This window comes from Paenibacillus sp. sgz302164, from assembly GCF_056120505.1.
In genome coordinates, this window is sequence record NZ_JBVYOL010000006.1 from 1 (window position 1) to 56779 (window position 56779).

The 56779-nt window shown below is 53.6% G+C and carries 57 protein-coding genes (1 of these 57 cut by a window edge); 14 read left to right on the top strand and 43 right to left on the bottom strand.

What is annotated here, in order from left to right:
- Nucleotides 1–138 precede the first annotated feature (138 nt).
- Nucleotides 139–630: a cysteine dioxygenase gene (locus AC0LWT_RS11275; protein WP_474681347.1), complete on the top strand. Its 492-nt coding sequence runs from the start codon at nucleotides 139–141 to the stop codon at nucleotides 628–630.
- Nucleotides 631–892: 262 nt separating this feature from the next.
- Here AC0LWT_RS11275 and AC0LWT_RS11280 read toward each other — a convergent pair whose 3' ends face one another.
- From AC0LWT_RS11280 to AC0LWT_RS11290, 3 genes are all read right to left on the bottom strand, one after another.
- Nucleotides 893–2275 carry a glycine--tRNA ligase gene (locus AC0LWT_RS11280; RefSeq protein ID WP_474681348.1) on the bottom strand — a complete coding sequence of 461 codons (1383 nt, stop codon included), beginning with the start codon at nucleotides 2273–2275 and terminating at the stop codon, nucleotides 893–895.
- Between the two features lie 442 nt (nucleotides 2276–2717).
- Nucleotides 2718–3518 (bottom strand): carbon-nitrogen family hydrolase, encoded by an 801-nt coding sequence (locus AC0LWT_RS11285; protein ID WP_474681349.1) that lies wholly within the window; start codon nucleotides 3516–3518, stop codon nucleotides 2718–2720.
- Between the two features lie 61 nt (nucleotides 3519–3579).
- The gene (locus AC0LWT_RS11290) at nucleotides 3580–4107 is read right to left on the bottom strand and encodes a DUF1572 family protein (protein ID WP_474681350.1); all 528 of its coding nucleotides are present in this window, start codon (nucleotides 4105–4107) and stop codon (nucleotides 3580–3582) included.
- Between the two features lie 169 nt (nucleotides 4108–4276).
- Between AC0LWT_RS11290 and AC0LWT_RS11295 the strand changes: the two genes are divergently transcribed.
- The 8 genes from AC0LWT_RS11295 (at nucleotide 4277) to mtnB (ending at nucleotide 13553) form a co-directional block, all read left to right on the top strand.
- Nucleotides 4277–5479 carry a pyridoxal phosphate-dependent aminotransferase gene (locus AC0LWT_RS11295; protein WP_474681351.1) on the top strand — a complete coding sequence of 401 codons (1203 nt, stop codon included), beginning with the start codon at nucleotides 4277–4279 and terminating at the stop codon, nucleotides 5477–5479.
- Between the two features lie 423 nt (nucleotides 5480–5902).
- The gene (gene proB / locus AC0LWT_RS11300) at nucleotides 5903–7003 is read left to right on the top strand and encodes a glutamate 5-kinase (protein WP_474681674.1); all 1101 of its coding nucleotides are present in this window, start codon (nucleotides 5903–5905) and stop codon (nucleotides 7001–7003) included.
- A 25-nt stretch (nucleotides 7004–7028) separates the two neighbouring features.
- Complete coding sequence (locus tag AC0LWT_RS11305) at nucleotides 7029–8765, top strand: proline--tRNA ligase (RefSeq protein WP_474681352.1); 1737 nt, start codon at nucleotides 7029–7031, stop codon at nucleotides 8763–8765.
- Nucleotides 8758–10005, top strand: coding sequence for a glutamate-5-semialdehyde dehydrogenase (locus AC0LWT_RS11310; protein ID WP_474681353.1), 1248 nt, complete (start codon nucleotides 8758–8760; stop codon nucleotides 10003–10005). Before AC0LWT_RS11305 ends, AC0LWT_RS11310 begins: the two co-directional genes overlap by 8 nt.
- A gap of 86 nt (nucleotides 10006–10091) precedes the next feature.
- Nucleotides 10092–10958, top strand: coding sequence for a pyrroline-5-carboxylate reductase (proC, locus tag AC0LWT_RS11315; protein ID WP_474681354.1), 867 nt, complete (start codon nucleotides 10092–10094; stop codon nucleotides 10956–10958).
- 29 nt (nucleotides 10959–10987) lie between these two features.
- A complete protein-coding gene (locus tag AC0LWT_RS11320; RefSeq protein ID WP_474681355.1) occupies nucleotides 10988–12256 on the top strand; it encodes a 2,3-diketo-5-methylthiopentyl-1-phosphate enolase in 1269 nt (422 codons plus the stop codon).
- A complete protein-coding gene (locus tag AC0LWT_RS11325; RefSeq protein WP_474681356.1) occupies nucleotides 12253–12915 on the top strand; it encodes a 2-hydroxy-3-keto-5-methylthiopentenyl-1-phosphate phosphatase in 663 nt (220 codons plus the stop codon). Before AC0LWT_RS11320 ends, AC0LWT_RS11325 begins: the two co-directional genes overlap by 4 nt.
- Nucleotides 12912–13553 carry a methylthioribulose 1-phosphate dehydratase gene (mtnB, locus tag AC0LWT_RS11330; RefSeq protein WP_474681357.1) on the top strand — a complete coding sequence of 214 codons (642 nt, stop codon included), beginning with the start codon at nucleotides 12912–12914 and terminating at the stop codon, nucleotides 13551–13553. The genes AC0LWT_RS11325 and mtnB overlap by 4 nt, the downstream gene beginning before the upstream one ends.
- An 801-nt stretch (nucleotides 13554–14354) precedes the next feature.
- Here mtnB and AC0LWT_RS11335 read toward each other — a convergent pair.
- From AC0LWT_RS11335 to AC0LWT_RS11365, 7 genes are all read right to left on the bottom strand, one after another.
- On the bottom strand, nucleotides 14355–15035 hold the full coding sequence (locus tag AC0LWT_RS11335) for a DnaD domain protein (protein WP_474681358.1): 681 nt from the start codon (nucleotides 15033–15035) through the stop codon (nucleotides 14355–14357).
- A gap of 233 nt (nucleotides 15036–15268) precedes the next feature.
- On the bottom strand, nucleotides 15269–16471 hold the full coding sequence (locus AC0LWT_RS11340) for an acetate/propionate family kinase (protein ID WP_474681359.1): 1203 nt from the start codon (nucleotides 16469–16471) through the stop codon (nucleotides 15269–15271).
- A complete protein-coding gene (locus AC0LWT_RS11345; protein ID WP_474681360.1) occupies nucleotides 16468–17340 on the bottom strand; it encodes a 3-hydroxyacyl-CoA dehydrogenase family protein in 873 nt (290 codons plus the stop codon). Before AC0LWT_RS11345 ends, AC0LWT_RS11340 begins: the two co-directional genes overlap by 4 nt.
- Before the next feature lie 194 nt (nucleotides 17341–17534).
- The gene (locus tag AC0LWT_RS11350; protein ID WP_474681361.1) at nucleotides 17535–19037 is read right to left on the bottom strand and encodes an AAA family ATPase; all 1503 of its coding nucleotides are present in this window, start codon (nucleotides 19035–19037) and stop codon (nucleotides 17535–17537) included.
- On the bottom strand, nucleotides 19030–19563 hold the full coding sequence (locus AC0LWT_RS11355; RefSeq protein WP_474681362.1) for a hypothetical protein: 534 nt from the start codon (nucleotides 19561–19563) through the stop codon (nucleotides 19030–19032). Before AC0LWT_RS11355 ends, AC0LWT_RS11350 begins: the two co-directional genes overlap by 8 nt.
- A 122-nt stretch (nucleotides 19564–19685) precedes the next feature.
- The gene (locus tag AC0LWT_RS11360) at nucleotides 19686–20174 is read right to left on the bottom strand and encodes a cell wall elongation regulator TseB-like domain-containing protein (RefSeq protein ID WP_474681363.1); all 489 of its coding nucleotides are present in this window, start codon (nucleotides 20172–20174) and stop codon (nucleotides 19686–19688) included.
- Between the two features lie 40 nt (nucleotides 20175–20214).
- Nucleotides 20215–21510, bottom strand: coding sequence for an amidohydrolase (locus AC0LWT_RS11365; RefSeq protein ID WP_474681364.1), 1296 nt, complete (start codon nucleotides 21508–21510; stop codon nucleotides 20215–20217).
- A 232-nt stretch (nucleotides 21511–21742) separates the two neighbouring features.
- Between AC0LWT_RS11365 and AC0LWT_RS11370 the strand changes: the two genes are divergently transcribed.
- From AC0LWT_RS11370 to AC0LWT_RS11380, 3 genes are all read left to right on the top strand, one after another.
- Nucleotides 21743–22369 (top strand): DUF47 domain-containing protein, encoded by a 627-nt coding sequence (locus AC0LWT_RS11370; RefSeq protein WP_474681365.1) that lies wholly within the window; start codon nucleotides 21743–21745, stop codon nucleotides 22367–22369.
- A 22-nt stretch (nucleotides 22370–22391) separates the two neighbouring features.
- Nucleotides 22392–23390, top strand: coding sequence for an inorganic phosphate transporter (locus AC0LWT_RS11375; protein ID WP_474681366.1), 999 nt, complete (start codon nucleotides 22392–22394; stop codon nucleotides 23388–23390).
- Between the two features lie 831 nt (nucleotides 23391–24221).
- Nucleotides 24222–24596 carry a hypothetical protein gene (locus AC0LWT_RS11380; RefSeq protein WP_474681367.1) on the top strand — a complete coding sequence of 125 codons (375 nt, stop codon included), beginning with the start codon at nucleotides 24222–24224 and terminating at the stop codon, nucleotides 24594–24596.
- Between the two features lie 37 nt (nucleotides 24597–24633).
- Here AC0LWT_RS11380 and AC0LWT_RS11385 read toward each other — a convergent pair whose 3' ends face one another.
- The 14 genes from AC0LWT_RS11385 to AC0LWT_RS11450 all read right to left on the bottom strand — a co-directional run bounded on the left by AC0LWT_RS11385 (nucleotide 24634) and on the right by AC0LWT_RS11450 (nucleotide 37797).
- Nucleotides 24634–25254, bottom strand: coding sequence for a redox-sensing transcriptional repressor Rex (locus AC0LWT_RS11385; protein ID WP_474681368.1), 621 nt, complete (start codon nucleotides 25252–25254; stop codon nucleotides 24634–24636).
- Nucleotides 25251–28115, bottom strand: coding sequence for an ATP-dependent DNA helicase DinG (dinG, locus tag AC0LWT_RS11390; RefSeq protein WP_474681369.1), 2865 nt, complete (start codon nucleotides 28113–28115; stop codon nucleotides 25251–25253). The genes AC0LWT_RS11385 and dinG overlap by 4 nt, the downstream gene beginning before the upstream one ends.
- An 85-nt stretch (nucleotides 28116–28200) precedes the next feature.
- Nucleotides 28201–28794, bottom strand: a complete 594-nt coding sequence (locus tag AC0LWT_RS11395) for a tetratricopeptide repeat protein (protein WP_474681370.1) — start codon at nucleotides 28792–28794, stop codon at nucleotides 28201–28203.
- A gap of 101 nt (nucleotides 28795–28895) precedes the next feature.
- Nucleotides 28896–29279: an aspartate 1-decarboxylase gene (gene panD, locus AC0LWT_RS11400; protein WP_474681371.1), complete on the bottom strand. Its 384-nt coding sequence runs from the start codon at nucleotides 29277–29279 to the stop codon at nucleotides 28896–28898.
- A 5-nt stretch (nucleotides 29280–29284) separates the two neighbouring features.
- The gene (gene panC / locus AC0LWT_RS11405; RefSeq protein WP_474681675.1) at nucleotides 29285–30154 is read right to left on the bottom strand and encodes a pantoate--beta-alanine ligase; all 870 of its coding nucleotides are present in this window, start codon (nucleotides 30152–30154) and stop codon (nucleotides 29285–29287) included.
- Between the two features lie 32 nt (nucleotides 30155–30186).
- Nucleotides 30187–31041, bottom strand: a complete 855-nt coding sequence (panB, locus tag AC0LWT_RS11410; protein WP_474681372.1) for a 3-methyl-2-oxobutanoate hydroxymethyltransferase — start codon at nucleotides 31039–31041, stop codon at nucleotides 30187–30189.
- Nucleotides 31042–31338: 297 nt separating this feature from the next.
- Complete coding sequence (locus tag AC0LWT_RS11415; RefSeq protein ID WP_474681676.1) at nucleotides 31339–32307, bottom strand: biotin--[acetyl-CoA-carboxylase] ligase; 969 nt, start codon at nucleotides 32305–32307, stop codon at nucleotides 31339–31341.
- 98 nt (nucleotides 32308–32405) lie between these two features.
- Nucleotides 32406–33698 (bottom strand): CCA tRNA nucleotidyltransferase, encoded by a 1293-nt coding sequence (locus tag AC0LWT_RS11420; protein WP_474681373.1) that lies wholly within the window; start codon nucleotides 33696–33698, stop codon nucleotides 32406–32408.
- A 19-nt stretch (nucleotides 33699–33717) separates the two neighbouring features.
- Nucleotides 33718–34890 (bottom strand): N-acetyl-alpha-D-glucosaminyl L-malate synthase BshA, encoded by a 1173-nt coding sequence (bshA, locus tag AC0LWT_RS11425; protein ID WP_474681374.1) that lies wholly within the window; start codon nucleotides 34888–34890, stop codon nucleotides 33718–33720.
- 16 nt (nucleotides 34891–34906) lie between these two features.
- On the bottom strand, nucleotides 34907–35599 hold the full coding sequence (gene bshB1, locus AC0LWT_RS11430) for a bacillithiol biosynthesis deacetylase BshB1 (protein ID WP_474681375.1): 693 nt from the start codon (nucleotides 35597–35599) through the stop codon (nucleotides 34907–34909).
- Complete coding sequence (locus AC0LWT_RS11435) at nucleotides 35592–36020, bottom strand: methylglyoxal synthase (protein ID WP_474681376.1); 429 nt, start codon at nucleotides 36018–36020, stop codon at nucleotides 35592–35594. Before AC0LWT_RS11435 ends, bshB1 begins: the two co-directional genes overlap by 8 nt.
- 14 nt (nucleotides 36021–36034) lie before the next feature.
- Nucleotides 36035–36838, bottom strand: a complete 804-nt coding sequence (dapB, locus tag AC0LWT_RS11440) for a 4-hydroxy-tetrahydrodipicolinate reductase (RefSeq protein WP_474681377.1) — start codon at nucleotides 36836–36838, stop codon at nucleotides 36035–36037.
- 30 nt (nucleotides 36839–36868) lie between these two features.
- Complete coding sequence (locus AC0LWT_RS11445; protein ID WP_474681378.1) at nucleotides 36869–37369, bottom strand: tetratricopeptide repeat protein; 501 nt, start codon at nucleotides 37367–37369, stop codon at nucleotides 36869–36871.
- An 89-nt stretch (nucleotides 37370–37458) separates the two neighbouring features.
- Complete coding sequence (locus AC0LWT_RS11450; RefSeq protein ID WP_474681379.1) at nucleotides 37459–37797, bottom strand: nucleotide pyrophosphohydrolase; 339 nt, start codon at nucleotides 37795–37797, stop codon at nucleotides 37459–37461.
- A 144-nt stretch (nucleotides 37798–37941) separates the two neighbouring features.
- On the opposite strand from AC0LWT_RS11450, the gene AC0LWT_RS11455 reads away from it, so the two are divergent.
- Entirely contained in the window at nucleotides 37942–38811 is an 870-nt protein-coding gene (locus AC0LWT_RS11455; protein WP_474681380.1) for a YitT family protein, read from the top strand.
- A gap of 57 nt (nucleotides 38812–38868) precedes the next feature.
- Here AC0LWT_RS11455 and AC0LWT_RS11460 read toward each other — a convergent pair whose 3' ends face one another.
- The 9 genes from AC0LWT_RS11460 to AC0LWT_RS11500 all read right to left on the bottom strand — a co-directional run bounded on the left by AC0LWT_RS11460 (nucleotide 38869) and on the right by AC0LWT_RS11500 (nucleotide 46167).
- Nucleotides 38869–39747 carry a sporulation protein YpjB gene (locus AC0LWT_RS11460; protein ID WP_474681381.1) on the bottom strand — a complete coding sequence of 293 codons (879 nt, stop codon included), beginning with the start codon at nucleotides 39745–39747 and terminating at the stop codon, nucleotides 38869–38871.
- Between the two features lie 55 nt (nucleotides 39748–39802).
- Nucleotides 39803–40471 carry a DUF1405 domain-containing protein gene (locus AC0LWT_RS11465; RefSeq protein ID WP_474681382.1) on the bottom strand — a complete coding sequence of 223 codons (669 nt, stop codon included), beginning with the start codon at nucleotides 40469–40471 and terminating at the stop codon, nucleotides 39803–39805.
- A 69-nt stretch (nucleotides 40472–40540) separates the two neighbouring features.
- Entirely contained in the window at nucleotides 40541–41431 is an 891-nt protein-coding gene (locus AC0LWT_RS11470) for a c-type cytochrome (protein WP_474681383.1), read from the bottom strand.
- 20 nt (nucleotides 41432–41451) lie between these two features.
- A complete protein-coding gene (qcrB, locus tag AC0LWT_RS11475) occupies nucleotides 41452–42123 on the bottom strand; it encodes a menaquinol-cytochrome c reductase cytochrome b subunit (protein WP_474681384.1) in 672 nt (223 codons plus the stop codon).
- A gap of 17 nt (nucleotides 42124–42140) precedes the next feature.
- Nucleotides 42141–42686 carry a QcrA and Rieske domain-containing protein gene (locus AC0LWT_RS11480; protein ID WP_474681385.1) on the bottom strand — a complete coding sequence of 182 codons (546 nt, stop codon included), beginning with the start codon at nucleotides 42684–42686 and terminating at the stop codon, nucleotides 42141–42143.
- A 269-nt stretch (nucleotides 42687–42955) separates the two neighbouring features.
- Entirely contained in the window at nucleotides 42956–43399 is a 444-nt protein-coding gene (locus AC0LWT_RS11485) for a DUF2487 family protein (protein ID WP_474681386.1), read from the bottom strand.
- Between the two features lie 68 nt (nucleotides 43400–43467).
- Entirely contained in the window at nucleotides 43468–44502 is a 1035-nt protein-coding gene (locus AC0LWT_RS11490; protein ID WP_474681387.1) for an LCP family protein, read from the bottom strand.
- A 153-nt stretch (nucleotides 44503–44655) separates the two neighbouring features.
- Nucleotides 44656–44844 carry an IDEAL domain-containing protein gene (locus AC0LWT_RS11495; protein WP_474681388.1) on the bottom strand — a complete coding sequence of 63 codons (189 nt, stop codon included), beginning with the start codon at nucleotides 44842–44844 and terminating at the stop codon, nucleotides 44656–44658.
- A 177-nt stretch (nucleotides 44845–45021) separates the two neighbouring features.
- Nucleotides 45022–46167 (bottom strand): hypothetical protein, encoded by a 1146-nt coding sequence (locus AC0LWT_RS11500; RefSeq protein ID WP_474681677.1) that lies wholly within the window; start codon nucleotides 46165–46167, stop codon nucleotides 45022–45024.
- 871 nt (nucleotides 46168–47038) lie between these two features.
- Here AC0LWT_RS11500 and AC0LWT_RS11505 point away from each other — a divergent pair.
- Complete coding sequence (locus AC0LWT_RS11505) at nucleotides 47039–47350, top strand: hypothetical protein (protein ID WP_474681389.1); 312 nt, start codon at nucleotides 47039–47041, stop codon at nucleotides 47348–47350.
- 459 nt (nucleotides 47351–47809) lie between these two features.
- Here the strand turns inward: AC0LWT_RS11505 and AC0LWT_RS11510 are convergent, their stop codons facing one another.
- From AC0LWT_RS11510 to trpC, 10 genes are all read right to left on the bottom strand, one after another.
- Nucleotides 47810–48385: a histidine phosphatase family protein gene (locus tag AC0LWT_RS11510; protein ID WP_474681390.1), complete on the bottom strand. Its 576-nt coding sequence runs from the start codon at nucleotides 48383–48385 to the stop codon at nucleotides 47810–47812.
- 289 nt (nucleotides 48386–48674) lie between these two features.
- A complete protein-coding gene (locus AC0LWT_RS11515; protein WP_474681391.1) occupies nucleotides 48675–49304 on the bottom strand; it encodes an anti-sigma factor family protein in 630 nt (209 codons plus the stop codon).
- Nucleotides 49305–49311: 7 nt separating this feature from the next.
- Nucleotides 49312–49893 carry an RNA polymerase sigma factor gene (locus AC0LWT_RS11520; protein ID WP_474681392.1) on the bottom strand — a complete coding sequence of 194 codons (582 nt, stop codon included), beginning with the start codon at nucleotides 49891–49893 and terminating at the stop codon, nucleotides 49312–49314.
- Between the two features lie 474 nt (nucleotides 49894–50367).
- Nucleotides 50368–51252, bottom strand: a complete 885-nt coding sequence (locus AC0LWT_RS11525; RefSeq protein WP_474681393.1) for a polysaccharide deacetylase family protein — start codon at nucleotides 51250–51252, stop codon at nucleotides 50368–50370.
- 126 nt (nucleotides 51253–51378) lie between these two features.
- Nucleotides 51379–52467, bottom strand: coding sequence for a prephenate dehydrogenase (locus AC0LWT_RS11530; RefSeq protein WP_474681394.1), 1089 nt, complete (start codon nucleotides 52465–52467; stop codon nucleotides 51379–51381).
- 23 nt (nucleotides 52468–52490) lie between these two features.
- A complete protein-coding gene (hisC, locus tag AC0LWT_RS11535; protein WP_474681395.1) occupies nucleotides 52491–53591 on the bottom strand; it encodes a histidinol-phosphate transaminase in 1101 nt (366 codons plus the stop codon).
- Nucleotides 53592–53601: 10 nt separating this feature from the next.
- Nucleotides 53602–54423, bottom strand: coding sequence for a tryptophan synthase subunit alpha (trpA, locus tag AC0LWT_RS11540; protein WP_474681396.1), 822 nt, complete (start codon nucleotides 54421–54423; stop codon nucleotides 53602–53604).
- A gap of 3 nt (nucleotides 54424–54426) precedes the next feature.
- Nucleotides 54427–55623: a tryptophan synthase subunit beta gene (gene trpB / locus AC0LWT_RS11545; RefSeq protein ID WP_474681397.1), complete on the bottom strand. Its 1197-nt coding sequence runs from the start codon at nucleotides 55621–55623 to the stop codon at nucleotides 54427–54429.
- A complete protein-coding gene (locus AC0LWT_RS11550) occupies nucleotides 55620–56318 on the bottom strand; it encodes a phosphoribosylanthranilate isomerase (RefSeq protein WP_474681398.1) in 699 nt (232 codons plus the stop codon). Before AC0LWT_RS11550 ends, trpB begins: the two co-directional genes overlap by 4 nt.
- Nucleotides 56319–56355: 37 nt before the next feature.
- A protein-coding gene (gene trpC, locus AC0LWT_RS11555) for an indole-3-glycerol phosphate synthase TrpC (protein ID WP_474681399.1) crosses the window boundary here: on the bottom strand, nucleotides 56356–56779 show its 3' portion. The gene runs 362 nt beyond the window's last position; only the last 424 of its 786 coding nucleotides appear in the window; its start codon lies beyond the right edge, outside the window; the stop codon is at nucleotides 56356–56358.

Sequence of the window (56779 nt, forward strand, 5' to 3'; positions counted from 1 at the left end):
GGAGCAAGGTCGCAACTCGAGTCAAAAGGGAGTCGATTGGCAGTTTACTACCTCTGACGCCCGGATCAAATTAAAACGTCTTTATCCACAATTTAAAGACTGATGCTGTACTAGTCTATTTCTTAGGAGGAAGGCAAGATGAAATTGATTCAAACAATTGAGCAGGTATTCTGCAAATTGCAGCAGCCCGACAGGGAAGAACTGACAGCGGCATTGCAATCGCTGAATCATCTGCTGCATACAGTTCCCGATTACAAATCGGAGCCGGTGCAGCTTCCTTACGGGCGGAACCCGATTTACGGCACAAGCGAGCTGGAAGTGGTCGTGATCCATATTCCCGGCCACAAGGCTACCGCGATTCACGACCATGGCGAATCTGTAGGCGCCGCTTACTTGGCTGCGGGAGAGCTTTTGAACACAAGCTTCGCCCTGGAGCAGGGGCGTTTTCCGATCGCACGGTCTGAGGATCGTATCCGCGAAGGGCAGTTTTTCACAGCTCCTGCGGGACAGATTCATCAATTATCCAATCCGAGCCGCGAGCCCGCCGTCTCCTTGCACGTGTACTCCCCGCCGCTGTGGCAGACGAAACGCTACGCGCCTTTCTGCGACATACTAGACTTCGTCATTTAAAAACAAAACTCCCCTGCCTCGCGTCAATTGGCGCGGTGCAGGGGAGTAGTCGCTGTACACGGGAGTAGTCGTGGTACAGCGGAGTTGTCGCGGTACAGCAGAGTTGTCACGGTATACGGAAGTCGTCACGGTATACGGAAGTCGTCACGGTACACGGAAGTCGTCACGGTACACGGAAGTCGTCACGGTATACGGAAGTCGTCACAGTACACGGGGGACGTCGCGGTACACAGGAGTTGTCACGGTACAACCGAGCCGGCAATTAAAATTGCAGTTTGCTTTCGATGAACGCTTTCAGCTCGCTGATCGGCATCCGCGTCTGCTCCATTGTGTCGCGGTCGCGTACGGTTACTTGGCCGTCGGTTTCGGACTCGAAGTCGTAGGTGATGCAGAACGGCGTGCCGATTTCGTCGTGACGACGGTATCTTTTGCCGATTGAGCCGGCATCGTCGTAATCGACCATGAAATGTTTCGCGAGATCGGCGAAAATTTGCTGCGCGCCTTCAGCGAGCTTTTTCGACAGCGGGAATATCGCCGCTTTGATCGGCGCCAGCGCCGGATGAAAATGCAGCACAGTGCGGCTGTCGTCGCCCTCAAGCTGCTGCTCCTCGAACGCGTCGATCAGCAGCGCCAGCGTGACGCGGTCAGCGCCGAGCGACGGCTCGATGCAGTACGGGATGTAGCGCTCGTTCGTTTCCTGATCGATATAGTTGAAATCTTCGCCGGAATGCTCCATGTGCTGTTTCAGGTCGAAATCCGTACGGTCGGCGATGCCCCAAAGCTCGCCCCAGCCGAACGGGAATTTGTACTCGATATCCGTCGTTGCGTTGCTGTAGTGCGACAGCTCGTCGTCGGAGTGGTCGCGCAGGCGGAGATTGTCCGCTTTGGCGCCCAGAGACAGCAGCCAGTTATGGCAGAAGCTTCTCCAGTATTCGAACCATTTCATGTCTTCGCCGGGCTTGCAGAAAAACTCGAGCTCCATCTGCTCGAACTCGCGGGTACGGAAAGTGAAGTTGCCCGGCGTAATCTCGTTGCGGAAGCTTTTGCCGATTTGGCCGATGCCGAACGGAAGCTTTTTGCGCATGGTGCGCTGTACGTTTTTGAAGTTGACAAAAATGCCTTGCGCAGTTTCCGGACGCAGATAGACGACATTGGCGCTGGACTCCGTCACGCCTTGGAACGTTTTGAACATCAGGTTGAACTGGCGGATGTCCGTAAAATCTTTGCTGCCGCAGTCCGGGCAGGCGATATCGTGCTCTTTGATCAGCTTTTCCATCTCGGCGAAGGACAAGCCGTCGACGATCATTTCGATATTTTTTTCAGCCAGCTTGCCTTCGATCAATTTGTCGGCCCGGTGGCGCGCCTTGCACTGTTTGCAGTCGATCATCGGATCGTTGAAATTGCCCACGTGGCCCGACGCGACCCATGCTTGCGGGTTCATCAAAATAGCGGCGTCCAGTCCGACGTTGTACGGCGATTCCTGAATAAATTTTTTCCACCATGCACGTTTGATGTTGTTTTTCAACTCTACGCCCAGCGGACCGTAGTCCCAAGTGTTGGCCAGACCGCCATATACCTCCGAACCGGGAAATACGAAACCTCTGTGTTTGGCTAACGCCACAACTTGCTCCATCGTTACGCTCATTGCTCCAATTCTCTCCTTCATCAGTCCAAAAATAAAAATCGGCTTTCCGGCGACGCCATGGACGTCCGGGCAAAAGAAAAAGCCCGTCATCCAAAGGCATCAAACAATGCCTAGGGACGAGAGCCTTACGCACCCGCGGTTCCACCCTAGTTGATACGCCCTGAATAGATTGAAGCCGGCGCATCCCCTTTATCCAAATGACTCCGGATTGCCTTTTCCTTGATCTTCTGTCTGGGCTTCCACCATCCCCAGCTCGCTGAACACGAAGTTGTTCAAGTACTATTGATCCATCATTGCCATAACTTTCATGAAATTACTTCTAGTCTACAAAAAATGGCGAAAAAAATCAAATACCGTGATGCCGGCGGTGTCCGTGGTGTTGTCGGACGAACAGCCGGTCGGAAGCCACGTTCGGACATCCCGCCAATGGCCCAAGGAGCCGCTAATAGAGCTGCGGACGGCGGTCTTCAAAAATCGGGATCTTCTTCCGCACGCGCTCCACTTCGCTCAAATCGATCGATGCCCGCAGGATCGCTTCGTTTTCATCGCCTTCGACAAGCACTTCTCCCCATGGATCAATGACCATCGAATGGCCGAAAAAGCTCGTCGTGACGCTGACGCCAACACGGTTACAGGAAACAACGTACATCTGGTTCTCGATGGCTCTGGCCATGAGCAGCGTACGCCAATGGTGCAGCCGCGGATGCGGCCATTCGGCCGGCACGAACAGTACTTGCGCACCGTCCAGCGCCAGCTTGCGCGAAAGCTCCGGAAAGCGGATGTCATAGCAGATCATCGCGCCCGCCGGCACGCCCTCAAGCTCGAACCGGCCAACGGAATCGCCGCTGTGCAAATATTTTTCCTCGTCCATCAGACGGAAAAGATGAATTTTGGAATATTCCCCCATATCTTCACCCTGACGGTCGAAAGCGTAAATCGTGTTGTACACGTTGTCCCCGCGCTTGTCCGCAACGGAGCCCCCGACGATGTTGACCCGGTTCGCTTTGGCGAATCCGCTGAGCAGAGCTTTCGTGCGCGCTCCGTCCCGGTCGGCCAGCTCGTGAATTTGGTCGAGCGCGTAGCCCGTATTCCACATTTCCGGAAAAACGATCACGTCAGGCTTGATTTCCGCGGATACCGCATCGTTCAGAAGCTTTTCCAGACGGGCGTAATTAGCTTCCGGCTCGCCGATCGCGATATCCATTTGCAGCAGTGCAATTTGCAAGGTACGGTTGTCCTGCATACTGATTAAAGTCCCCTCTCCTGTACTTTTGTATCTATATTAGACGAAGAAGGCGCGTTCTTCAATGCGGTTTGAAAGCTTTGGACTGTCCTCTCCCAATGCTGAGCGTCGTCCAGCCGCCGCCGGCCCAATGCTTGGCGAGAAACACCATTTGCCCGACGTGATACCCGTAATGGGAAACCTGACGCTGTATGGCTTGCAGCACCGAGTGCGCTTCCCCGCGAATGGTAATCGTGCGCAGCACATCGTCCGGAGTTAAAGCCCTCAGCGCCTGAAAAAGCGCCGCCCAGCCTTCCTCCCACAGCTTAAGCAGGCCGCTCCGATCAAGCTGTCCGCTCTCGAACTCGGCGTCCCGGTTCCGCGTCCCCTTTTCCCCGTCCGTCGTCAAAAAATCCGTCCAGCGGGACAGCATATTGCCATGCATATGCTTGATCAAAATTTCCAGCGAATTGGACTCCGGGTCCGGCGTCATGTAAAAATGTTCGTCTTCGAGCTGTGCCATCGCTTTGTCGGCAAGCTTTTTCATGCTTTCAAACGTGCGGATCGTTTCGCGCAAAAATACTTCTGACACCTGATTGGACGGATTCATAGCGCCTCAACGCCTTTCGCCATAGATTTAATTTAACTTTAGAGCAACCGTGCGGCGAAGTAAATTCCAACTTTTTAATCGGGATGATAACAATAGCTTTCATCGAAAGGACAATCGTGTTACATTAAAAGTATCCTATAAATCCCGACCTCCGGAGTGTGAATTAACGATGTCCAATTTTTCGCAAGCTCAAGCGTCGTTCACTATACAACCTGCCGAGCGCATGCTCGGTCTGCCGACGCAATTTTTTGCGACGCTCGTCCGCAAGGCGAACGAGCAAATCGCCCAGGGCCACGATGTCATCAACCTCGGCCAAGGCAATCCCGATCGTCCGACCCCGCCCCACATCGTCGCATCGATGCAGGAAGCGGCGGCCAACCCGCTGTATCATAAATATCCGCCGTTCAGCGGATTTCCGTTTTTGAAGGAAGCGGTCGCGCAGCGCTACAAAGAAGACCACGGGGTCGTTCTCGACCCTGAGACCGAAGTCGCCATTTTGTTCGGCGGCAAAACCGGGCTGATCGAAATCAGCCAATGCCTGCTTAATCCGGGCGACGTATGCCTTGTGCCAGACCCGGGCTACCCCGACTACTGGTCCGGGGTCGCGCTTGCCGGAGGCGAGATGGCGTTCATGCCGCTGAAGGAGGACAACAACTTCCTGCCGGATTACACGCAGCTCAAGGCGTCCGACCTAAACCGCGCCAAGCTGATGTTCGTCAACTATCCGAACAATCCGACCGGCGCTACCGCTCCGGCATCCTTTTACAGGGAGACAGTCGAATTCGCCCAAAAACACGGCATCGTCGTGGCGAGCGATTTTGCTTACGGCGCCATCGGCTTCGACGGCCAGCAGCCGGTCAGCTTCCTGCAGACGCCGGGAGCCAAGGAAGTCGGCGTTGAATTTTACACGTTGTCCAAAACGTACAACATGGCCGGCTGGCGCGTAGGCTTCGCGCTCGGCAACCGGGAAATCATCCGCTTGATCAACCTGATGCAGGACCACTATTACTGCTCGCTGTTCGGCGGCATCCAGGCCGCGGCTGCAACGGCGCTCACCGCTTCGCAGGAATGCGTCACACAGCTCCGGGACGTGTACGAAAGCCGGCGCAACGCGCTTTTCCGCGCGCTCGGCGCCATCGGCTGGAACGCCCGCCCTTCGCAGGGCTCGTTCTTCTCCTGGCTGCCGGTGCCGAAAGGCCACACCTCGGCCAGCCTTGCGGACCTGCTGCTGCAGGAAGCCAAGGTCGTCGTAGCCCCGGGCATCGGCTTCGGCACGCACGGCGAAGGCTATGTGCGCCTCGGGCTGCTGTCGACGGAAGCCCGGCTGGAAGAAGCTGTACAGCGGATCGGCAAGCTGAATTTGTTTGGCTAGGAGTCCGGCGGGCGGAGCTGTTTTGGTGCGTCGTCCGCCAGGGCCGCTTCATAAAATCTTCAGACATACAATCCTTTACAAACGATTGTACAGCGTGCTATCCTATAAAGAAAATTAGCGGTGGCATCATCGCTTCCGACATATCCAACGTTATGATGGGAATAGTAGAAAACGCGCGACGCGACGCAGAGAGCAGGCTCCACCGGCTGAGAGAGCTTGCCGCATTCCGGTTTTCGAACCCGCCCCTGAACGGTCAACGATGAGTTGAACAGTCCCCTTCCTGTTACGAGGGATTCCAGAGTTGGGCGCGCCATGCGCCAATCTAAGGTGGTACCGCGGAAGCCGCAGACTTTCGTCCTTATTGTTATGAGGGCGGAAGTCTTTTTGCATTTTATGTATATCGAACCAAAGGATGGGATCTCTATGACACAGCGAATCGTCGTCAAAATCGGCAGCAGTTCATTAACTTCCGATACGGGCGGCTTAAATCCGGATAAAATTCGTTTCTTCGCCGCCGAGCTGGCCCGCTTGCAGCAGGACGGCTTTCAGGTGCTGCTCGTTACGTCGGGCGCTGTAGCCGCGGGCTTCACGGCACTCGGCTACAGCACGCGGCCGAAGGCGCTGCATGAGAAGCAGGCCGCGGCCGCTGTCGGCCAGGCGCTGCTTATGCAGTCGTACCATGAAGCGTTTGCGGCCTACGGCATCAGCGTGGCGCAAATTTTGCTGACCCGGTACGACTTCTCCAACAGGAAGCGCGTGCAGAACGCGCTGATGACGATCGACGAGCTGCTGCAGCGCGGCGTCGTGCCGATCATCAACGAGAACGACACGGTCTCGGTGGATGAGCTCAAATTCGGCGACAACGACAAGTTGTCGGCGCTCGTCGCCAATCTGGTGCGGGCCGGCCGATTGATCATCATTACCGATACGGACGGCTTGTATACGGACGACCCGCGCAAAAACGCGAACGCGCAGCGCATTGAGCGCGTCGATCAAATCAGCGATGAGCTGTACCGCATCGCCGGAGGCTCGGGGAGCGCCGTAGGCACCGGCGGCATGCGCTCCAAGGTCGAGGCCGCCCGCATCGCGATGCTAGGGGGCGTGCCCGTGTTCGTAGGGCGTGTACTCGAGCCCTACGATCTGCCCCTTGCCGTCGAAGGACGGGGCAAGGGCACTTACTTCGACACGTCGCTGGATAACTTGCCGGTCAAAAAGCAGTGGGTCGGCTTCCTCTCGCTGCCCCAAGGCACAATCACCGTCGACGACGGGGCGATGAACGCCCTGATCTCCGGCGGCAAAAGCCTGCTCCCTGCCGGCATCACGGCCGCCAGCGGCGAGTTTCACCCCGGCGACGTCGTCGAAGTGATCGCCGCCGACGGGACGCCGCTCGGCCGCGGCGTCGTCAACTACGCCGCCTGGCAGGTGCAGGCCGCCGCGGGCTTATCGACCGACGAGGTGCAAAGGCGCGTCGAGGTCGCACGAATCGAAGTCATCCACCGGGATGAGTGGGTGCCGCTGCAGTAAAAAAAGAAAGGAGCCGGTCTTACGTATGAGACAGCAGCTTTTGTTCAACCGCACGCTGCGCGATACGCCTGCGGATGCGGAAACGGCCGGCCATCGGCTTATGCTTCGCGCAGGTCTGATCCGGCAGCTTTCCAGCGGCATTTATTCGCACTTGCCGCTGGGCTTGAGGGCGCTGCATAAGATTCAAGCCATCGTCCGCAAAGAGCTGGATGCTGCAGGCGCACAGGAAATGCTGATGCCCGCCCTGCATCCTGCCGAATTATGGAAAGAATCGGGCCGCTGGGACTTGTACGGTCCTGAGCTGATGCGGCTCGAAGACCGCAACGGGCGTTCTTTTGCCTTAGGCGCTACGCATGAAGAAGTCATTACCGCTCTAGTCCGGGACGACATACAAACTTACAAAAAATTGCCGGTGCTCTTATACCAGTTCCAAACGAAGTTCCGGGATGAGCGCAGACCCCGCTTCGGCCTGCTCCGGGGCAGGGAGTTTCTGATGAAGGACGCCTATTCCTTCGACCGGACGCCGGACGGACTTGACAAAAGCTACCTGAGCATGTACGACGCTTACGTCCGTATTTTCACCGGATGCGGGCTGCAGTTCCGCGCTGTCGAAGCCGATTCCGGAGCGATCGGCGGCACGGATACGCACGAATTTATGGCACTGGCCGAAATCGGCGAGGATACGATTGTTCACTGCGCCAACTGCGGATATGCCGCCAATCTTGAAAAAGCCGCCGCTCTGCAATCGGCACAGCCGGCGGCAGGCCTTAGCGGGAAGCCCGCTTCCCCGCATGCCCCCGAACCGGTCTATACGCCCGGGATCACGGCCATCGCGCAGCTTTGCGAACATCTTGGCGTTGAAGCTCGGCAGATCATTAAATCCATCGCCCTCAAGGCGGACGGGGAACCGATTGTCGTGCTGCTGCGCGGTGATGACGAGCTGAATGAAATCAAGCTTAAAACGCAGCTCGGCACGGATAGCATTGAAATGCTGTCCGAAGCGGAGATCGAAAATGAGCTTCGTTCTCACGCCGGCTTTATCGGCCCTCTAGGCCTTCCGGACATCCGTCTGCTGGCCGACGAATCGCTCCGGGGTATAACGGACGCCATCGCCGGCGCCAATCGCAAAGATTATCATGTCCGGCATATATGTCCGGAACGCGATTTGCCAGTTCTGAGCTACGCCGACCTGCGGTTGGTTAAAGAGCACGATTTGTGCGTACGCTGCAAAAGCGGACTTTCATTTATGAAAGGCATCGAGGTCGGCCACATTTTCAAATTGGGCACCAAATACAGCGCTCTTATGGGAGCCGTTTTTACAGACGAAAGCGGAGACGATTATCCGATGATTATGGGGTGCTACGGAATCGGCGTCTCGCGGCTGCTGGCGGCGATTGTCGAGCAGCACCACGACGAGCGGGGCATTGTGTGGCCCGCAGCGGTCGCCCCGTTTGCCGTCCATCTCGTAACGGTCAATCCCCTGGACGAAGTACAGATGAACGTATCGGAAGCACTGTACCGGGCTTTATCGGCGGCAGGTATCGACACGCTGTGGGACGACCGCGAGGAGCGCCCGGGCGTCAAGTTCAACGATGCCGATCTGCTCGGGATGCCGATGCGGATTACAGTCGGCAAAAAAGCCGCCGAAGGCATCGTGGAATGCAAAGAGCGCCGGAGCGGCGCGCAGTACGAATGGGAGGCAGCGAGCCTGCTCCCCCGTTTGCAAACTTTTTTCAAACAGGAGGTTTTTACGCATGAGTGAAGTTGTAGCCAAATCCAGACTTGCCAAGCAAGCCGCCCAAACGATGGCCAATTTGACCACCGAGCAAAAAAACGCGGCACTGCTGCTTATGGCCGATGCCCTTGTAACCGAGCAGCAGGCGATTATCGAAGCGAACGCCAAAGATTTGCAGCGCGGCCGGGAATCCGGCACCAGCGCCTCCCTGCTCGACCGTCTTGCACTGAATGAACAGCGCATTGCCGGGATTGCCGAAGGACTGCGCCAAATCGCGGAGCTGCCTGACCCGATCGGCGATACGCTGGAAACGTTCGACCGCCCGAACGGCCTGCGCATTCACAAAATCCGCGTCCCGCTCGGAGTGATCGGGATTGTGTACGAAGCGCGCCCCAACGTGACGGTGGATGCGGCGGGCCTGTGCCTCAAAACCGGCAACGCAGTCGTGCTGCGCGGCGGCTCCTCCGCTCTTTTTTCCAACGAAAAAATCGTTGAGGTGCTGCACGGCGCTTTAAGCCGTTCGGCGATACCGGTCGATGCGCTCCAGCTCATTTTGAGCTCCGATCGTTCCTCGGTCGACGAGATGCTGAAATTGAACGGCCTGATCGATGTGCTCATCCCGCGGGGAGGCCATTCCCTCATTCAAAATGTAGTCAAGAACGCTTCCGTTCCCGTCATTGAAACCGGAGCGGGCGTATGTCATACTTTTATAGACGAAAGTGCCGATCTCGCGATGGCCATTCCCATTGTGATCAATGCCAAAGCCCAACGTCCGTCGGTGTGCAATTCCATGGAAACGATGATTGTGCACGAGGCTTTCGCCTCCCGCCATTTGAACGCGCTGGCCGAAGCTTTCCGGGAGGCAGGCGTGGAGCTGCGGGGCGACGAGCGCGCACATTCGATCGTGCCGTCGATGAAAGAAGCCGTCGAAGAGGACTGGGGAACGGAGTACGGCGACTACATTCTTAACGTGAAAATTGTGCAAAACATGGACGAAGCGCTCGTTCATATTCAAAAATACGGCACCATGCATTCCGAATGCATCATTACGGAACATGCGGCGAACGCCCAACGGTTTTTGCAGGAAGTGGACGCTGCGGCCGTGTATCATAACGCGTCAACGCGCTTTACCGACGGCTTCGAGTTCGGCTTTGGCGCAGAGATCGGCATCAGCACGCAAAAGCTGCACGCACGCGGACCTATGGGACTGCCTGCTCTGACATCGACCAAGTTCCGTATTTATGGAAACGGACAAATCCGGGAATAATCGGCAAACGCGGGTTGTCTCATAAAGGCAGCCTGGCTGCACGGCCAGCACTTGCACAGCCAGCTACTTAAGGAGGAAATACGATTATGACATCTGCCTTGTATCAATCCCGGATCGCCTTTGTCGGCGCCGGCTCGATGGCGGAAGCGATTTTTCGCGGGCTTACCCGGCAAAAAGTCGCCGATCCGCAAAACATTTATGTAATGAACCGTTCCGATCAGGCAAAATTGGAGCGGATTCGCAGCCAATACGGCGTGCAGGTTACTTCCGACCCGTTAACCCGCGAATCCTACATCCGCGAAGCCGATATCGTCGTGCTTTGCATGAAGCCCAAGGACGTGGAGACGGCTTTTATGGAGCTGCAGCCTCTGCTGAATGAACGGCAAATGCTTGTCTCGGTCATTGCCGGGCTTTCCATCGCCAAGACGGAAGCTTTACTGCAAACCGCCATGCCGATCGTCCGCACGATGCCCAACACTTCCAGCACGATCGGCATGGGCGTTACCGGCATGAGCTTCTCCGGCAGCGTAAGCGACCCGCTCCAGCGGCTGGCGATCGAAATGTTTGAATCCATCGGCATCGTGAGTGTCGTCGAGGAGTCGAGGATGGAGATCGTCACCGGCGTATCCGGCAGCGGTCCCGCTTACGTATACTACTTCATGGAGGCTATGACCAAAGCCGGGATTGAAGGCGGGCTCTCCGGCGAGGAAGCGCTGCGGCTGACGCTGCAAACCGTACTCGGGGCAGCGCGCATGGTGCAGCATACCGGGGAAGATCCGGCCGAGCTGCGCCGCAAAGTCACTTCGCCGAACGGCTCGACGCAGGCGGCCATCGAGGCGCTGGATCGCCATCAATTCAGCGAAGGCATCGTACGCGCCGTATTCCGCTCGGCTGAGCGGACCAAAGAGATGGGCGAGCTAATCGCCGCTCCCACCGGCACCAAATCGGTGTAACATTTTATTAAAGCAGGTGAACGATCACTATGAGCACATATTGTTTAGCAACTTACCGGTGCTTCGACGAGAAAGCCGACTTTCATAAAAAAGCGACCGGCATCGCCGTCGGCCTGACGGTCGGCAGCTGGACCGAGCTGCCCGAAGCGCAAAAAGCGCAAATGGAAAAGCATCTGGGTAAAGTCGTGTCGGTGCAGGTGTACGAGCCTTCCGCCGGCAGCGCATCGTCCGAACGGTACGCCGACATTCAGATTGCTTATCCGGACGTCAATTACAGCCGGGACATTCCGGCTCTGCTCGTAACGGTGTTCGGCAAGCTGTCGATGGACGGCAAAATCAAGCTGATCGACCTTTCCTTCTCCCCCGGCTTTCTCTCCGGCTTTGCCGGCCCGAAATTCGGCATGGAAGGCGTCCGCAATTTGCTCGGCGTGCACGACCGGCCGCTGCTTATGAGCATTTTCAAATCCGTTGTCGGCTACGAGCTTCCGGCTCTCCGCGAGCAGTTTTATTTGCAAGCGGCCGGCGGCGTCGATTTGATCAAGGATGACGAAATTTTGTTTGAGAACCCGCTCACTCCGCTGGAAAAACGCATTGAGGTTTGCCTCGAAGCGGCTGCCCAGGCTTCCAAAGAAACGGGGCAAAAGCTGCTCTATGCCGTCAACTTGACCGGCCCTACGCTGGAACTGGCCAACCAGGCGAAAAAAGCGATTCGCGCAGGCGCCAACGCGCTTTTGTTCAACGTGCTCGCCTACGGCTTCGACGTGCTGCACGCGCTGAGCTCGGACCCCGAGATCAATATCCCGATCATGGCCCACCCGGCGATGGCCGGAGCTTTGTATCCGTCGCCTCACTACGGCATCTCCGCTTCCCTCCTGCTGGGCAAGCTGCTGCGGATCGCCGGGGCGGACCTGGTCCTGTTCCCTTCCCCCTACGGCTCCGTCGTCATGCCGCGGGAAGAGAACCTGGCCATCAAGCACGTGCTGCTGACTCGCGACCTCGGCCGGGATTACATGTATGGTCAAGCGGCTGAGCCCGAGCCACAGCTTGCTCCCAGCTTCCCTGTGCCGTCCGCAGGCATTCATCCCGGGCTGGTGCCGCTCATTTTGCGTGATTTCGGCACCGATGTAGTCGTCAACGCGGGCGGCGGCATCCACGGGCATCCGATGGGCGCCATTGCCGGCGGACAAGCTTTCCGGCAGGCGATCGACGCCACCCTGCAAAGCATTTCGCTTCGCGATTATGCCCTTTCGCATCCGGAGCTGCAAGCCGCCATCGACGTTTGGGGGATCAGAGAATGAGCAAAGAACGCATCGTCTTTTGCGACTTTGACGGAACGATTACAGTTAACGACAACATTATAGCGATCATGAAGCATTTCAAGCCGGAGGGCTGGGAAGACTGGGTCGGCAAAATCATCGACCGGAAGGTATCCATCAAGGAAGGCGTCGGCGCCATGTTCGCGCTCCTTCCGACCGCCCGCAAAGTGGAAATCGTCGATTATGCGATTCATAACGCCGTCATCCGCGACGGCTTTCGCGAGTTCGTGGATTACTGCAAAGCGCAGGGCATTACGCTGCTCGTGACTAGCGGTGGCATCGATTTCTTCATATACCCGCTGCTGAAGCCTTTTCCGATACCGGCAGAGCATATATACTGCAACGCCAGCTCGTTTGAGGGCGACACTATCGAAATTTTGTGGCCCCATGCCTGTGACGAGCATTGCACCGGAGGCTGCGGCATGTGCAAAACGAGCATCATCCGGGCGTACGATCCTGAGCGCTACGAGCGGATTTTGATCGGCGACAGCGTTACGGATTTTGCGGGTGCGCAGCTGGCGGATACGATTTTTGCCAGATCTCACCTGATCGATTTATGCCGGGAGCGCAACTACCCGTATGATCCGTTTGAAACGTTTTTTGATATTATCGAAAAGTTGGAGGCGAAACCGGAAGCATGAGCATTCGTTTGGAAGACAAGCAGCGCGCATTTGCGGAGCTGAGCGGCATCAAGGCGGGATTGGCCGCAAAAGGCTGGTTCCCCGCTACAAGCGGCAACCTGTCGATCCGCGTCGGGGAATTTAACCCCGAGGCGTTCGCTTTCGCCGTTACGGCGAGCGGGAAGGACAAATCCGTATCCACGCCGGAAGATTTTTTGCTCGTCAACGAAAAAGGACAGCCTATCGAGACGACAAGCCTGAAGCCGTCCGCAGAAACGTTGATCCATTGCGAGATTTACCGTTTGACCGGCGCAGGCGCTGTTTTTCATGTGCATACCGTATTCAACAACCTGGTCTCCGAACTTTACGGTGAGCGCGGCCGCATTCCCGTCGACAGCGTCGAGCTGATCAAAGGCTTTAACATTTGGGAAGAAAACGCCCGCATCGAAATTCCCGTCCTGCCCAACTACGCCGAAATCCCGCGTATCGCCGAGCTGGTCGAAGGCGCGATCGTGCCGCGCATTCCCGGCATCGTGCTGCGCAACCACGGCATTTACGCATGGGGCGCCAACGCTTTTGAAGCGAAACGCCACCTGGAAGCGTTCGAATTTTTGTTCGAATATGTATACCGCTGGAATCTGCTGCAAAAGGGCGTGTAGGCAGGACCGCTGCTACGCAAAGATGAGACTGTCCCAAGCGTTCGTATCGTACGGGAACAGCCCAAAAATCGAGCAAAAGGACCTCAACTTCCACTGCCAAGTGGAGTATGAGGTCCTTTCTTTAGGTGAAATTTCAACCGCTTCAAGCGAAAAACCTGCATTTGTCAAACTATTGCAAATTTGCACTGCTAGAGCCAACTGCACATCTGACTCGTGACACGGGAGAAATGCCAGAGTGTCGCGAAAGCCGCGACACTTTGGCAGGGCAGCCGGAAGGGGTGGCCGACCGGCCGCCTGTCATGTAACGCATCCCCGCGCGCTGGGAGCTGCGCGCGGTTTGAGCCCAGCCATATGTGAAAATGGCTCGGCAAACTAAAAAGCCTGCGAAAGTGCAGGCTTTTTCCTGTCTTGAGGCCCATTTTGAGGAAAAGCCTGCAATTGTGCAGGAATTTCCCATAAAAATGGGCCTAAGCCCATGCAGCCGCTGAAAAGCCTGCACATTTGCAGGAATTTCCCATAAAAATGGGCCTGAGCCCGTGCAGCCGCTGAAAAGCCTGCACATTTGCAGGAATTTTTCGCTACTGGCGTATCCGCTAGCAAAAACCTGCACTTTTGCAGGCTTTTCTCCGCGTTGTCAAGTAGATGTGCTTTCCTCTGCATGCGAGTTCTCAACAGCCTGCAATTTCGCTGGTTTTGCGGGCTGCCTAGCCTGGGGTCGACCGACCGCAGGCATGCAACGAAACCACCGCGCGCTGGGAACTGCGCGCGGCGCCCGCTGCTCTTTACGGCTCCGCACCGCGCTTATCGGGACTGCCGATACCGCTGGGCGTATTCTTTCGCCTGCTCGACTGTCGCTACGCGGTTGCGGCTCCATTCCAGCAGGATCCGGTCGATGTAGCGAAAATATACTTTGCCGGCAAACACGGCTTCTTTCAAGGCGGTTAAAATCAGCTCATTCGGATACTGGTCCTTGTCCAGCCACCCGCTGATCGTCTCCAGTTCCATCGGCGTAAGCGGCCGGGCGAATTCGTTTTCGAACGTCGTATAAATGTCTTTGGCCTGCGAGTCGGCCTGGATCGGGCTCCGTACGGCGGCAAAAGCGGCTGTCTGCTGTTCGATCACGAAAGCGGCCAATTTTTGATAAAGCGGCGTTATGTTGTAGCGCTCGCATCTTTTGCCGGTTTCCGGCTCGACATCCTCGTCGATGGCGATGAACTGCTCGCCGAGCAGTTTTTGCAGACTGGCGATCACTTGATCCGGAGCCGCCGACATGCGGGCTTGAATTTCCTCGATCGTCGGAAAGTCGTTGCGCTCTTTTTCCAAAAATGCCATTAGTTGGATCAGTGTCATCACTTCGGTTTCATTTAGCCGAAGACTGCGGTAATGTTTCAGCAGCAGGGACGGAATTGCCACGCTGCCTTCTTGAATACCGATCTGAAAAACCGCTTCAAGCTGCCTGCGGTGAGCTTCATTTCGATTCATTTTTCATCTGTACCCCCTCTTTATGCCGATAAACGAACATCGGTTACGGGTACAGGCGGTACATGCCGCCGCCCAAACGGTTCACGTTCAACCGCCGGCTGCGTATCGTTGCGGTATCGCCGAGATGGCGTTCCCATTCATTGATCCTGCATTTCACGAAATGTCGTACCTCCTACCTCTTGTCCAACGTTCATACGAACCTTTTTCTATTGTACACCATTTTCGGCCAACAATCAGTTCGTTTGAACAAGTGCGTAGGTATCCCGGGCAATGACCAATTCCTCGTTCGTCGGAATGACCAATACCTCGACTCTGGAGCCGTCTTTCGTAATTCGGCGCTCCGTCCCTCTGCCTGATCTGTTGCGCTCGTCGTCGAGCTCCACGCCAAGGAAGGAGAGCTTGTCGCAAACCGTTTTGCGCAGCAGCTCGGAGTTCTCTCCGACGCCCGCGGTAAAAACAATCGCATCGATGCCGTTCATCGCCGCGGCGTAGGCGCCGATGTATTTGCGAATCCGATACTCATACATCTCGAAAGCCAGCGCGGCGTTCCTGTCGCCAGCCTCCATCGCTTCCACAACCTCCCGCATGTCGCTGCTGATGCCGGAGATCGCCTGCAGGCCGCTGTGCTTGTTCAGCATGGAGCTGATCTCGCCCAGCGTCAAATCCTCCTTGCCCATCGCGTAAGGCACGATGGCCGGGTCCAGATCGCCGCTGCGCGTGCCCATCATCAGACCTTCGAGCGGGGTCATCCCCATGCTCGTATCGACCGACCGGCCGCCCACGACGGCCGTACAGCTGCATCCGTTGCCGATGTGGCACGTCACGATTTTCAGCTGCTCCAGCGGGCGGCCGAGCAAGGCGGCGGCGCGCTCGCTGACGTATTTGTGGCTCGTACCGTGGAAGCCGTAGCGGCGCACCTTATGCTTCCGGTACAGCGCCATCGGCACCGGGTACAAGTATGCCGCCGCCGGCATCGTTTGATGGAAGGCGGTATCGAATACGACGGCCTGCGGCACGCCTTCCATGTTCGCCTCCACCGCCGCGATGCCGAGCATGTGCGCCGGATTGTGCAGCGGCGCAAGATCGAACAGGCGGCGGATTTCCCGCTTCACTTCGTCATCGACGATGACGGAGTTTTTGAAGCTTTCGCCGCCGTGCACGACACGGTGGCCGACGGCGTCGATCTGTTCGATCGACTCCAGCACGCCGTGCTGCTTATGTACGAGCATGTCCAGCACTTTGCGGATCGCCGTCGTATGTTCCAAAATCTCGCTGACCTCATTGACATCCGCTTTGCCCTCCGGCTCATGGGTCAAGATCGCGGTTTCCATGCCGATGCGCTCCACTTTGCCTTTGGCCAGCACATGTTCGTCGGTCATATTGAAAAGCTGATACTTCAAGGATGAGCTGCCTGCATTAATAACGAGTATGTTCACAGCCGGTCACCGTCCTTATCGTAGCGGAAAAATCCTTCTCCGGTCTTCACGCCGAGATGGCCGGCGCGCACCATTTGCTTGAGCAGAAAAGACGGCCGGTATTTAATATCCCCGTAATCGCGGAACATAACTTCAAGCGCCGCCTGTACGGAGTCAAGACCGAAGCGGTCGCACATCTCCAAAGGACCGTAGCGGAAATCGTAGCCGATGCGCATCGCCGTATCGATGTCCTCCGCAGAGGCCACACCCTCGGACAGCGTATGCAGCGCTTCGTTGATCAGCGTACAAATCAGCCTTGTCGTAATAAATCCTGGCGACTCGTTCACTTTGATGCTCTTTTTTTGAATCAGCTCGTCGACGAACGCTCTTGTATTTTCGTATGTCTCATCCGACGTTTTCATCGCTCTGATAATTTCTACCAAATTGATTTTAGCTACCGGATGCAAAAAGTGCAGGCCGATAATCCGTCCCGGGCTCGTCGTAACGGCAGCAATTTCGGTCACGCTCAGTGTCGACGTGTTGCTGGCCAAAATGACATGCGGCGGACAAATTTGATTCAATTGGAAAAACACGTGCTTTTTCGCGTTCAAATCTTCCGTAATCGTTTCGATAACCATATCACAAGCGGCCATTTCCTCTATGGACTCCGCTCTCTTGATTTTTGCCAGTATGAGCTTCTTCTCCGCCTCGGTAAGCGCCCATCGTTCTATTTGTTTGTCCAGACTGACCGTAATCATCCGCATCGCATTGTCCAGTTTGTCTGCAGTTTTTTCTGCGAGCAACACTTCCAGACCGCGAGCAGCCAACATTTCGGCAATTCCTTGCCCCATCGTTCCTCCGCCGACAACACCGATCGTTTTGAATGCCATATGTTTCTCCTGTCCGCCCCAAGTTCGGCTTTATCTATATGATTCTCAATGAGTTCTCACTCTTCATCATACACCGTTTACAAACTTATTGCATTAGTATACACAAAACATTCATGATGCTTCCGAATATTGGACACACTTTTGCAAAAAAGAAAAAACCGCCGACCCAATAGTCAGCGGCCGCCGGTTGTAAATTATGCGGTTTGTCCGATGTGCGCCCGGATCAACTGCCGGAACTTGTCGCCGGAAATCACTTCTTCTTCCATCAGCACATCGAACGATTGGTCGAACACGTCCCGGTATTGCTCCAGAACTTGCTTCGTACGCAGCATCAGATCGTCCAGAATGGCGCTGTTTTCTTTCATCAGCTCTTCCTTGGTAACCATATTGCGGTCGATAATCCCAAGCGAAGTCAAGCCCGAATCCATCATATTGCGGACCATCGAAAGCGCCTGTTCAAAATCGTTGCGCGAGCCGGTGCTGCGCCCGCCATAAATGATTTCTTCGGCAGCCGCGCCGCCCAGCGCGATCATGATCTGCTCTTCGATGTAATCCTTCGTGTACAAATACTGGTCCTTCGGCGGATTATGGCGCACATAACCGAGCGCTTTTCCCCGCGGACTTACGGTCACTTGCGACACGGAACCGGGGCGGACGATTTCGGCTGCAATAGCATGGCCGAGCTCGTGATACGCAACGCGTTCCTTTTCGTCTTGGGCGGTTTCTCTATCCGTTCTTTCGCCCATCATCACTTTGTCGATCGCGGAAGCCAGATGCTGCTGCTCGATCGCTTCCTTGTCCTCCCTAAGCGCGTAGATCGCCGCTTCATTCAGCACGCTTTCCAGCTGCGCTCCCGAAAACCCGAAAGTTTGCTCGGCAATTTTGTCGAGCGATACGTGTTCGGCCATAGGCTTGTTTTTCTTATGGATGTGCAGGATGGACAAACGGCCTTTCTTGTCCGGCAAATCGACATCGATATGACGGTCGAACCTGCCCGGGCGCAGCAGCGCGCTGTCCAGCATTTCCTTGCGGTTCGTCGCCGCCATAATGAGAATTTTCGGCGCATCGTTCGTATGAATGCCGTCCATCTCGGTAAGCAGCTGGTTCAGCGTCTGATCGTACTCCCGATGCTGGCCGCCGTCCCTTTTGCCGCCGATGACGTCGATTTCGTCGATAAAGATGATCGCGCTGTCCTTGCCTTCCTTGGCGGCACGCGCTCTCGCCTCTTTAAACAGGTCACGGACGCGGCTTGCGCCGACGCCGACGTACATCTCGACGAACTCGCTTCCCGACGCTGCAAGGTACACGGAGTTCGTATAATGAGCCGCCGCTTTGGCCATCAGCGTTTTCCCGGTGCCCGGAGGCCCGGTAAGCAGAATGCCTTTCAGCGGCCGAATGCCGAGCTTCTGAATCTGATCGTGCTTGATGAGAAAATCAAGAGCCTCCATCAGCTCGCGCTTGGCCCGGTCCTGACCGCCGATTTCGTCGAAGGTCAAATAAGAGGGCGTGCGGTTTTTGCTTTTGCGTTCGCCGCCGGCCGTCAGCCCTAAGCCGCCGCGGCTGCGAATCATCAAATATAAGGAGATGCCAAGTACGCCTGCAAACAACACGGGAACAATGTTAACCCCGATAAATACGAGAAAAATCAGCAGAACCGGAACGAATCCGATACAAATCTCTTTGCCCAATTTACTCATTCGGCCACACTCCTATCTTTCCCGGAGTCCGTGGGAGCATCACGAATTTACTGGAATCGCCGTCCGTCAAACGAACGTATACGTAATGTTCGTCCATTTCCGTATCGACCTTCAAATTCGCAAGCTGACCCGCGTAGCTTTGCAATGTTTTCGGAACATCGGCATAATGCTTCGTTTCCATCGCCTGGGCGACGTCAAACAAAGCTTTCGACCACCAAGTATCGAGTTCCGCAGAAGTTTTGGACTGCAGATTATAATGAACCGTCCGTTTGCCGATGATCGACGATCCTTCCTTCGAAATGCGGTTCACGATCGTGCGCAAATCGGCATCGGGCTTCAAAGTTAAAGTAATATTTACCTGATCGCTGTCCAATTGTATCGCAGAGCTTTCCACTCCGGTCGTTGCGGTCACAATGTCGGATAACGGATTTTCCATAGCCAGACTATTATATGCAAACCAACCACCGAACAATACTGTGGAAGATACGATGACGCTTATGACAACAGGTAAGAGACGCAGCTTCATCAGACAACGTCCCCCTTTCTATAGTCTATTTTGTTTTGTTTACCAGCTCGCTATACGAAGAGTATATCATAAGCGATATACTTATTCCTTATACAAAGTGTGGAAAGAAAAAAAAGCCCAGCCTATTGCAGGCTGAGCCGGTACGTATCGACAAAAGTTCCGTCTTTAAAAGCGTAATAATCGTAAAAATAGCGTTCTCCATTCGCATCCTGCTTTTTGTAAAACACTTCCCACACGTACTGCGCGCCCAGTTTGCCCGGTAAAATGCGCAGCACGTCGATGGCGCTATCTTTTTTAAGCATCTTTTCGCGCACTTGCTCTTCCGTAAAAGCTTCTGCGGCCATCTCCGTATGAACTTCCTTGTCCGAGATCCAGACGATGACGGGCTGGCCGATTTTGTCTTCGCCCCGAACGATTTGGAACGGCTCGTCACCGTAAAAAGCTTCCACTTTTGTCGCTTTGGTCAAAATGGTTTTCTCATAAGCGGTTTCCACAGCTTGGCTGTTCGCATCCCAGTGCGTGTTCTGCACGTTGAGATAAAAACGGCTGATAACAACAACAAGCGTCAAAACGATAAACGCGCCGAACATCACGATTCTTTTCCAGCTCACTTATGCCGCTCCCCTTTCTGCAGCCGCCCGGGAACGGACGTTACCCGATCAGCTTTTCAAAACGAAGCTCGAATTCGCGCTTGATCTTTTCTTCGTCCAAAGTCAGGCATTCGCCGCCGCGGACGATCCATTTGCCGTCTACGCACACATCGACAACGTCTTTGGCGGATGCGGAATAAACAATATGAGACACGAAATCCGTCTTGGGCAAAAAATGCGGCTGATCGATATCCAGCGCGATGAAATCGGCCTTCATACCGGGCGCAAGCTGTCCTACCCGGTCCAACCAAATGGATTCGGCACCCATCCGGGTTCCGAGCTGAAGCGCCTCGGCGGCAGGCACCGCGAGCGGATCGCCGGAAACGCCTTTATGAATCAAGGCGGCGAGCCTCATTTCCTCAAACATATCCAAATTGTTGTTGGAAGCCGCGCCGTCCGTCCCCAGGGACACCTTCACACCTGCGCGAAGCAGTTCAGGCACTCTGGCAACGCCGCTGGCCAGCTTCAAATTGCTTCCCGGATTATGGGAAATCCGCACATCGTACTTTTTCACGATTTCGATTTCTTCATCGGTCAGATGCACCCCGTGGGCGACGAGCGTCGGCCGGCTGAATACGCCGAGCTTTTCCAGGTGGGCGACAGGACGCAGCCCGTACTGCTCCACGTTGGCCTGAACTTCCCGATTCGTTTCCGACATATGCGTATGTATAGGAAGATCCAAATCATGCGCTGCCTGCACGATACGCTCAATGTAATCCGGCGGGCATGTATAAGGCGCATGCGGAGACATCATCGTCGTAATTCTGCCGTCGGCTTTGCCGTGCCAGCTTTTTGCAAACTCGGTCGCCTCTTTCAGCTTCGCATCCTGAACTTCCGGCGGGCACAGACCGATGACGCCCCGCGTCAGGCAGCCGCGCATCCCCGATTGCTCGACGGCTTGCGCAACCTCGTTCATATGGTCGTACATATCGACGAAAGTTGTGGTGCCGCCTTTGATCATCTCAACGACGGACAGCAAAGTGCCCCATTTTACATCCTGCGAAGAAAATTTGGCTTCCATCGGCCACATTTTCTCCTCCAGCCAAATTTGCAAAGCCAAATCGTCGCCGTATCCGCGAAGCAACGACATCGCCGCATGGCCGTGAGTGTTCACCAGACCCGGCATGTACAGCTTGTTTGTGCCGTCTATCACTTCATCGTACTGCTCTCCGGCAGGGGGCGCCTGTTCGCCCAAATAAGCAATGCGGCCGTCTTCGATAACCATCCATCCTTTGACAACAGGTCTGGACGAATCCGCCGTTACAAATATTCCGTTGCGTATGCACATTTTTTTCATAGGTAAAGGTTCCTCTCCCGGCATTCTTCTAACGAACACCGCTTTTTCCAATGTACAACTTCGCACCCGTAAAATCAAGAAAACCGGCAAATGCAAAATCCAAGTTATTTAGCATTGCTTTCCGTATAAATGTTATGATATTTTTAACTTCGTGAGTTTTCAACAAATTGGTCTGTTTTGTAGCAAAAATCGATCAAAATTTTGTACATATAGAAAATATTGGGAGGGTTTTATGACAACGTTATTTACTAGAAAAGGGGACGTCGATTTTCTCCAGCTTCTCATCGGGTCTGCCGAGAATGCCTTGGAAACCGCTCAAATGTTCCGTACGGCGATGATGGGTGAGAAACCGCCCGTCGATTATGTAAAAGCCATCCACGACCTGGAGCATAAAGGCGATTCGATCACGCATGAGATTTTCAAAGGACTGAACAAAGTGTTCATCACTCCTCTGGACCGCGAAGACATCATGGAGCTCGCCTCCAAAATCGACGATGTCACGGACGGCATTGAAGCCACGATCGCCCGCTTCGACTACCTCGGCATTTCGCATACCGATCAATTTATGAGAGACTTTTCCGCGGTTATCGTCGATTCCTGCCAACATATGCTGGATGCGTTCAAACTACTCGCCAAGAAAAAGTACATGCAAATTACGGAGCACACGGTTGCCATCAATAGCCTGGAAAACGACGGAGACCGGCTGATGCGCGAAGGCATACGGCAAATTTTTCTCGCCAAAAAAGATATTTATGAAGATTTCAAGCTCAAAGAAGTGTATGAAAGACTGGAAGAAACAACGGACGCGTGCGAAGATGTGGCCAACATTCTGGAGAGTGTCGTTCTTCGGTACTCTTGAGGAAACGGATTAGGAGGAAAACATGTTAACCTATCTAATCGTTATCGTGGCGCTCGCACTTTTGTTTGACTTCATCAACGGATTTCACGATACGGCGAATGCAATTGCAACATCCATCTCTACAAGAGCGTTAAACCCCCGGGTCGCCGTTGTTATGGCTGCGGTACTGAACTTTGTCGGAGCGATCGTCTCTTCCGAAGTCGCCAAAACAGTCGGGGGCAAAATCGCCAACCCGGCCAAAATCGACCACGGCGTTGAAATTGTAATCGCGGCGCTTATAGCCGCCATTATCTGGAACCTTGTGACCTGGTATTTCGGCATTCCTTCCTCCTCCTCGCATACGCTGCTCGGCTCCCTGGCCGGTGCGGTAATTGCCGGAGCAGGCATGAGCTCCGTGAACTGGGGCGGTTTCACCGAAATTATCATCATCCTCATTTTATCGCCGATCATTGCTTTTGCAGCGGGCTTTGTGATCATGATCCTGATTAAGTACATCATCCTTTGGTCGGGCAACACTTCGCGTTCCAAGCTGAACCGGATGTTCCGTTCTTTGCAGGTACTGTCAGCCGCGCTGCTGTCCTACTCCCACGGCGGCAACGACGCGCAGAAGGCGATGGGCATCATCGTGTTCGGGCTTGTTGCAGCGGGTTATCAAACGGATCTGGATGTGCCTTTGTGGGTAAAAATCGCCGCGGCTACAGCCATGGGCCTCGGAACGTCCATCGGCGGCTGGCGCATCATCAAAACGATCAGCCGCAAAATTATTAAAATCGAGCCGATCAACGGCTTCGCCTCCGATTTGACATCGTCGATCATTATACAAGCATCCACCCATATGGGGATGCCTCTGTCAACGACGCACGTCATTTCATCGTCCATTATCGGAACGGGAAGCGTCCTGCGCTTCCATGAAGTCCAATGGGCAACCGTCGGCAAAATGATCATGACCTGGGTCATTACCATCCCGATCAGCATCGTCTTGTCTTACTCGATTTACTTCGTGTTGTTTAAGTTGTTTTAGATGAAAAACCCGGGCCGCTATGGCTCGGTTTTTTTGTTGTTTTTGCAAAGCGCGGCGGGGCGCTGCAATGCGGCTGTGGAGCGAGCCGCTTGTGCGCTGCATGCTCTGTGGAGCGAGCAGCATACGCGCTGCTTGCGCTGTTGAGCGAGCAGCATACGCGCTGCTTGCGCTGTTGAGCGAGCGCTTGCGCGCTGCTTGCTCTGTGGAGCGAGCGCTTGAACGCTGTATACGGCTGTGGAGTGAGGCGCTTGTGCGCTGCTTGCGCTCTGGAACGTGCGCTTGTGCGCTGCTTGCGTTGTTTTACGAGCCGCTTGTTAACGCTCTGCGATAGCCGCTCTCAGCGTCGAATTGAATGGCTACAGTACGTTAGATGTGCGCACAAGATCGCGTATTTGTTTGTTGACCTTCGCAATCAGGAGCGGTTTTAAAACCGAACTTTCACCGGTTTCCGCTTCTTTTTGCCGTCCGCCCAAAGACGGCACTTCGCGCCAATGAAACGAATTGGCTCGACAGCCGGAAAAAACTACAAAACTCCCATGACGCCGTAGACGTTACCCCCACAGAATGAAAACAATCGTCTACTGAAACAATTTCAAGCTTTAAAAGCGTAAAAGTTGGAAACGAGTACATTATTTTCGTTAAAATATAGGCTGCTGAGAAAACATACATTGGAGAGACGCATCATATTACGGGTAGAAAACCAGACTGTTGATAAAGTAACGGGGTAGAGGAACCAAAAGGGGCACAATCACTCTTCAGTAACCTACGGCTCTCTCCTGTACGGGTTACGGCGTTGGAACAAGCAGCCTGGCACAGAAAAAACCTGCGAAAGTGCAGGCTTTTTCAGCAGAAATGGTTCATTTCGGCAAAAAGCCTGCGATTGTGCAGGAATTTTCGCTAAAAACGATTCTCAGCCCATGTTCGCGGCGAAAAGCCTGCACATTTGCAGGAATTTTTCGTATCCAGCGCATCAGCGAGCAAAAAACTGTACTTTTGCAGGTTTTCTCCACGTTGCTAAGCAAATGTACTGCCTGCTGCCATGCGAGTTTTTCGCCGATCCAGCTTCCGGAGGCTTCTGCAGGGTTTTGTTTCTCTTCTGCAGTTTTCTGCGGGTTCCTGCAGGTTTCCGCGAGTTTCCACTGGTTCGTTTCTCCTCTGCAGGTTTCTGCAGCTTTCCCCTGCGTCCTGCTGCAAGTTTCCGCATAGCGCGAGCCCTTAGGGCCTTTGCGGCCGGAGTCTTGGCCTAGTCCAAATAATAGGCCAGACTCTGCAGCTCGGTCGTGAAATCGGCATGGTGCACGCGGATTTCGGGCGGCACCTTAATGATGACCGGAGCAAAATTAAGAATCGCTTCAATGCCGGCTTCGACGAATTGATTCGCCACATTTTGCGCTTCCGCTGCCGGTACCGTAATGATGCCGATTCTGACGCCAAGCCGCGATATCGCTTCTTTCAGCTCGTGCGTCGGCTGCACGATCAAATTATTGATCGTCTCGCCCGTTTTCTCGGGCATCGCGTCGAATACGGCGACAATTTTCATATCGTTGCGCAAATATGTGTTGTAGTTGCACAGTGCCCGCCCCAGGTTGCCCGCCCCGACCAGAGCGACCCGGATATGGCGGTCCAGCTTCAAGATCTGCCTGATCTTCTCGATGAGATAGCCGACGTCGTAGCCGATCCCTTTTTTGCCGAATTCCCCGAAATAGGCCAAATCTTTGCGGATTTGCGCGGGGTTCAAATCGAGCTTTTGCCCCAGATCCTGCGACGAGACCGTCATAATATTTTTCATCGCCAGCTCGTTCAAAAACCGCAAATAAATCGGCAGCCGGCGGACTACAGCTTCGGATATTTTTTGTGTCTTCACCGCTGCGCCTCCCCCATCCATTCCTCAATTCTTGGAATCATTTGTTCCGTCGTCATATGTTCAATCTTCGGACCGGGCAGCGAATAAAGAAAATATTTGCCGTACTGCGTATCGATAACGCGGGTATCGTAAATAATAACGATTCCTTTATCCGTAGCCCGCCGCACGAGCCGCCCGAATCCTTGCTTGAAACGAATGACCGCCTGCGGCACGGAAAATTTCATAAACGGATTTTCGTTCCGCTTTTTAATATTTTCACATTTGGCTTCAATGAGCGGGTGATTCGGAGGCTGAAACGGAAGCCGAATAATAGCCAAGCAGGACAACGCATCGCCCGGGATGTCCACGCCTTCCCAGAACGAGCTTGTACCCAGCAGCACGCAGGAATGGTGGTCCTGGAACATGCGGGTCAGCTTGCTGCGGTTGCCGCTGTCTACGCCCTGTCCAAGCACGGTAATCCCATGCGGCTTTAACCGCTCCTTCATGCCGGCATGAATCTGCTTTAACATCCGGTTGGATGTAAACAGCACGAGCATTCGGCCGTTGGTAACCAAAGCGACATTGCTTAAAGAATCGATAAGTGCTTGTATGAAAACGGCGTCCCCGGAAGGGCCTTTAATCGTCGGAAAATCTCTGGGAATACAGACCAGCGCCTGCTCCCTGTAATTGAACGGGGACGGAAGCTGCACCGTTTTGAGCTTGCCGGCCTCTTCGCCGGCGGGAATTTGCAAACCGAGCTGATCGGCCGAGTATTGGAACGATTTGTTCACGGATAACGTAGCCGAAGTCAAAATGATGCTGTCTTTATTTTTGAAAAAATGCTCCTGAAGCAGCGGACTCACATCCGTCGGCACACTGATCAGCTGCAGCGACTTGCTCTTGGAATACGTGCCGGCTTCCATCCAGTATACGTAACCTTGATCCTCCATTTTCATGAAAAAATGAAGCGCATCCCGGTGCCCGTAAAGCTCCTTCAAAGTTCCGTTCAAATCCGTCACGATGCTCTGGACTTCCAGAACTTCCTGCATCTCTTTGATCTCGCTCAGCATTTTGTCGAGCGTGCGGAGCGTATCGTTCATGCTCAAATAAATGTTGTCCTCCATCATCGTCAGCTCGCTCCAATGCGCCGGCAGCGCCTCGGGCTTCATGCGCAGCACGTATTGCGAGTTCTCCGATTGCGACGGGTCGCTTTTTGCCGTAAGCAGCTCGTACAACCCTTCGCTCAAACGCTCCCAGTCTTCCTTGATCTGCACGATTTTCGGGTACAAACCGTCTATCGCTGCGCTCCAGGCCAAAGCTCTCTCCTGCTCTTCCGCCGCCTTCTGAAGACGAAAGCGGAGCATAGGCAGCTGCCCGCTGCGGTTGTCTTTATACAACCACTGCAAAGAATGGTAAAACGCGCCCGAGTGCAGCTCGATCCCCAGATGCTTGCTGGCCACTTCTTCAAAGTGGTGTGCTTCGTCGATGACCAGATGCTTGTAGCCGGGCAGCAGGCGGTTCTCGGCCTTCATATCGGTAAACAACAGCGAATGGTTCGTTATGATGACATCTGACGTGTTCGCATCGTGGCGGGCGCGGTGGTAGAAACATTTTTTGAACCAGGGGCACATACGGTTCAGGCAGGAATCGGTATCGCTGGCCACCGAATGCCAGAACTGCGCGCCTTTATTGCCGAAATTCAGCTCCTCTTCGTCCCCGTGTTTCGTTTCGCTGAGCCATACGACCATTTGAGCCGCTGTGACCGAGTCGTCCTTGCCGTACTCGTAATCGCGCGTGACCAGCTTGTTTTCGAACTTGCGCAAGCAAAGATAATGACTTCTGCCTTTCAATACGGCCGCTTTAAAAGGTATCGGAAAAATGTCCTTCAGCAGCGGAATATCCCGCTCGCGCAGCTGTTCCTGCAAATTAATCGTATGCGTGCTGACGATCACTTTTTTATCGTGTTTGATTCCGTAATACAGCGCAGGAATCAGGTAGCCCAGCGATTTGCCGGTACCCGTACCCGCTTCAATCATTAAATGCGTGTCGGCCTCCAGCGACTGCTCCACTTCATGGATCATCTGCTCCTGCGCCGGGCGGTCCTCGAACACGTCAAACCGCTGCTGAAGCGCCTGCTTCAAACTGTCATGAAATTCGGAAAAAGCAGCACCGAGCTTCCGAATGTCCTGCGCGTCTCTTTCCTCTTCGTCCTCGCCCCAATCGCTTACGTTCATCGTAAACTGCCGGAAATAACGGTGAGTATCGGTATCGATGCTCGTATTCATTTCCTTGTAGGCGCGGATTTCATCCAAAAACCAGCCCAAATCGCTGGCACCGCTTTCGAATATGTGGCTGAGCCGCTGCACGGTCAAGAGCGGAAGACCGAGTATGCGCTCCATGCAAATGATCCAGATCAAAGCGGTAACCTCGGCGTCGCTGTCGGCCTGATGCGGCCTCTCATGATCCAGTCCGAACATGTCCGCCACCATGCCAAGCTGCAAGCTCGGCGTCGACGGAAACAGCATGCGCAGCATATCCATCGTATCGAGCACGCGGCCCGAAAACGGAGGAAATCCGCATTTCGTCAAGCCTTTCTGCAAAAACGATAAGTCGAATTGCACATGATGGCCGACGAGAACACAGTCAAAAAGAAGCGGAAACATCGCCGTCATCACTTCGTCAAGCTGCGGCGCATGCTCCACCATTTCATCGGTAATGCCGGTCAGCGTAGTAATAGAAGAAGGTATACCCATTCCTGGATTGACCAGGGAAGTATACCTGTCGACAATTTGAAATTGATCTATAATGACAAGCCCAACCTGAATAATTTCATCCGAAGACTGGCTTCCTGTCGTTTCAAAATCCAAAACTGCAAATTTCATGACGTATCCTTCAATCCCTTCGTCCTGCTCTTCCTCTAGCATACCAAATCTGTTCAGGAAAAGGGAATACCCACTTGCCGGTTCGTTATGATTCGTCGAGATTAATGAGCGGTTCCATGCAAGTCGGGTCCGTATGATAAGCTTTTTGAAAATATTCGAAAGCTTTTTCCATATTATGATTTTGCACCTGTATGCAGCCCATGGCATTATAGGAAATGGCTTTCATCTTCGCATTCTCGGTTAGCGGAAGGAGGAATTGGAAATGCCTGTAAGCTTCTCCGAACTCCCCTTTCCTTAAATAACCCATCGCCAAATACATCCGGGCGAGCAAAAAATCCGGCTGCCGCTTCATCAGCGACTCGAACTCCCGAATCGCCTGATCGTACATCGACAGCTTGTAATAGCCCTGGCCCCGCAAAAACTCATCGGTCTGCTTGCCGGTTACATCCAGATCCATGAGCTCTTTATGCAGGGTTTGAGTATCCATCGGTACGCCCCCATAAAACTTTCCCAGCTTCTCCTCGAATTGAAGCCAAGACTCGATAAACTCGTCGCTCATCAGCTTCAGAACTTGAAGCTGCTCGTCAAGCTCGGCTTTTTTGTGGTCTGCGGCGTTCGGATACTCTTTTTGGATTTCTTCCAAAACCTCGTTCATCGTGGAAAATAAATGCTTGAACATTTGCCATCCCACCTTTGCTTCGAAAGCTTATCCTCATTCTTTGTTAAGAGCGCCGATTTCATGCATGCCCCTTCAAGGAAGATTGATCAAGGGAAGACGGATCAAAGCACGGTCGAATGGATTTCTTCTTTCAGCAGCTGCGTCACCTTATTGTTCTCGCCCATAATGGCGATCGTCGGCGTATGCCGCTTCGCTTCTTCGTCGGTCATCATCGCATAGGAGACGATAATGACCGTATCGCCTGCCTGCACAAGCCGGGCGGCCGCGCCGTTCAGGCAAATGACGCCCGATCCGCGGGGGCCGGGAATAATATAGGTTTCCAGTCTGGCGCCGTTGTTGTTGTTGACGATTTGCACTTTTTCGTTCGGCAGCATATCCACCAAATCGATCAAGTCCTCATCGATCGTAATGCTGCCCACATAGTTGAGATTGGACTCGGTAACGGTGGCGCGGTGTATTTTGGCTTTCATCATCGTACGAAACATTGGGCTCACTTCCTAACGGGTAAAATGATATTATCGATAAGTCTCGTTTGTCCGAATTTGACGGCTACCGCAACAATGACGGATGACGTTTCCGCGGCGGACAACGTTTCATAAGGTTCCAAAGTCGGATATTGCAAAGCTTCGACATAATCAATGTTTGCCAGCGGCGCCGTGGCAATATGCTCGCTCACGATCCGGACCAAAGATGCGGAGCTCGAAGCCAAGCCGTCCCGCACCGCGGCAGCGGCTTTTTGCAAAGCCTGGGAAAGCACAACCGCCTGCTGCCGCTCTTCGCCGCTCAAGTAGACGTTGCGCGAGCTCATGGCGAGTCCGTCCGCTTCGCGCAGCGTAGGGCAAGGGACAATCTCGACAGGCATGTTCAAGTCGTCGACCATTTGTTGAACGACCGCGACCTGCTGGGCATCCTTTTGCCCGAAATAAGCTTTGTCCGGCTGCACGATCTGGAACAGCTTGCTCACAACCGTCGCAACGCCGTCAAAATGCCCCGGACGGGACGCTCCGCACAACCGGGAAGTTATCCCCGACACGCTAACCGTCGTGCGTATTTCCCGCGGATACATTTCCTTGACTTCGGGCAAAAAGACGATATCAACACCCGCGGCTTCCGCCAACTGCAAATCGCGCTCCGTATTCCGCGGATAGCGTTCAAAATCTTCATTCGGGCCGAATTGCAGCGGATTGACAAAAATGCTCAGCACAACAAGTCCGCTTTTTTCCCTGGCCGTTTTCAGAAGGCTCATATGCCCGTCATGCAAATATCCCATTGTCGGCACGAACCCGACTTCCCCGCTGCGGCTGCGCCGAAATTCCGCAATCCTGGCGCGCAGCCCGGCAATGGTGCGAATGACTTCCATCGTTTGAGTTTGAGTCGCTTCCATCGCAGACATCACTCCTTGCCCCCGTATAAATATTGAACGACTTCGTTGTCCATATGAAACGTATGCTCGGCTGCGGGAAAGCTCCGTTCTTTCACTTCTTTCACATACCCGCCGATTCCTTCTCGAATAGTTTCTCCAATATTGGCGTACGATTTAACGAATTTTCTGGGTGGCGTCTCCGGTCCGTATTGGAGCAAATCGTGAAAAACGAGCACTTGGCCGTCGCAATTCACGCCTGACCCGATCCCGATCGTCGGGATGGACAGCTCCTTCGTTACCCATGCGGCAAGCTCATCGGTAACGAGCTCCAGCACGACGGCAAACGCGCCGGCACGCTCCAGCGCCTTCGCATCGCTAAGAAGCTTCTCGGCCTGCTCCGAGCTTCTGCCCTGCACGCGGAAGCCACCGATCTGGTGTACGGACTGCGGCGTCAACCCGAGATGTCCGACGACGGGAACGCCCGCCTTCGTAATCGCCTCCACCGTCGCCGCGATTTCCGCGCCGCCTTCCAGCTTGACCGCCTGCGCTCCGCCCACTTGCATCAAGCGGGCAACACCCTGCAGCGCCAAATCGACGCTGCCGTGATACGTCATAAACGGCATATCCGCGACTACAAACGTAGAAGATGCTCCCCGCACCGCCGCGCGCGTATGATAGACCATATCGTCCAGCGTTACGGGCAAAGTCGAATCGTAGCCGAGCACAACGTTGCCAAGCGAATCCCCGACCAAAATAACGTCGACGCCCGCTTCTTCGGCGAGCTTTGCCGACGGATAGTCGTAGGCGGTAACCATCGCGATCGGAACGCCGTCCTGTTTCATTTTCCTCATTTTAGCTGTCGTTAGCGGCTTGCGCTGTACCATAGGAATCCCTGCTTTCGTCAAAAAATAAAAAAACCTTTTAGCCTCAGAGCTAAAAGGAGCGCACGCAAAAGAATCCAATGATCCTTCCGTCTCGGTCCCTTAAGGCTCAGAGCAGAATCCGACATCTTGCTTGAATTTCGTACTTTCGGTTGTACAAAGCTTTCCTGCGGCTCGCGAGTGCCGTTCCTTCACGGATACAGCCCCGGGTCATAGCAAAAAAATTAAAGCTTTGACACAAGTATAACAAATTTTGCACTATTTCGATACCCTTAATTCCGGCCCGCCGCAACCAAATCTCTATCGCAGCTCGATATCGCCCGAATACACTTTAACCCGCTCGCCCGAGCCCGTCACGATCGTTAACGCGCCCGAATCGTCCAGAGATTCGGCAATGCCTTCGATGATGCCTGCGGGGGTATGTGTCCGTATCGGCCTGTGCAAAGTGACGCTGAGCGCTTCCCACAGTAAGCGGATCGGGGCAAAGCCCTGCTCGACGTAGAGAGCGTACAAATCTTCGAATTGTTTAAGAAATGCCTGTACCAGCTCTTCCCGGCTGATCTCCGCTCCCGATTCGATAGCCAGCGAAGTTGCGACTTGGCGCAGCTCTTCGGGGTAATCTTCGCGCTGCAAATTCGCGCTGATGCCGATCCCGGCAATGACGTATTTCAGCCGCTCGTCCTCGCCGCTGCTTTCCAGCAAAATGCCGCTCACCTTTTTGCCGCCGATCAACAGATCGTTCGGCCATTTGATGCCGACGGCCACGCTGCATATTTCCCGGATCGCCCGGCACAGCGCAACGGCGGCGAGCAAAGTCAGCTGCGGCATAAAATAAACCGGGATGCGCGGCGTCAGCACGAGGCTCATCCAGATGCCTTTGCCTGCCGGAGAATGCCACTTGCGGCCCATCCGGCCCCTCCCGGCGGTTTGCGCCTCAGCAAGGACGAGCGTGCCTTCCGGAGCGCCGGAAGCGACGAGCGCGTGCGCTATCGTCTGTGTGGAATCGACCTCCCCGTGTATGTGCAGGCGCTGTCCAAGCGACTTCGTCCGCAGCCCGGAGAGCAGCCTTGCCTTATCGTATTTGTCCGGCTTTCTGATCAGCCTGTACCCTTTGCGCGGTGCCGACTCGAATACGTAGCCGGCCTGGCGCAGCTCGGCGATATGCTTCCATATCGCCGTACGGCTGCATGCCAGTCTGCGGCTCAGCTCCTCCCCCGACACATAGGCGCCCTCAAACTCCGCGAACAGCTGCAAAATGCGTTCGTTCATTCGTAGCATTCACTCACATTCCTGTCCATATTTGAACCGTTAGGAGTCGGTCCGATGAGTTCAACGTAACTTCACCGGATAGACTCCTGACGTTAGCGTTAATCCAAACTATCCCGCGCGGCTTGCAGCAAAGCCGCGCGCTCATTGCGCAGCTCGCCGAGCGCGGTGCGCTCCAGCAGTTGCTGCAGCAGCTTGCCCAGCCACGGGCCCGGCTGCTTGCCCAGCTCCGCTGTCAGCTCGCCGCCGCTGACGGCAAGCTCTTTCAGGCTGAAGCAGGGAATCTCGCTCAGCCATGCTTCCCCGCGCCGGACGAGCTCCGGCGCGGCTGTCCCCAAGAAGCACGCCAGCTCCGACGAGCCGCGCCCTTCCTCCGGCGGCAGCACGCGCAGCAGCCGCAGCAAATCGCGGGCCGCCGGCTCGCCGCGGCGGACCGCGCCAAGCTTCCAGACCCGCGCGAGCTGCGCCGGGTCTGCCGGCGCCTCGGCCAGCCATTCGCGCAGGCCGAGGATGTCCGCGACCGCGTCCGTGTCGGCGCGGGAGAAGGTCAGCTCCTGGAGCGCCTCGCGGCATATCGCCGCCGGCGTCTCCAGGAGCAGCAGCAGCAGCGCCCAGCGGGTGTGCTGCCGCTCCAACGCGCTGACGGCGTCCAGCGCGAGGTCGTGCGCGAGCCAGCGGTCAAAAGGCAGCGGCAGCTGCTTTTTGACGTGCGCCGTCAGGCCGCTCGCGAGCAGCAGACGGACGGCCCGCGCCGGGGCCGGGCCTTCGATCATGCGCTGCAGCTCGCTGCGCACGCGCTCCATGGCGATGTGGCGCAGCAGCGACGCTTGCGCGAGCAGCGCTTGCCACGTCGCCGCCTCGACCTCCAGTCCGTAGGTCGAGGCAAAACGAATGCAGCGAAGCATGCGCAGCGCATCTTCGCCGAATCTTTCCTCCGCGGCTCCGACGCAGCGGAGGACGCCTGCTTCCAGATCCTTTTGCCCGCCAAAAGGATCGATGATCGCGCCCGCCCTGTCCATCGCCATGGCGTTCATCGTAAAATCGCGCCGCCGCATATCCTCCGTAAGGTCGGAGATATACTCCACGGAAGCCGGGCGGCGGAACTCTTCGTACTGCGACTCCTTGCGGAACGTCGTCACCTCGTACGTCCCCGTCTCCAGGATGACGGTAACGGTGCCGTGCTGCAGTCCGGTCGGCGCCGTCCGTTTAAAGCAGGCCATCACCTGCTCCGGCAGGGCGGAGGTGGCGATATCGATATCCTTGACAGGTTTGCCCAATACGGTATCCCTGACGCAGCCTCCGACCATATAGGCCTGGTATCCTTCTTCCGCAAGCCGGGCGAGCACATATTCGGCCCCTGCCTTCATTTGTATAACCGACGGTTGTTCCGTCATGCTCCCGCCCTCCTAGCCGCTACTGACAGGATGAGGCGACCAGCCGGTGGGACTCGGGAAGCTCTCTTCCAAGAACGCGGTAATAAATTTCCTCATACTGCACAGTCGTAATATCGTTGCAAAACGTTTGCCGAGCGCGGTACAAGCATTTCTCCACCATCAGCTCGTACTGCTCCGGCTGGCTCAGCATTTGATACACATACTCGGCCATTTGCTCCGTATCGCCGATTTCCGCCAAATATCCGGTCTCTCCGTGCGTAATCAGCTCCGGAATTCCCCCGGCGTTGGAACCGACCGTCGGCACTCCGCAAGCCATCGCTTCCAGCGCGACCAGTCCGAAGCTTTCTTTTTCCGAAGGAAGCAGCATCACATCGGCCAAAGAAATAACCTGCGCCACATCGTCCTGTTTTCCGCAAAACGTAACCCGGTCGCTCAGCCCCAGCTCTTTCACTTTGGCAATAATTTTCGACAGTTCCGGGCCTTCGCCGACGAACAGCAGCCTCGCAGGCAGTCTTTCGCTCACTTTGGCAAAAATATCGACGACATCGGAAACCCGTTTGACCGGTCTGAAATTCGAAATGTGGATCAAAATTTTTTCATCGGGACGGGCGAATTCCGGCCTCAATTTGCTGACGTCCCGCGGGTAATACACCCGTTTATCGACGAAATTGTAGGCAAGGTCAATCGGCCGGTCGATCGCCAGCGATTCTCGCGTCTCTTTGATCAAATCCTGGGACACCGCCGTTACGGCGTCGCTTTCGTTAATCGCGTAGCGGATCAGGTCGCTGATCGATTGGTCCTGCCCCAGAACCGTAATATCGGTTCCGTGAAGCGTCGTGACGACTTTCAGCTTGCTGCCGATCATCTGCTTGGCCAGCAGCGCGCACACGGCGTGCGGGATCGCGTAATGAACGTGCAGCAGATCCAGGTCCTCCATCTTCGCTACCTGAGCCAGCTTGCTCGCCAAGGAAAGATCGTAAGGCGGATAGCGAAAAACGTAATAATCGCTGACCTCAACCTCATGGTAAAATATATTTTTATGGTATTTCCCCAGCCGGAACGGCATGCTGTGCGTAATAAAGTGCACTTCGTGGCCTTTTTCCGCCAGCAGCTTTCCGAGCTCCGTCGCCACGACGCCGGAGCCTCCCAAAGTCGGATAGCAGGTAATGCCTATTTTCAGCTTATCGCTCATTGTTCCCTCTTTCTCATCACTCGAAACGGTTCACCACAAAGGGCAGTTTCGAGATGAAGCCTTCGGCATAGGTAATCATCCGTTTTTGCCCCATCAGCCTGTCGCGCGCCTCCACCCGCTCCACGTAACCCTGATTCAGCGGAGTCGCCACAGTCCCTTGGCCGGATTCGAATTGCGAACGATATGCGCTCAGCGCGGCGATTTTGCTCTCGTAGACGTCGGTGACGTCCACCATCACATCGGCTTCGTACACATCGTTGATAAAATAAAAGTACAGCTGCTGCACGTTCACCGGCTCGGTCTCCGGCAAATATTTGCGCAGCTTGGCATTAAACGCCGCTTCCTGCACCAGGTGCGAGCAGGCGATATGATCCGGATGCCGGTCCTGCCAATAAGGCGCAAACACGATCCTCGGCTTGTGCTTGCGTATTTCCTGAACAATCCGTTCGATATGCTCCGGCGTCAGCAAAAGCCCGCGGTCGGGCAGCCCCAGATTGGAACGCATGGCCAGCCCGAGAATGCGTCCCGCTTCTTCCGCTTCCCGCTTCCGGTTGTCCACGGTGCCGTTGGAGGACATTTCGGCGTATGTCAGATCGCATATTCCGACACGGTAGCCCAAAGCCGTATGCTTGGCGATCGTCGCCCCCATCCCGATCTCGGCATCGTCGGCGTGGGCGCCGAATATAAGAATATCCAGCGGCTCACTCATTGGAATCAATTCCCGGTTTGTATTTATGCACAAGCTCCCGCCATGCGAAATCGCCACGGTCAAGCGCTTTGACCAAAATCTCGGCTGTCGCGATGTTCGTCGCGCACGGAATTCCCTGAACGTCGCAAAGCCGAAGCAGCGCGATGATGTCCGGCTCGTGCGGCTGCGCCATTAAAGGATCGCGCAGGAAAATGATGAGATCCATCTCGTTCTCGGCCACAAGCGCGCCGATTTGCTGGTCGCCGCCCAGCGGTCCGGACATGAAGCGGTGCACATCCAGCTGCGTGTTGTCCATAATGCGCTGCCCGGTCGTTCCGGTAGCGTACAATTTATGCCCGCTGAATACGTGCTCGTAAGCCGTAACAAAGTTCACCATTTCATCTTTTTTTCGATCATGCGCGATCAATGCAATTTTCAACATGCCGACTCCACTCCCTAATCTATAAAATGCTCAAATCCGTAAATCATCCCCGTGTAGGTCATTACTTTTCTGACCCCTAGCGCAACTCCGGGCATGTAAGCCGCTCGATCATAAGAATCATGGCGAATTTTGAGCGCCTGGCCGGGTTCGGCCATAATGACTTCCTGCTGTGCAAATATGCCCGGCAGCCTAACGCTATGTATTCTAAATCCATTGTAATACCCGCCGCGCGAGCCTTCAATCGTTTCCTCTTCTTGAGGGTTGCCTTGGCGCAATTCTTCCCTCACTTCCGAGATGAGCTCGGCCGTTTTGACCGCCGTCCCCGAAGGGGCATCCAGCTTTTGATCGCCATGGTACTCGATAATTTCCAGGTTCGGGAAATATTTCGACGCCTGCGCGGCAAATTTCATCATCAGAATGGCACCGATGGAAAAGTTCGGGGCGATCAGTCCTCCGATCCCTTGTTCCCGGCATTGCTTGTCCAACGCTGCGATATCCTCGGCAGTGAACCCGCTTGTTCCCATCACGGGACGGACTCCGTGGCGAATCGCCAAATTCGTATGGGCTATCGCAAACTGCGGGCCGGTAAAATCAACGACTACGTCCGGCTTCGACTCGACGAAAGCGAGCTCTACGTCGCTGCTCATCGCAACTCCGCAAGGCTCCATCCCTACGAGCTTGCCCAAATCGACAGGGCCGGATGAACGGGAAATACCTGCCACCAGCTCCATATCCGGCTCTCTGAGCACCGTTTTGACGACCTCTCTGCCCATTCTTCCGCTTGCTCCTACGACTGCCACTCTTATTTTACGATCCATATCGGCTGTTTCTCCTTCGTTTGCATGATCTCATTTCAACTTCTGCTGGTACAAATCGGCCTGCTGCATCGCAAGCTCGTGGTAAGGCTCCATGCGCAGTGCTTCCATGACCGTTTGATACGCTCTTGCATAATCCTGACGTTCGGCGAATACCTCGGCCAGTATTAAGTAAGCTTCAATCAAGAGCGGATCGAGGACAATCGCTTCCTTCAGCAAAAATATGGCGATCTCCGCGTGCTCGGCTTTGCCGCTAATATGCTTTTGTGCCTGCTCCACCAGCCCTCTGGCATGAAGGTTCTGCAGGTGGTACTTGTACGCTTCGTTGCCCTCCTGCAGTTTCACCGCTGTCGAAGCATGCTCGATGGCTTTGCTCAGCTTGTTGCTTCTCGCGTAAGTGATGGACAGCTTGTGGTGATAGGCAGCGTTGTCCGGTTCAGCCGCTATCGCTTTTTCAAACCATTCGATGGCTTTTTGAAAATCGTGGCCAAGAATGGATTCGTACGCCTTTTGGATTTGGTTCGCCCCATTCATCTGCCCATCCTCCCTTCCCAGAGCCATACTTGCTTCGCAAGCTCGCTCGACAAGACTCCCGCAAGCGGGGATGGTACAGTTTATGAAGGTTATGTATTTTCGGTGTTAATTTTAGTCCACCTGTTCGCGTCCCGAGTATTGAATTTGTGCATCACTTTGTCGTGAGCCTCCGTCAAATCGATGCCGAGCGAATTGGCAAAACAGATCGTAATGAACAAAATGTCGCCCAGTTCGAGCTCGATCGAATTGTCGGCCTCGCTTGACTTTTTCGGCTTCTCGCCGTACTTGTGGTTAACTTCTCTCGCCAGTTCCCCCACTTCCTCCGACATTCTCGCCAGCATCGAAAGCGGACTGAAATAGCCTTCCTTGAACTGTGAAATATAAGCATCAACCTCTGCCTGGAGGTCCTTAAGTGTACGTTCCGACATGCTCACCCTTCTTTCCATGATCACATACGAAGATATCATTACCATGTTAAACTAAAGAGGAAAAGTTGACAAATTTTTTTCGTTATCCAAAAAGGTTATAATACTTTTATCCGCTGTTAAATGCTGTCAAATGGAGGTTTCCCGATGTTGAAGGATCTTATCGTCAGCCGATTCACCCAATTTTTCGCCATTATGCTGGGAACCGCGATTTACGCATTCGGTCTTCATTATTTTGTTATTTCCAACGAGCTGATGGAAGGCGGCGTAACGGGCATCTCCCTGCTGTGCAACTATGTGCTGGGCATCCCGCCCTCCGTATCCACACTGCTGATCAATATCCCTTTATTTTATTTAGGCTGGAAAATATTCGGAAGATCTTCGATGGTTTTCACCATTTTCGGCGTCATCTCCTTATCCGTTTTTTTGTGGGTGATGGAGCTGTTGATCCGCCAGCAGTGGATTGTCCCTTTTAAAACGACGCAGGATTATTTCCTCGCCACTTTATATGCCGGCTTGACTTTAGGCGCCGGTCTCGGCCTTGTTTTCCGCTATGGCGGCACAACCGGGGGTTCCGACATCCTCGCCCGCATCGGACATAAAATGCGGGGCTGGAGCGTCGGCCAAATGATTTTGGCGATAGACGTCCTCGTCATCGGCTCCTCCCTGCTTTATTTGCCGAAGGAAAAAGTGCTGTATTCGCTCGTCGCCGTCTTTGTGTCCTCGAAAATGATCGATTACATTTCCGAAGGCGCCTACGCGGCCAAAGCTTTTACGATCATTAGCGAGCATACGGGGCCGCTCGCCCAAGCCATTACGTCGGAGCTCGACCGGGGCGTCACTTTATTTCCCGCCCGCGGCGCCTATTCCGGCAAAGACAAGGAAGTCATTTACTGTGTCGTCTACCGGCACGAAACGCGCAAGCTGCGGGAAATCGTCAAATCGATCGATCCGGCCGCCTTTATTATTATCGGCGATGTGCACGAAGTGCTCGGCGAAGGCTTCAAAACGCCATGAAAAAATCCCGGGGCACCGCTGTGACGGCGGCCCGGGATTTGCTTTTGCATATGTGAGTTACGGCTGCTCGCTTTCCGTCTTTTGCTTGACGGTCACGACGTTCCGTCCGGAGCGAAACATCCTCCATGCGGTATAGGTGAGCACGCTGATGATAATCAGCCCGATTCCAATCGACCAAATAATCGGCTGTTTCGGGTCCGTCAGCGGCAAGTATGCCGCCGCATCCGATTTTCTCATGAACAGCTCGTCAATCGTCCGCTGCAATTGCTCTAATCCCGATTCCGTCTGCTTGACGTTCATCGGCGAGCTGTTCAAGCTGCTGCGGACAAACGTCATCAAGGAATCCAGCTTCTCTACATCAGCCGGGTCCCGGCTGATAAGCAGCGACGGGCGGATGACGGAGATATGCTGCGACAAGCTGGCGAACTTCGAGACGGCCTCCTGCTGCCTGTTGTCCCTTACGGCTTTCTCCAGCACCGACAAATCGTTGCGCAGCAGCTTGTAATATTGAAGCCACATCGGTTGATTTTTATGGGTTAGCGCGTCGGCGGCCAGACGTATTTTGGCCACGGCGACCCGCGCTTCTTCCTGGGAATAATTCACTGCATTATACACGCGCTTCGCCTGTGTAATTGATTCGGTCAACGCGTTCAAGCCTTCGACGGAGGTGATGCCTTCAAAGCGGATTTTTGGAATTTGATCCGACATTTGAATCAGTTTGGTGCGGGCTTCCACCACTTGGCCTTCCATCGTTTTTTTGTACATATCTTCCGCGATTTCGTTCAAAAACTCCATTTTACGGAGCTGCTCGGGGTCTGTTTGGACGGAAGCTTGTCCTTTCCCGCTGCCGGCCGCTCCGCACGCCGAGACAACGCACACTAGCGCCAATGCAAATATCATCAAGACAACCCGCTTCAAACCTGGATAAACAAACATGGGACATTCCCTCCTTCACCACATCATATGGAGGATTGTCCCAAATTAGACCATGCTATGAAGCTGTAATTTTTTTTGTTTTTCGCCGGGCTATGAACCAAATAGCGATGCAGATGCCTATTACGCTTAAACCGATGGTGAACATTTCGATGATCGGCAGATCGTCCCAAAGCTCTCTTGGCAATCTGGGGAACACGCCTCTTTCATAGTCCATAAAATCGTTCGAGAACGCCCATACGGCTACCAGAGCTACCGCAGGAAGCTTATAAACGTACCACCTTGCAAAAAGCAGCGCCTCTACGGCCATCGCGAGGTGCGAAGCTGTCAGCATCCAGCCGTCCCAGCCGACCGGCACACCCTGCCAGGCGCCCGCCCAAATCATCGTCACAGCCCAGACTCCGTATTTGAACGAGGTGATCAATGCAAAAGCTTCGACAAAGCCGCGGCAAGCTGTAAACAGCTTGGAATGCTTGCGGTTCGAGTAACGGTCGATCAGCAAGTAGATGAGCGAGCCTGAAAAAAACAAGCTGGCCGTCGGGCTGTCCGGTACGAAAAATACGTACCAAAGCGGATCCTCCGCTATCGTATCGACCAACTGATTCCAATACCAAATATAACCATATACCGTGCCGAGCGCATTGCAAATTAAAAACAGCCACAACATTTGTTTGCTCAATAAAAAAGACTTGCTCCAAAAGTAAGAAACCGTTAGTCCGTCCTGCAATGAAGCTCCTCCTCACGATGCTCTGATCCAAAAAAACCTGACCGGTTAAATCGGTCAGGTTTTTCATTCTTACTCTGCTTTCTTTTGTCTGGATAACCAGTCGGCCAACTTGTCGATGTCGGCATCTGTCAAGCCTTTTGCGATATTATCCTTGTACTGCGCGCCCATGTTGCCTTTGCCGTTTTTGATAATGCCGAGGATTTCGTCCTTGGAATGCTTGTCGCCTACACCCAGCAGCGCAGGAACTCCGGAAGTCGGCATTCCTTTGAGGCCGGCGCCATGACAAGACAAGCATGTTGCTTTCTTGTAAATTTCGGCTCCCGGGTCGTCCGCGGCCACGATCGCCGGCGCTTTCGTGCTTGCTTTGCCGGCTCCGCCTCCGGTTGCACCTTTGCTTGCTTTCAATTCCTCTTCGCGCTTGATGTGCTCAGGAATCATATTTTTATCCTTAAGCTCCACTTGGTAGTGAGACCAGGAAGTGTAAGTCAGGTACGTACAAGCGATTAAAGATAAGATCATTAAGGAAGAAGCGATCGGTCTTCTGTAAAATCTGCGTTCTTTACCCGTATCGAGGAACGGCGCCAAAAGCAAGCCTCCGAACAACAAGCCGGGAACGACTACAGCCCCGAGTACGACAAACTGATCCGAAGTGTACGGATATTTAAGCAATTGGTACATGAACAGGAAGTACCAGTCAGGCATTGGAATAAACTGTGTATTTTTCGGGTCCGCCGGATAACCGAGAGGTGCCGGATCGGACATGACAAGCGCCAGCATGCCGACCAGTACGACAACGCCGACCATCCATTCCTTTAACAGGAAGTTAGGAATAAACGCTTCCGATTTGCCCGGATAAGCCGAATAATCCCTTGGAATTAAACGCTGCTCCGGTGTTTTTTTAATGACGCGGGAATCCCCTACGTAAACGATTTTTTCGTCAGATTTATGACCATGCGCCACGCTGTTAGCCCTCCTTTCAATTATAGCGGTCCGGAAATGCCTTGTTTGCGAATCATGAAGAAGTGTCCGGCAAGCAAAGCGAGCAGAACGCCTGGCAGGAAGAACACGTGAATGGCAAAGAAACGAGTCAATGTTTCCGCGCCTACGATTTCTCCGCCCTGCAGCAGCGTCTGAATGTATTGTCCAATGAACGGAACGGACGCGGCGATTTTAATACCTACCTGGGTAGCAAAATACGCTTTGTTGTCCCAAGGAAGCAGGTATCCTGTAAAACCGAGACCGAGCATGACGAAGAAAATAAGCATCCCGACAACCCAGTTCATTTCGCGCGGTGCTTTGTAAGAACCGGTAAAGAACACGCGCAGCGTATGTAAGAACATCATAACGATCACAAGGCTGGCTCCCCAGTGGTGCATCCCCCTAACGATGACGCCGAATGCCACTTTATGCTGAAGATAGTCAACGCTTGCGTATGCATTGATAATATCAGGCGTGTAGTACATCGTGAGGAACATGCCTGACAAAATTTGAATGACTGTAATGAAAAACGTCAATCCGCCAAAGCAATAAACGAATGCGGAAAAGTGATGGGCAGGGTTAACGTGTTCGGGAACCTCGTGGTCTGCTACATCCCTCCACATCGGCGTGATATCAAGACGTTCGTCAATCCAGTTGTATACATTTTTAAACATCTGATGGTGACGCCTCCTTATACTCTAGTGTTAGGGTGCAGCGGCCCCAAGTACACGAAGCCGTTTTCAATCTTAACGTCATATTCATCCAACGGCTTTGGCGCTACGGCCAGATTTTTGCCGTCTACCGTATAGTGCGCGCCGTGGCAAGGGCAAAAATATTGATCCTTGTAAGCTGGATTGTCGTTCCAGTTCACCGTACATCCAAGGTGTTTGCAAGTCGGGTTCAAAGCGTAAATTTTGCCGTTGCTGTCTTTCGTAATCCAGGCCGCAAGCTCCGGATCGCTTTCATACCAGCCGTCCACCTGGTGAACTTGGAAAGTAAACGATTTGGGTTCGTTCGTAATTTTGCTCTCTTCCACGACTTTAACCCAATCGGATGCTTTCTTCGGTTGAAGGACTGGATCGACGGCAAACCTCAGCATCGGTACCATAATACCGGCCGCCATGAATCCTCCAGCGCCACCAAGGGTGTAAGAAAGAAACTGCCGGCGGGACATCTCGCGTTTTGTTCCCGCTTTCTTTCCGTGCTGTTCTTCATTGTGATTGTTGTGGTCACTCATTCTCAGGTCTACCCTCCTACATTGGCCGACGCGTCCGTTACACCGGACGTTCAGAAACCTCTATCACGTGTCGTTCGACATTACACTACATAACTAGGACATTTCTAATAATAGCCTACGACCTCTAGGGCGTCAAGAATGCGCGACTTGTTTTCGGACACAGTTTTGTCAGGCTTCAAATAAATTTTAACGAAATTGTCACAACTTCTTGTCCGTGGAGAAACCGTTTACTTCTCTTATCCTGCGCAAATTTATTTCCAATAATACACTCATTCCTGCAAATGATCGCCGCTTTGCCAAAGCTGCTGAACTTGTCTGGCAATGTCCGCCTTCCATTCGCGCTGTTTGCCTGCCCACTCCTTCATATCGACAACGATCAGCAAATCCGTCGGCTCAGGCTTCGCCTGCAGCGCATCCGTATGTATAGTCAGAACGATGACAAAGCGAAAACCGGCGTTTTTGAGCTGGAGGCTCAGTTCACCGATCTGCTTCCCGGCATCTGTTCCCGTCAAATAGTGCAGGGCGGGATAAGTCACCACTCTGCCTGTAAAAGGAATTTCTATGGTTTCCAGCGCATCCCGCAGCTGCTCCAGAGCGATCGTAGCCTGCCAAGGCTCCTCTGAACCGGTCAGCCCGGTGAGCGGCAATAAGCATGTATCCAAATACGGCTTCAGCTCCGGCCACTGTTCTCCCTGGATATCGCTGAATTTCATAAATGATCCCCCCCACATATAATTTGCAAAACAAAAGCTTGCTATGTAAGCAAGCTCTATTAGCTACTTTAATTTGTCTTTTCTTCGCTGTCAATTGAAAGTCCTGCTTGCGTATTGCGAAGCGCTTCGAACGCTCTGGCCATATCCTGCCTGTCGACGACCAGATACGGGCTTTGCCAGTCGCCCTCCAAATGAATGTAATGGATCGTATCCGGTTTCAGCTCCTGATATGAGCCTGTAAGCCGCTTCAGCTCTTCGGCAGGAATATCCGTTTTTACCGAGCCGCCGATAATGTCCAGCAATTTGCTCCATGCCGATATGCCGCTGAACGAAGTCAGCTTGTTTAAGATTTGATCCAGCACCAATTGCTCCCGCTGATTCCGCACCGTATCCGAAGACTCCTCCGTTCCGAGGTTCGACTTCCTATAGCGTACGAAATCCAGCACCTGCTTGCCGTTCAGCAACTGCTCGCCTTTGCTCAGGTTAATGTACGTGCCGTCGCTTTCATCCGAATATTTCATATCCATATCGACGTTGACCTTAAGCCCGCCCACTTGATCGATCAGCTTGCGGAATCCTTCGAAATTGATGATGGCCATATAATCGATCGGCACATGATACATGCCGGAAAACAGCTCTCTCGTTTGCTGCAAAGCTGTGCTGCTGTTTTTGTTGTAAAAATAAGCGTAAAAATAGTTTGCTTTATGCGAGTCATCCAAGCCGGATTCTTCCGGGGTTACTTCCAGGTCCCTCGGTATGGACACGATAGTAGCCTCGCCTGAAGCCGGATTGACGCTGACCAGCATCATGACATCGGTATTGAGCGAACCTTCGCTGCCTTCACGCGCGTCAACCGCAGCCAGCAAAAAGGACAGCGGCTTTTCCTTGAGAGCCGCATTCGACTCATGTGACAGCTGTTCGACCGGAAAGGAATTCGAGTTCCTCTCCGCGGGCTGCGGCGCGGCAATCTGTTCAATCGTTTTATTCACTTTATTATACAAATATGCGGCATAGGCGGAAGCTGCAGCCAGCAAAACGCCGGCGGCAATAATCGTCAACGTTACAACAGTACGCAGCCTGGGATTGGATCGCAAATTTCTCATACATGCACACTCCTCATTACAAGAATCGTCAATAATTTTGACGAGTGCGCACTCCGATTGGTTCTATTTTCATTCATGAAAAAAAAGACATATGAATGGCTGTCACATGTCTTTCTTTGCAAATATGCTAATGGCGGCAGTCAAGAACACGATCTAACCCGGTGATTGTAACGTTTTCAGCTCAGAAGTTAGGGCCAGGAACGTAGCTTGATCGCCTTTGGCTAAAGCACGGTCAATCTCTTTGTAGAGATTTTCCTCTTTATGTTTGCGTATGGCGTCGTCCCAAACCATCTCCGCGAAAAGTGCCAACAGCGCATCATTGGATACATTCATTTTTCCCATAGGACCTACCTCCAAATTATGTCCGCGCATTGTCAGGAACATTCATTGTCCAGAGAGTACGTCGATGATCAAGCAACTTTAAATCTCTCAAAAGTGTATGCTCCTACTTTAAGCATATTCACGCATTCCTTCGCCGTTGCCTGCATCAGCCCTCTATGCCAAGGAATGTGCCTTTACCTAGCGCATGGACGAATCGATCATTTTTTCAAACATCAGGTCGATTTTATCGTCCGCAGCGACAAACGTTCCCTGAATCACGCTGCTTCCCAGCTTCGTAACCTGAAGAATGGGCCTGCGCTGCTCGTCCTCCCCGATTCGAAGCAGCCCCAAATGCATCATCATCTGCAAAATTCTTTGTTCGAAAATCGATTCCGACGTGTCGTAATAAAACGGTTTGATCAGCTTGCAAAGCACTTCGGCAAGCGATGCCGAAGTTACCCATTGCCCGGCCAGACGGTCGATCCACCCCGCAATAACCTGTACGTTCGGAACCGGATTCTTGTAAAGCCGGAGCCAAAACCGGTAAACGTGGGAAAGATTCTCCCTGCGGCCTTCGAGCACCCGCGATTTTCCTCCTTCCGTCAAAGAAAGGCTCTGATGATCCTCCGCAATCAGCTGGTGATAATAGCAGTAGTCGTAAATGAGCGAGAACCGGTTCGGATAATCTTTAAACATTCGCCCATATCCGAATCTCCAGGCGCCTTTGGCAACCATATCTTCCTGAACCGACAGGCAATCCATCATTTGCTGCAGCTGCCTTTTGTACATGGTGCCTTCGACGGTAAGCGGTATTTCCGACTGCCTGTAAACATAGCTTAGGAAATGCAAAATATCGTCTACAATCAGCATCTGTTCGTCGCGGTATACGCCGGGCTCGCCGCTGATCACCAACTGGCGCTTAAAATCGGCAGCCAGTACCTCGGCAAACTTTTTCTTGAGATCTTGAGGGACGTGAAACAAATATTTCGTTTGCAGCGAGTAGCCGTTAAACAGCCACCCTAACTGCTTGAAACGGACGATCATGTCGCGAGGGTTCCAGTCCTCACTTTCATTTTTTTGAAACCGCGACTGTTGGGCTCTGGCGATCAATTCTTCCAGACTGAACGCATTACGTCCGTCAAACAGAAGAGAGTTCAGAAACCGGATGTCCTCCATGCTCAGCTTTTGGACATACTTCTCAAAAATCTCCCTTCTCAGCGCGGCGCTTAGGATCGACTGGATCAACTCGTTTTTGGAATGACCGTTGCACTCGCATTCGTAGGTACGGGCTATTCTGCTCAAATCATGGATATCGGCATAGCTGAGCATGTCCGCCAGATTCATTTCCATCGTATACCCCCCAGTTTGCGAAGCTTGCTGCTCCGTGGTTTCTAGTAACCATTATGGGAATTTTTTCCGAAAATATTCGAAGAACCGATAAGAAATAAAATGAGGGGCTTAAAAAGCGGAGCAAATGAAGGGTTATGGCAAAATAGTTACGACCGGTGGCGGGCGGCGTTCCTGCATGAGCCTGCCGCCAAGCGGAGGCCTCGGACGGACACCTGCGGTGCGATCTTGCACGATGCTTGGCGATGATTTCCGGCGCTGCTGTTAAAGCCTCTGCGGCTTGCCTTCGCTCAAACAGCGCCGATGGGGAGGCCAGGCCTCTCACTGGCGGGCTGGTTGCGGCTGCCGCTGTCACCATCCGGTGAAGGTCCAAAGTGCACCAGACGGCCTGTGGCAGTCTCCTCCATCGAAAAAGCCTGCACTGATCAACATGGACGCATGTGGTCGACCATACGATCGACCGCCGTCATGCAGCGCCACACCGGACGCCGGGATCTGCTTGCGGTGAAAAAGACCGCAGCCGTTCATGAAGCGGCTTGACTAGGGGAAAAGCCTGCGATTGTCAGTGATTGCCGGGCTTTTCGCAGGAAAGGTCCGTTTTGCTAAAAAGCCTGCGATTGTCCAGAAATTCCCCATCAAAATGAGACTCAGCTCAAGTTCGAGCTTACAAAACTGCACATTTGCAGGCTGCTGAGAAAACGTACATACACTAAAGAAACGCATCTCTATTAACGCGTAGAAAACCTGCGAAAGTTATATTGTTGATTGGAGTGACAGGTTAGATGAACCACAAGGGGCGCGAGCAGCTCTTCCCTAACCTCTACGCCTCTCCTTGTACTGGTTGCTGTGCTGAAAGGGGCGGGGGCAAGTGGGCAAGTGGCTCGGCAGGAGAAAACCTGCGAAAGTGCAGGTTTTTTCGCAAAAATGGTTCATTTCGGTGAAAAGCCTGCAATTGTGCAGGAATTTTCACCGAAATGAACCTGAGCTTATGTTCGCGGCAAAAAGCCTGCACAATTGCAGGAATATTTTCGTGGCCAGTGCACCCATCGAGAAAAAACTGCACTTTTGCAGGTTTTCTTCGCACAAACAGGCGGAATGTGCTGCCGGCTCTGGCGTACGGGTTTCTGGGTGGCCTGACATTTCCAGGAATGTTTCGTTGCAGCTGTATCTACTGGCATAAAGCCGCACTTTATACGAAAATAATGCACTGGTTTCCAACTGATTCGCTTTTAAAGCTTGAAGTTGAGTTGTAGCAGCAGACCTGATGTGGTCGACCGACCGCCACCATGAAGCGCAAAACTGCAACGTCGGGAGCTGCGCGCGGTGCGAAAATCTGTGGGGCGACATCCACTTGGCGGCGTCATGGGAATCTTTACAGATTCCCTCCCCACGCCCTCAAGTGGATGTAAAAGCTCTGGCTGGCGACTATTTCGCCAGGCTCAGTCCAGGCCGCGCCTCCGGGGCAGGGCCGTACAATAAAGGGCAGCCTCCCAAGCTGCCCAAAAAACAAAAAAACACCGCTCCGTAACAGAGCGATGCTTCCAATGCGGCGTGCGCGTTACACGGTCGGTTCCCGTCCGCCCGTCGTCACGCTCCACTTCCGCTAAAGGCACTTCCGCCAGCCCCCACGCTGCCGTTATCACGAAGAAACCAAGTGAGCCTGGCAGTTGTAAAGCAGCAGCTCCCATGAAGAATCTTTCCTTTGCAGAACCGTCAAGGAAGTGTTGTTCAAAAACTCATCGCGCTCCATGCGGAGCCCGCGCAGTACCTGAACGATGAATCCGCCGTGCGAGATGATCAATATTTTGCCTTCAGGCTCCGCCGCCGTCAGTTCCTCTATAAAATGAACCCACCGCTCCCAAACCTGAGCGTCGGTTTCGCCGCCCAAATCAAGCTTCTTCCAGTCGGCTCCCCAGCGCTCCTGGCGTTCTTCGAGCGTCGTCCCCTCCGCCAGGCCGAAACTGCGCTCCCGAAGCCTTGCGTCTGTACGGAGCAGCGGAATTCCCGACAACTCCGAGACGATCCTTGCCGTCTCGCTCGCTCTGCGCAAATCGCTGCAGACGATGCCGGACCAGTCTTCTTTGGCCAGGCGTCTTCCCAGCAGTTCAGCTTGCTTAATCCCCTCTTCCGTCAACTCCGTGTCCAGTTGTCCCTGAAGCTTGCCAAGCCGGTTCCATTCCGTGCTGCCGTGTCTAATAAGTCCAATCGTTGTCATAGTTGCCCTCCAATGAGATAAACCTCTACCCGAGGAGTCTGTCCGACGGAGTTACTTTTGTGCATACACACTGAATATTGACTGCATATACTGCCGCTCACGCTGCATCAACACCATCATTTTGCATAAATATACCTTCTGCGTGGTTCATCGGACAGGCTCCTGGGTCATTCGAAAATAAGCGACCGCGCCCTTAGGCAGCTTTTTTCGCCAATTACAAACAATCCGAGATGATAGAAAAATGCTCCTCCACGGAGCATTTTGCATTCGTTAATTATTGTTCGCCGGCTTAAGCTTTCGTCCGCGAAAGCCAGTTCATAACCAGCATGGTGCTGATTAATCCAAGTATGGATACTACAAGCAAATAATGCGGATAAGAGTGGATCGGTCCGACATGAAAAGTTAACGGCTCCATGAAGCTCGGATTCAAGCTGGCGACCGCGTCCACCATCTTGTGCCCGTTCATCGACTCCGAAGAATCGCTCTTCAAAGCTTGCGGGGCCTGCAAATCAAACAAGGAATTGTCGGCAGCCGCCACCGTCGATCCCGAAGTGCCATTATAAACGATGGCAAATAAAAAGCTGAACATGAACAAAGCCAAACAAAAAGCGATGACAGCCGTGAGGTTTCGCCTGAGCTTGTATGAAATGGCGTACATACGCTCAGGAATCGGGATGCGCCACGATTCGTCCTGATAAATTCGGCTCATCACCTTATCCGAAACGATCGGTTCGTATTCAGGCAATTCCTCGGCCAGCGCCGTAGTCCGAATCAGCATCGTGCTCTCTTCCCAGATTTGAAATTCCTCCGCGCAATTAGGACAAGAGACGATATGTTTATCTACCGCTGCGCGTCTCAGGTCATCATTCGGCAAATCCCAATAGACTCCAAATAACTCCTGAATGTCATTACACTTCATCGTTGCTTCATCCCTTCGACTCTTCAAATATCGGTTCGCTGAAATAAGGCTCCAGCTGCAGTTTGACGGAAGCTCTCGCCCGAAACAGTAAAGATTTGACCGAACTGACGGTCTGGCCCAAAATATTCGCGATCTCCTGGTAATCCATCTGATCGTATTCGCGCAAAATCAACGCCGATCTCTGTTTCTCCGGCAAGCTGTTGATGGCTTCGCGCACCATGACCACTTTTTCGTTGCGCAGCATGGTTTGCTCCGGCAGGGATTCGTAGGAAGCAAGAGGCGTATGCCCGCTTTGCTCCAATGAGACTTGCACGCTTTTATTTTTACGAAGTTCGCTCAGCACGGTATTGCGGGCAATCGTATACAGCCACGTAGAAAAAGAGGCTTCCACCTCGCGGAACGAATGCAAACTTCGGTACGCTTTATAAAACGTCTCATTGCACAAGTCTTCGGCGATTGCCTCCATCTGTGTACTTTTGAGCATATGGTATATGAATGCAAGGATTTTACGCTCGTAACGACGCATCAGTTCGTTGTAAAGCTGAACATTTCCATCCTTGATTTCTCTGATCAACTGGGAATCGGTCATTACGCGGCGATCCTCCTCGCGATTCCGGGTAGCACTCCCAACTGCTCATACATTGTTGTACTGCACAGAGAGTGAAAAGTTGCGCGACGGCAACGATTTTTTTTAGAGCCATCATTTTTAGAAGCGAAAATAGAGGCAGTCTAATATCATTCTTGATCGATGGCAAAAATCCTGCTTATTTCGACAAAAATTTGTAAGCCATGTTAAAAAAGCGTGTCTGCCGCATGCGCAGCAACCCGTCTTTTCAATTGTATAATAAAATTCAGATAAATATGGTATTTAAAGCAAAAAAAAACCGCCGAATCGGCGGTTGCACTTATTGGTGCGATTATCGGATAGGAGTGGAGAGAAACCATACTGTACTTTTATTATATGTATCCGTTTTCAATTTGTCAACAGTTTTTTGAAAACGGATACAAGCAATGTGAAAAAAATATGAATCGGACCGTGTACCGGCCCGACTCACGAATGAAATCAATCTATTTTTTGCGGAACAGCCCTGCCTCCTCCCCGCAGCGATTGCTGAATCAGATTGTTGACGGAGTTCCCTCTTACGAAAGGACTTCCGGCATTAATGCGGGGAAGCTGCATCGGATCCGTCTTTCTCGTTACAATTCCGCTAGCCGTGGTGAAACCGTATTTCATACCGGCTTGTTTTAATAAACCGACGACTTTTTCGTTATAGCTGCCAAAAGGATACGCATAAGCGTCTATCGCTTCGCCGTTCAAAGGCTCCAGCTTGCTGATCGAAGTCTTCGTATCGTTCGTTACGCGCAGCTCGTAATCCTGATCCGTCTCGAATGCATCCTTTAATCTCATTTTGTAGGACAGAAGCGGCTTTCCGTCCTTCATATCATGGAGCCGGTCGGAATGGCATTGGAATTCGATGTTCGGGTCTTCCTTTTCTATTTCCGCAATCTCCTCCCTGGACAAGGAAGGTATCGCGCTGGCTTGCGGGGCGTCCAGATCTTTCGTAATGACAAAATTCACTGCCGGGATTTGCAGCTTTTTGAGCACCGGATAAGCATTCGTATAAAAGCTCTCGTAGCCGTCGTCAAATGTGACCAGTACGGCATTGTCGGGAATCGCTGCGCCAGCGGACATAAAACCGCGAAACTGCTGCAAAGAAATAAAATTGTAACCGTGCCTGAGCAAATTTTTCAGCTGTCTTTGGAACAGCTTCGACGAAATGGTAACCGGTCCGGAAGTCTGATCGTCGATATGATGATAGACAAGTACGGCCACCTGGGAGCTGTAGCGGATCCCGTCGACTTCACCGGAAGTAACCGGCGCAAAGTTCAAGCAAAGAGTGAGGATAAGAATGAATGCAAGCACACTTTTATTGCGAATTCCTGACATGTTCCCGGCTCCCTGTAACGTTAGTAAATGGTCATCACAAATACTAATAATATCATATTTGATCAAAAAAATAACCTGATGCTTCTGTCTCATCTATCGACAAAACCATCAGGCCGTATGGAACGGCTATACGTGGACCGCGTATTCTTTGCCCAGCGCGGCAGCCGCCCGGTCCGCATCTTCCTGGTTGCGGAAAGAAAGCCGCAAAATTCCGGGCACATCTTCTCTGCTTTCAATGACTTGAATATTGCTGAGATTGATCGCTTCGTTGCCAAGCAGCGTCGTAATTTGAGCGATAATTCCGGGATGATCGGGAACGTCCACATAAATGTCGAACAATGACGTTATCATGCCTTTTCTGCGCTCCGGCAGCTGGTTGCGAAACTCTCCGGCGATGCGGAACTGCTCGGCGATTCCTTCGCCGTCGCCGTGCTGCAGCAAATCGATGAACCTGCCGATTTCCAAATTCCAGTCCTTCAGCAGGCGCAGCAGCACTTCCCGGTTGCCCACGAGAATGTCGCGCCATATCGTCGGCTCGCTGGATGCGATCCGGGTAATATCGCGAAACCCGCCCGCGGCCAGGTTCTGGTACAACGAATTAGTCGAGTTGTAGCCCCGGACCTGATTCACCAGAGCTACGGCAATGATGTGAGGCAGATGGCTGATCGCTCCTACAATATCGTCGTGCTCGCGGGCATCCACCTGAACAATTTGCGCCAGCGTCGGTTTCAGCAAGCTGGCCAAGCGATCCACAGCCTCCTGGGGAGTTCCTTCGGCCGGCGTCAGCACGTAAAAAGCATTCTCAAACAAGTGGGAAGAGGCCGCTTCCACACCGTGTCTCTCGGAACCCGCCATCGGGTGGCCGCCGATAAAATAGGCGCCTCCCAAATCCAAAGCGGCTGCGCATTCCGTAACAGAAGCTTTGGTGCTGCCGACATCCGTAATGATGCAGCCCTGCTTCAAAGGCAGCTTGACCAACTGCCGCAAATAATCTTCCAGCAGTCCGACCGGAACGCAAAGGAAAATATAGTCGGCGTCCTGAGCCGCCTCCTCCATGGAAGTCGTCGCGTCATCCACAACGCCGCGTTTCAACAGCTTTTCCACAGACTTCGGGTTCGGCGAATGTCCTACGACGGTAAAACCTGGCTTTCCTTTGTAGCATAAGGCCAGCGAACCGCCGATCAGCCCTACGCCGAATATCGCAATTTTCGTCATGAAATCAACCTTTAACCATGAAATTAGGCTTGCACAGCTGTCTCGGCAAGTACTTGCGTTAATGCTGCAATAAATTTTTCGTTTTGTTCGCTGCTGCCGATCGTCACGCGCAGGGAAGTCGGGAAACCGAGCTGGTGGCCGCCGCGGACAATGATTCCCCGCCGCAAAAGCCCCTCGAATACAGCAGCAGCCGGGCGCCCTACGTCAACCATAACAAAATTGCCGTGAGCCGGGAAGGCTGTCAAGCCCAATTTGGCGAATTCCCCGGTCAGGTAGTTCAAGCCGGCCGTGTTCGCCTCGCGGCAGCGGGCGATGAACTCGTCGTCCTGAATCGAGGCAATCACCGCCGCTTGCGCGAAACGGGTCGTGTTGAACGGCTCCCGAACCTGATTGATCGTACGAATGACAGCGGCGTCACCTACGCCGTAACCGATACGCAGGGAAGCAAGTCCGTAAATTTTGGAAAACGTGCGCAGCGCAATAACGTTAGGGTACTGCTTGATCAGCTCGATGCTGTCCGGATATTCATCGGTCGTATTGTACTCGCAGTAGGCTTCGTCCAGTACAACGAGCACATGAGCCGGAACTTTGGCCAGAAACGCCTTGATTTCGGCTTCGGTGTTCATTGTGCCTGTCGGATTGTTCGGATTGCAAATCCAGACGATTTTGGTGCGATCCGTAATTTTGTCCAGCATGGCGTCCAGATCGTGCGTTCCTTCTTTCAAAGGAACCTCAATGCATACCGCACCCTCGATCTCGCAGTTATGCTTATATTGCGGGAACGTGTGCGAAGCCATGACCGTTTCATCGCCCTGCACCAAATAAGCTCTGGCCAGCATCAGAATCACTTCGTCCGAGCCTGCTCCAAAAATGATTTGATTCGTTTCTACGCCCAAATACTTGGCCACGGCCGCAGTCAGTTGCACAGCGCCACCGTCGGGGTACAAGCTGATATTGGAAAGCTCGGCTTCGATGGCCGCTCTCGCTTTCGGGGAGCTTCCGAACGGGTTCTCGTTGGAAGCAAGCTTGATGACTTCCGTGAGCCCCAGTTCCCTTTTCACTTCCTCAATAGGCTTGCCCGGCTGATAAACCGGTAAATGGACGATCGTTTGTTTCGGCTTCACCTGAGTCACCTCATCCAGAAATATTCGAACCTTTTAATTGTGACACAAAATTATGAATTTGCAAGAGTCCTTCCGGATGAGCGGCATCGGCTTGCAGATGCGGCAGCGCGTCCTCAATCTTACGGACGATCGCGCTTCCTACGACGACGCCGTCGCATTGTGTTTCAAAACGCTGTACCTGCTCGCGGCTGGATATGCCGAAGCCGACGACGATCGGCACTTGAGCGGCTTCCCTCACTGTAGCGAGAAACTCGTCGATGCCGCCAAAAAATTCGGAACGGACGCCCGTAACGCCGAGCGAGGATACGCAGTAGACGAACCCTTTGGCGTTCGCGGCGATCCGCTTTACCCGTTCATTCGATGTCGGGGCGACGAGCGGGATCAAATGGATGCCGAAGCTCTCCGCTATCGTTCTCGTCTCGCCGTCTTCTTCCAGAGGCAGATCAGGTATAATGATGCCGCTTATGTCTTGATCCTGCATCAGCTTGAAAATTTTTTCAAGCCCGATTTGCAGAACCGGATTGTAATAAGTAAATAAAATAAATGGCAGTTTGGAGCCTCTGCTCCGCGCCCGGCCGGCGGTATCGATCACATCGAAGATCGTGATGCGGCGCTGCAGCGCCCGTTCGGACGAACGCTGAATGACAGGCCCGTCTGCAAGCGGGTCGGAATACGGCACCCCGAGCTCGATCAGATCGGCGCCCGCCCGCTCCATCTCAAGAATGAGCTCCACAGACGCCTCCAGGGACGGGTCTCCGATCGTTAAGAAAGGAATCAATGCGGTTTCCCCGCGCTCCTTCAACTCGGCAAATCGTTGATCTATACGGTTCATCGCTTATTCTCTCCCTACCCCAAGATAGCCCATAATCGCTTCCACGTCTTTGTCTCCGCGTCCGGACAAGCTCACGACGATAATTTGATCTTTGCTCATGGCAGGCGCCGTCTTGATGACTTGCGCAATCGCATGCGCGCTTTCCAGAGCAGGGATAATGCCTTCGGTGCGGCTGAGAAGTTGGAGCGCGTCAAGCGCCTCCTGGTCCGTAATCGGGAAATACCGGGCGCGCTCGATATCTTTCAAATACGCGTGCTCCGGTCCGATGCCCGGGTAGTCAAGCCCTGCCGAGATCGAATGAGCAGGCTGCACCTGGCCGAATTCATCCTGCAGCAAGTAGCTCATCGAGCCCTGGAATACCCCCGGCGTTCCCATCGTCATCGTAGCGGCATGCTCGTCCGTATCGACGCCGCGTCCGGCTGCTTCCACGCCGATCAGCTTGACGCTCGCGTCGCCGACAAACGGATAAAAGATGCCCATCGCGTTGCTGCCTCCGCCCACACAGGCGATTACCGCATCGGGCAAGCGGCCTTCCGTTTCCAAAATCTGCTCGCGCGACTCGTCGCCGATAACCCGCTGGAAGTCGCGGACCATCATCGGGTAAGGATGCGGACCGGTTACAGAACCGAGGATATAGTACGTATCCTGCACGTTGCTGACCCAGTAGCGCAGCGTTTCGTTACACGCGTCTTTCAGCGTTCTCGTGCCGGAAGTGACCGGAATCACTTCGGAGCCGAGCAGCTTCATCCGGAATACGTTGAGCTGCTGGCGCTTCGTATCCTCCTCGCCCATGAACACTTTGCATTCAAGGCCGAGCAGTGCGGCTACCGTAGCCGAGGCCACGCCGTGCTGGCCTGCGCCCGTCTCTGCGATGACCTTCTTTTTCCCCATCCGCTTGGCGAGGACGGCTTGTCCGATCGTATTATTGATTTTATGCGCCCCTGTATGGTTCAGGTCTTCGCGCTTCAAGTAAATTTTGGCGCCGCCCAGCTTCTCCGTCAGCCTTTCCGCATAATAGAGCGGAGTCGGTCTGCCCGAATACTGCTTTTGCAAATAGCGGACTTCCTCTATGAATTCAGGATCGTCTTTATATCGATTATAGGCTTCTTCCAGCTCGATGAGCGCATTCATCAGCGTCTCCGGCACGTAACGGCCTCCAAACTTACCAAACCTGCCTTGAGCATCAGGTACTTGCGTCACTTACGGGTCACCCTTTCCACAAATGCTGTTATTTTGGATACGTCTTTCACGCCGTCCGTCTCGACGCCGCTGGACACATCGACGCCGTCTGGCGCGTACTCGCGAACGAGCAGTTCGACATTGTCAGGCTGCAGTCCGCCGGCAACGAGCAGCTTGATTCCGGCCTGGCGGGCCCATTCCTGGTATACAGGTATGCAGTCCCAGGCAAACGTCTTGCCTGAGCCGCCTCCATACACCGGATCAAACGTGTCGAGCAGGATGGCATCGACCGAATCCCGATAAGGATCGAGCTGCGCTGCAACAGCTTCGAAAGCAGGCGCAGCATCGGCCGACTTGGAAATCGGCACCGATTTAAATACAAGCACGCCAAAATGCTCCCGAACCCGACTGCAAAATTCCGGCGTTTCCTGTCCGTGCAATTGAACGACATCTAGCGGAGCCGCCGCCAGCGTCCGTTCCAGCTCCGCTTCCCTGGGATTGACAAAAACCCCGACGGCAAGCGGCGTCCTGGCACCGCGGTCAGCCTCCGATCGTAAAAAAGCAATCAGTTCACCCGCCTGTTCGGGGGTAACCTGACGCTTGCTTGGCGCAAAAACAAAACCGATATGGTCTATCGGCAAATGTACGATTGATTTTAACACTTCAACGCTTTGAAGTCCACAAATTTTTACGGTTGGAGCTGCCTGTACAGCCATCTTATCCGCCTCTTTCCGTTACAGCTTCGTTATGGCGTCAAACCGCGCCCATCAAATCATGAACCGCCTGCTCCACGACAGGCTGGCGCATAAAATGCTCGCCGATCAGTACCGCATGGGACCCGATCTGCTGCAAGTAAGCCATGTCCTGCACAGAAGAAATGCCGCTTTCGCTGACGACCGTTTTGCCGGCCGGAATGTGGCGGATCAGCTCTTCCGTCGTCCGCAAATCCGTCACGAACGTTTTCAGATTGCGGTTGTTGATGCCGATCAGCTGCGTATCCAGCTCCAGAGCGCGTTCCAGTTCCTCGCGGTCGTGCACCTCCACAAGGGCATCCAGGCCAAGATCGCCTGCCAGCGCCAAAAACCGCTTCATTTGCTCCGTAGTCAATATCGCTGCGATCAGCAAAATGGCGTCTGCACCGATCAGACGGGCTTCATAAATCTGCTTTTCGTCGATC

Excerpts from the sequence above, each read along its gene's own strand:
- AC0LWT_RS11285 (WP_474681349.1), bottom strand. The coding sequence starts at position 3,518 with ATGCAGGACAACCGTACCTTGCAAATTGCACTGCTGCAAATGGATATC.
- AC0LWT_RS11350 (WP_474681361.1), bottom strand. The coding sequence starts at position 19,037 with ATGAGTAAATTGGGCAAAGAGATTTGTATCGGATTCGTTCCGGTTCTG.
- AC0LWT_RS11530 (WP_474681394.1), bottom strand. The coding sequence starts at position 52,467 with ATGACGAAAATTGCGATATTCGGCGTAGGGCTGATCGGCGGTTCGCTG.
- panC (WP_474681675.1), bottom strand. The coding sequence starts at position 30,154 with ATGGAAGTCATTCGCACCATTGCCGGGCTGCGCGCCAGGATTGCGGAA.
- AC0LWT_RS11290 (WP_474681350.1), bottom strand. The coding sequence starts at position 4,107 with ATGAATCCGTCCAATCAGGTGTCAGAAGTATTTTTGCGCGAAACGATC.
- dinG (WP_474681369.1), bottom strand. The coding sequence starts at position 28,115 with ATGAAATTTGCAGTTTTGGATTTTGAAACGACAGGAAGCCAGTCTTCG.
- AC0LWT_RS11460 (WP_474681381.1), bottom strand. The coding sequence starts at position 39,747 with ATGTTTGTTTATCCAGGTTTGAAGCGGGTTGTCTTGATGATATTTGCA.
- proB (WP_474681674.1), top strand. The coding sequence starts at position 5,903 with ATGACACAGCGAATCGTCGTCAAAATCGGCAGCAGTTCATTAACTTCC.
- AC0LWT_RS11445 (WP_474681378.1), bottom strand. The coding sequence starts at position 37,369 with ATGAATGGGGCGAACCAAATCCAAAAGGCGTACGAATCCATTCTTGGC.
- AC0LWT_RS11485 (WP_474681386.1), bottom strand. The coding sequence starts at position 43,399 with ATGAAATTCAGCGATATCCAGGGAGAACAGTGGCCGGAGCTGAAGCCG.
- AC0LWT_RS11450 (WP_474681379.1), bottom strand. The coding sequence starts at position 37,797 with ATGTCGGAACGTACACTTAAGGACCTCCAGGCAGAGGTTGATGCTTAT.
- AC0LWT_RS11305 (WP_474681352.1), top strand. The coding sequence starts at position 7,029 with ATGAGACAGCAGCTTTTGTTCAACCGCACGCTGCGCGATACGCCTGCG.
- AC0LWT_RS11335 (WP_474681358.1), bottom strand. The coding sequence starts at position 15,035 with ATGAATCGAAATGAAGCTCACCGCAGGCAGCTTGAAGCGGTTTTTCAG.
- AC0LWT_RS11295 (WP_474681351.1), top strand. The coding sequence starts at position 4,277 with ATGTCCAATTTTTCGCAAGCTCAAGCGTCGTTCACTATACAACCTGCC.
- AC0LWT_RS11325 (WP_474681356.1), top strand. The coding sequence starts at position 12,253 with ATGAGCAAAGAACGCATCGTCTTTTGCGACTTTGACGGAACGATTACA.
- AC0LWT_RS11525 (WP_474681393.1), bottom strand. The coding sequence starts at position 51,252 with ATGTCAGGAATTCGCAATAAAAGTGTGCTTGCATTCATTCTTATCCTC.
- mtnB (WP_474681357.1), top strand. The coding sequence starts at position 12,912 with ATGAGCATTCGTTTGGAAGACAAGCAGCGCGCATTTGCGGAGCTGAGC.
- AC0LWT_RS11455 (WP_474681380.1), top strand. The coding sequence starts at position 37,942 with ATGTTGAAGGATCTTATCGTCAGCCGATTCACCCAATTTTTCGCCATT.
- AC0LWT_RS11510 (WP_474681390.1), bottom strand. The coding sequence starts at position 48,385 with ATGACAACGATTGGACTTATTAGACACGGCAGCACGGAATGGAACCGG.
- panD (WP_474681371.1), bottom strand. The coding sequence starts at position 29,279 with ATGTTTCGTACGATGATGAAAGCCAAAATACACCGCGCCACCGTTACC.
- panB (WP_474681372.1), bottom strand. The coding sequence starts at position 31,041 with ATGGTACAGCGCAAGCCGCTAACGACAGCTAAAATGAGGAAAATGAAA.
- AC0LWT_RS11310 (WP_474681353.1), top strand. The coding sequence starts at position 8,758 with ATGAGTGAAGTTGTAGCCAAATCCAGACTTGCCAAGCAAGCCGCCCAA.
- qcrB (WP_474681384.1), bottom strand. The coding sequence starts at position 42,123 with ATGTTTAAAAATGTATACAACTGGATTGACGAACGTCTTGATATCACG.
- AC0LWT_RS11435 (WP_474681376.1), bottom strand. The coding sequence starts at position 36,020 with ATGTTGAAAATTGCATTGATCGCGCATGATCGAAAAAAAGATGAAATG.
- AC0LWT_RS11280 (WP_474681348.1), bottom strand. The coding sequence starts at position 2,275 with ATGAGCGTAACGATGGAGCAAGTTGTGGCGTTAGCCAAACACAGAGGT.
- AC0LWT_RS11275 (WP_474681347.1), top strand. The coding sequence starts at position 139 with ATGAAATTGATTCAAACAATTGAGCAGGTATTCTGCAAATTGCAGCAG.
- trpA (WP_474681396.1), bottom strand. The coding sequence starts at position 54,423 with ATGAACCGTATAGATCAACGATTTGCCGAGTTGAAGGAGCGCGGGGAA.
- bshB1 (WP_474681375.1), bottom strand. The coding sequence starts at position 35,599 with ATGAGTGAGCCGCTGGATATTCTTATATTCGGCGCCCACGCCGACGAT.
- AC0LWT_RS11495 (WP_474681388.1), bottom strand. The coding sequence starts at position 44,844 with ATGGGAAAAATGAATGTATCCAATGATGCGCTGTTGGCACTTTTCGCG.
- AC0LWT_RS11395 (WP_474681370.1), bottom strand. The coding sequence starts at position 28,794 with ATGTTCAAGCATTTATTTTCCACGATGAACGAGGTTTTGGAAGAAATC.
- dapB (WP_474681377.1), bottom strand. The coding sequence starts at position 36,838 with ATGGATCGTAAAATAAGAGTGGCAGTCGTAGGAGCAAGCGGAAGAATG.
- AC0LWT_RS11515 (WP_474681391.1), bottom strand. The coding sequence starts at position 49,304 with ATGAAGTGTAATGACATTCAGGAGTTATTTGGAGTCTATTGGGATTTG.
- AC0LWT_RS11490 (WP_474681387.1), bottom strand. The coding sequence starts at position 44,502 with ATGAGAAATTTGCGATCCAATCCCAGGCTGCGTACTGTTGTAACGTTG.
- AC0LWT_RS11480 (WP_474681385.1), bottom strand. The coding sequence starts at position 42,686 with ATGAGTGACCACAACAATCACAATGAAGAACAGCACGGAAAGAAAGCG.
- AC0LWT_RS11320 (WP_474681355.1), top strand. The coding sequence starts at position 10,988 with ATGAGCACATATTGTTTAGCAACTTACCGGTGCTTCGACGAGAAAGCC.
- bshA (WP_474681374.1), bottom strand. The coding sequence starts at position 34,890 with ATGAGCGATAAGCTGAAAATAGGCATTACCTGCTATCCGACTTTGGGA.
- AC0LWT_RS11345 (WP_474681360.1), bottom strand. The coding sequence starts at position 17,340 with ATGGCATTCAAAACGATCGGTGTTGTCGGCGGAGGAACGATGGGGCAA.
- AC0LWT_RS11500 (WP_474681677.1), bottom strand. The coding sequence starts at position 46,167 with ATGAATCTGGCGGACATGCTCAGCTATGCCGATATCCATGATTTGAGC.
- AC0LWT_RS11415 (WP_474681676.1), bottom strand. The coding sequence starts at position 32,307 with ATGAACGAACGCATTTTGCAGCTGTTCGCGGAGTTTGAGGGCGCCTAT.
- AC0LWT_RS11370 (WP_474681365.1), top strand. The coding sequence starts at position 21,743 with ATGACAACGTTATTTACTAGAAAAGGGGACGTCGATTTTCTCCAGCTT.
- AC0LWT_RS11550 (WP_474681398.1), bottom strand. The coding sequence starts at position 56,318 with ATGGCTGTACAGGCAGCTCCAACCGTAAAAATTTGTGGACTTCAAAGC.
- AC0LWT_RS11355 (WP_474681362.1), bottom strand. The coding sequence starts at position 19,563 with ATGAAGCTGCGTCTCTTACCTGTTGTCATAAGCGTCATCGTATCTTCC.
- proC (WP_474681354.1), top strand. The coding sequence starts at position 10,092 with ATGACATCTGCCTTGTATCAATCCCGGATCGCCTTTGTCGGCGCCGGC.
- AC0LWT_RS11375 (WP_474681366.1), top strand. The coding sequence starts at position 22,392 with ATGTTAACCTATCTAATCGTTATCGTGGCGCTCGCACTTTTGTTTGAC.
- AC0LWT_RS11520 (WP_474681392.1), bottom strand. The coding sequence starts at position 49,893 with ATGACCGATTCCCAGTTGATCAGAGAAATCAAGGATGGAAATGTTCAG.
- AC0LWT_RS11365 (WP_474681364.1), bottom strand. The coding sequence starts at position 21,510 with ATGAAAAAAATGTGCATACGCAACGGAATATTTGTAACGGCGGATTCG.
- AC0LWT_RS11420 (WP_474681373.1), bottom strand. The coding sequence starts at position 33,698 with ATGACGGAACAACCGTCGGTTATACAAATGAAGGCAGGGGCCGAATAT.